This window comes from Duganella sp. BJB476, assembly GCF_003416895.1.
Classification (GTDB): Bacteria; Pseudomonadota; Gammaproteobacteria; order Burkholderiales; family Burkholderiaceae_D; genus Rugamonas.
The window spans coordinates 684,040-725,652 of sequence record NZ_QVIO01000003.1; the positions used below are offsets into that span (position 1 = coordinate 684,040).

The following is a 41,613-nucleotide window of genomic DNA, read 5'->3' on the forward strand; positions in this document are numbered from 1 at the left end:
TTTCCTTGTTGTAGTTGATGACGTGGTGCGCGCCGTTCTCGGTGGCCAGCGCCGCCTTCTCTTCCGAGCCCACCGTGCCGATCAGCGTCACGCCCATCACCCTGGCCCACTGGCAGGCGATCAGCCCGACGCCGCCGGCCGCCGCATGGAACAGGATCGTGTCGCCGGCCTTCAGCGGCACCGTGCGGTGGAACAGGTACTGCACCGTCAAGCCTTGCAGCATCATCGCCGCCGCCGTGTCAAAACCGATTTTTTCCGACAGCACCAGCAGCTGCGAGGCCGGCATATTGCGCGCCTCGGCATAGGCGCCGATCGGCCGCCCGGCGTAGGCCACGCGGTCGCCCACCTGCACCTCGGTCACGCCCTCGCCCACCGCCTCGACCACGCCGGCGCCTTCCATGCCCAGACCGCCCGGCAGCGGCTGCGGATACAGGCCGGTGCGGAAATAGACGTCGATGAAGTTCAGGCCGATGGCCGCGTGGCGCACCTGCGCTTCGCCGGGACCGGGCGGGCCCAGCTCGACGTCCACCAGCTCCATTACTTCCGGACCGCCGACGCGGTTGATGCGGATTGCCTTGGTCATGTCTGACTCCGTTGTGGGGATTGCGGAAAGTGTAGCGCCGGTCAGGCCGTGGCGGCGCGCAGCTGCAACTGCGACAGCACCAGGTGCGCCGACGAGACGTTGGTGGCGCACGGCGTGTTGTGCACGTCGCAGGCGCGCACCAGCGCGTTGATGTCCGGTTCGTGCGGCTGCGGCGTCATCGGGTCGCGCAGGAAGATCACGCAGTCGATCTCGCCCTCGACCAGCATCGAGCCGATCTGCAAGTCGCCGCCGAACGGGCCCGAATGCTTGCGGTCCACCGTCAGCCCCAGCTCGTTGATCAGGCGGCCGCCGGTGGTGCCGGTGGCGGTCAGCGTGCAGGTGGCGAGGAAGTCCTTGTACTCGCCGGCCAGCGCGATCATGTCGTCTTTTTTCTTGTCGTGGGCAATCAGGGCAATGCGGGTTTTCATGTCTTGATCCTATTTTTTGACAGCAGATAAATCCCGGCCAGCACCAGCGTGGTGCCTCCCAACTGCCAGGACGTGACAGGCTCGCCCAGCAACAGCGCGCCTAAAAACAGCGTTGAAACGGGGCCGATCATACCAGCCTGCGAAGCGGTGCCGGCGCCGATGCGCTGGACCGCGGTCATGGTCATAAACACCGGCATCACCGTGCACACGATGCCGTTGATCAGCGACAGCCCATACACCGGCAGCGGCTGGATCAGCCCGGACGCCGGACGCAGCAGGAAGAACTGGCCGATGCAGGCCGCGCTGGAGACGCACATCGCATACGACACCAGTCGCAGCGCGCCGAGGCGCCGCACCATCTCGCCCGACAGCAGCAGGTAGACCGAGTACGCGGCGGCCGAGCCGGTGACCAGCGTGGCGCCGAGGATGACGTTCTTGCTGCCACTGTTAAGGTCATGCAGGAAGACGAAGACGATGCCGCAGTAGGAGGTCAGCAGCGCCAGCCACTGCTTGCGGCTGATGTGCTGCTTGAGCAAGGTGGAGGAGATCAGCAGCACGAAGGTCGGCGTCAGGAACAGGATCAGCCGTTCGAGGCCGACCGAGATGTATTGCAGGCCGAGGAAGTCGAGGAAACTGGAGAGGTAGTAGCCGACCAGGCCGAGGCCGACAATGCGCCAGCGGTCGGCGTTGGACAGCGGCGCTTCGGTGCGCATCTTCCACAGCGCGACGGCGGCGAACACCGGCAGCGAGAAGATCATGCGGAAGGCGATCAGGGTGACGGCGTCGATCTGATAGCGGTACAGCAGCTTGGCCACCACCGCCTTGGTCGAGAAAAGAACCGCCCCGCCAATGGCGATACCCAGGCCGCCCAGATAGGCGGCACGCGCCGGCGCGCTGTCCGTGATGCTTTTTTCCATACCGGAATTGTACGGGCAAACGGACAGCGCCGCTGGCGGCGCCTTGTTTTACGCTTAGCTGATGGCGACGGCGGCCGAACCGGCCGTCACGGTGGCGGTGGTCACGCGGGCCACCACGCTGGTCGGCGCGTTGCCGCCCACCAGCTTGTTGACCTGCTTGAACTGCGCCACCAGCTTGCCCGGCGTGAGCGTGACCAGCGTGAAACCCTGCGCATCGGTGTTCAGATGCTTGATCCACGGGTTGTTGCCCAGGCCGGACAACTGCTGCGCCAGCGCCAGCAGCGATACGCTGAAGTCGCTGCTCGCCTGCAGGCCCGCCAGCACCGCGCTGGTGGTCGGGTCCAGCTGCGCTTCCGGCAAGCCCTTCGCGCCCAATGCGCCGCGCACCTGCACGCGGATCTGTTCCAGCAGGCTGGCCACGGTCGGCGTGGCCTTGCCCATGGTGTAGTCCAGCATGTTGATCGAGATGCTCAACGTGCCCAGGCCGGTGACCGGAATCGCCAGCGGGTAGGACACCAGCGCGGCGATGTCGCCCAGCGCCGACGCCGCGTCGCGCAGGTAGCTGAAGAACGAATCCGAGCTGATGCCGGCCGACACCAGGTCCACCATCACCGGCGAACCGCCGCCGGTGGCGTCGAAGTCGTCGTTGACGGTGCCGGCGAAGAAGGCGTGGATGTCGCCGGTGATCGCCACCACGTTGCCGATGCTGTTGGTCTTCAGGTGCGCCATCAGCGCCTTGCGCTCGCTGTTATAGCCGTCCCACTGGTCGCAGTTGAGCAGGAAGCGCGCGAAGAACGGCGCCAGCGCCGCCTTCTTGCCCGACGCCGCCACGAATGGCGAATCGATCTTCTTGGCCTGGATGTCCGGCTTGATGTAGCCGAAGGCGATGGTCTGGGCGGCGACGGCGGCGGTCCGCTGCGCCGCCGGGCGGCTGGAGCTGACCGCATTCATGGCGGCCACCGCGATGGTCGCCTGCTCCTTGCTCAAGCCTGCACCCACGGCATCGAACACCTGCCCATCCACCGCACTGCCGGTGGCCCATTGGATGTGATTGTACGCTGCCGAGGCGCCGGCTTGCGCCAGCGCCGGCGACGCGCCGGCTGTCGCGGCGCCAACAATCCCCGCCGCCAGCGGGAGATTGCCGCCGACCGCCGCCGTCGTGCTGCCGATCGATGCCGCGATGGTCGGCACCGCGTTCAGCGCCAGCAAGGTGGCGATGGCGTCCACGCCGTTCAGGCCCATGCGCAGCAGCGACACTTCATTGCCCCACAGTTTCCAGGTCGAGGTGGCGGCCTTCATCTTGTCCATCCACCACTGGCGCTGGGTGGCGCCCAGCATCGACACGGTGTCCAGCGGCGACGCCAGGCCGATGGTGGTGGCGCCGGCCATCTTCTGCGCTTCCACGGCGTTGAACACGTCCTGCTGCACCAGGTAGCGCGAGCCGATGCGGCCCAGCGGCAAGCCGGTGGCCGGATTGACCGACGATTCCGGAATCACGTGGTCGTTGCGGTACAGGCGCTCGTCGGTCATCACCAGCTGCATCAGCTTACCGAACTGGAAGTCGCGGTAGATCTTGATGTTCTGGAAGCTGCTGGTGGCGGTGTCCAGGTTGACATCGGCCGGCATGTATTCGAACCAGGCCTGGTTGGCGTTGCGGCGGCGGCCGGTCTGGTGCAGGTCCGAACCGTCGGTGGTGCTGAAGGTGCCGTCGTAGGTCTGCGCATCCTGCCAGGAATCGTCCGAGAACTCGTGGTCGTCCCAGATGGCGATGAAGGCGAAGCGCTCATGCAGCGCCTGCAGGCGCGTATCGGTGCGATACTTCTTGTAGAGGTAGCGGTAGTCGGCCAGCGTGGTGGCGTACTTGGCGCCCGAGGTGCCGCTCTTGAAGGCGCCGTCCGGCAGCGTCAGCGCGTCATGGCGCGATTCCACCGCGCCGACCTGGAAGCTCTCGCCCACAGTCTCGTAGATGTAGTCGCCCAGGTGGACGATGAAGTCCAGGTTCTCGCCGGCGATGCTGGTCATCGCGCCCCAGTGGTTGACGCTCCAGTCCTGGCAGGTCATGTAGGCGAATTGCAGCTGCGAGACGTCGGCGTCGGCGGCCGGCGCGGTCTTGCAGCGGCCGACGTTGGAGCGCGTGTCGCCAGCGACGAACTGGTAGTAGTACACGGTGTTGGGATTCAGGCCGGTCACCTTGTGGCGCACGGTATTGTCGTATTGCGACTGCAAAGGCAGTTTGATGTCGACCACGGTGGCACCGCTGAGCGCGGTGCTACCGCCCAGGGCCGCGCCGTTGTCGGCGGCGGTCATCACCAGGCGGATGGCGCTGTCCGAGGCGGTCGGCGCGGGCGCCACGCCGTCTGCCGAGGCCGGCACGGCGCGGGTCCACAGCATGATGCTGTCGCTGTGCGGATCGCCGGATGCTACGCTCTGCGGGAACTTCCAGGCGCCGCTGGCCAGCGGCAAATCGGTGGCACCATCGGCGGCTGCGGAGCTGCTACCGCCACAGGCAACCAGGCCGGCGCCCGAAGCGACCGAAACCGTAATAAAGCTGCCGTATTTGAGAAACTGCCTTCTATCCATGTCTGCTCCGCTTTTTTATAATGTGAAAAAGTAAATAGTAGCAGCAGGATATGACGGTTTCTCTACAAAAAGTGGAGGACCGCCTCTAGGAGTAACATTGTTCTACTGCCTTAACATAATTTGACTTTCTTACACCTGTACACCGCCGATAATTACTGGCAAGCTCCACAAATGAAACAATTGATACCCCCGACACTGCTTGCCCAGGCAAAAAAGATCCTGATCGTCACCCACATGGCGATCGGCGACTTCACTTACATGCAAATGTGCTTCCGCGCCTTGAAGCGCGCCCATCCGCACCTGGAGATCCACCTGTGGGTGGACGAGCGCCGGCGTTCGGCCAATCCCGAGGACTGGCCGCACCTGAAGAATTACTCGCTGTACGACTGGCTGGCCGCCAGCCCCTACATCGACAAGACCTACGACCAGAACTACAGCCCCGCCCTGCATGCGCAATCGATCGCCGAGGCGCGGCGCGAAGACTATCCGATCGTGGCCTCGCTGACCCACATGGCTTGCCACCGCTATGCCAGGCTGACGCGGGAGATCAGTCCGCGCGGCTTCATCATCGGCCTGAAAAAGCAGAAATACCGCTTTTTCGAGCTGTCCAAAAAGCTCAGCATCCTGAAATTCAACGCCACCATTCCGCTCTACGAGTCGCAGGAGCGTGATGTGCCGCACGTGAGCGACATCTACGCGCAATGGTTCTCCAAGGCCTTCGGCCTCGACATCCCCAAGCTGGACCGCTACCCGGTGATCCACATCCCGGACCAATGGACGGCTTATGCGCGAGATCAACTGGCCAGCTGGGGGCTGAGCTCGCAGGTGGTCTTCATCAACACCTATTCAAAAGGCCCGGAGCGCTGCTGGCCGCTGGAGCGCGCGTTCGAGCTGATCAAGGAAATGCGCAGCCATCCGCAATGGCGCGACGCTGGCTTTGTGGTCAACGTTGTGCCGGAAGACTTGCCGGCCGCGCGCGAGATTTACAAAAATGCAGCCTTGCCCGATACACATCTTTTCTCGGCGGTGGACAACTTCTTCCAGCTGCCCGCCATCCTCAGCCTGTGCAGCCTGATCGTCACCGTCGAGACCGCCGTGATGCACCTGGCGAACGCCGTGCACGTGCCGGTGATCGCCCTGATGCGTCAAAACAATCCGGAATGGGTGCCGATCGACCAGGAAAACAGCGCCGTGATCCTGGTCAAGGAGATGGACGCGTGGGTGACGAAAATCGAGTTGCCAGAGGTGATGGAAAAGGTTTTGAGTTGGCCCCTATGCTAGAATACCGCCCTCACCGCACACCAATGACATACCGCCGAAGGAAGACCGAACATGGCTGGACACAGCAAATGGGCCAATATCAAGCACAAAAAAGCAGCAACCGACGCTAAACGTGGCAAGATCTGGACCCGTCTCATCAAGGAAATCACCGTGGCTGCGCGCATGGGCGGCGGCGACCTGACCTCCAACCCGCGCCTGCGCCTGGCCATCGACAAGGCGGCCGACGCCAATATGCCCAAGGATAACGTGCAACGCGCGATCACCCGCGGCACCGGCGGCGAGGACGGCGCGGCCTACGAAGAGGTTCGCTACGAAGGCTACGGCATCGGCGGCGCGGCCGTCATCGTCGACTGCATGACCGACAACCGCGTGCGCACCGTGGCTGAAGTGCGTAACGCCTTCAACAAAAACGGCGGCAACATGGGCAACGAAGGCTCGGTGGCCTTCATGTTCAAGCACTGCGGCCAGTTCCTGTTCGCTCCGGGCACCAATGAAGACGCGCTGATGGAAGTGGCGCTGGAAGCCGGCGCCGAAGACGTGGTGGCCGACGACGAAGGCGGCTTCGAAGTGCTGTGCGGCCCGCACGACTTCGCGGCGGTCAAGGATGCGCTGGAAGCGGCGGGCTTCAAGGCCGAAGTGGCCGAGATCATCATGAAGCCGGCCACCGAAACCGTGTTCACCGGCGATAACGCCGTCAAGATGCAAAAACTGCTGGACGCGTTGGAAGCGCTGGACGATGTCCAGGAAGTCTATTCCAACACGCTGATCGAAGACTGAGGATTTATGAAAATATTGGTAGTCGGCTCCGGCGGCCGTGAACATGCGCTGGCTTGGAAATTGGCGCAATCGGAACGTATCCAGATGGTGTATGTCGCTCCTGGCAACGGCGGTACCGCGCGCGATTCGCGCCTGGTCAACGTCAACATCACGGACCTGCATGAACTGGCGACCTTCGTCGAGCAGGAGCACATCGGCCTGACCGTGGTCGGTCCCGAGACCCCGCTGGCCGGCGGCATCGTCAACCTGTTCCGCGCGCGTGGCCTGAAAGTGTTCGGCCCTACCAAGGAAGCGGCCCAGCTGGAGTCGTCGAAAGACTTCGCCAAGGCCTTCATGCAGCGCCACGGCATCCCGACCGCCAAGTACCAGACCTTCTCGGACGTCGCGCAAGCGCACGCCTACATAGCCGCCAACGGCGCACCGATCGTCATCAAGGCCGACGGCCTCGCCGCCGGCAAAGGCGTGGTGGTGGCGATGTCGCTGGAAGAAGCCCACCAGGCGGTGGACGACATGCTGGCCGATAACCGCTTCGGCGACGCCGGCGCCCGCATCGTCATCGAGGAATTCCTGGCCGGCGAGGAAGCCAGCTTCATCGTCATGTGCGACGGCAAGAACATCCTGCCGCTGGCCACCAGCCAGGACCACAAGCGCCTCAAGGACAACGACGAAGGCCCGAACACCGGCGGCATGGGTGCTTACTCCCCTGCGCCTATCGTCACGCCGGCCATGCATGCCCGCGTGATGCGCGAGATCATCAACCCTACCATCGCCGGCATGGCGAAGGACGGCATCGTCTTCACCGGCTTCCTGTACGCCGGCCTGATGATCGACGCCCAGGGCAATCCGCGCACCCTGGAATTCAACTGCCGCATGGGCGACCCTGAGACGCAACCGATCATGTCGCGCCTGAAGACCGACCTGGTGACGGTGATGGAACACGCCGTCCACGGCACCCTGGACCAGGTCGAACTGGAATGGGACCGCCGCACCGCCGTCGGCGTGGTGCTGGCAGCGGCCGGCTACCCGGACGCGCCGCTGAAAGGCGCCGTGATCGACGGCATCCCGGCCGAAACGCCGGAATCGGTGACCTTCCACGCCGGCACCGCCGACATGGCCGGCCAGCTGCAAGTGACCGGCGGCCGCGTGCTGTGCGTGGTCGGCCTGGGCGACAGCATCAAGATCGCCCAGAAGCAGGCTTACGAAGTGGTCGACCAGATTTCGTTCGACGGCATGCAGTGCCGCCGCGATATCGGCTGGCGCGGCCTCAAGCATTAGGATAAGATGTCGTCCTTTCCGAACCCTTCCGCCGTCAAGGCCTACCTGCTCGGCCTGCAAGATCGTATCGTGCAGGCGCTGGAGGCCGTCGACGGCAAGCCTTTCCTGCGCGACGCGTGGGACCGGCCCGAGGGTGGTGGCGGCATTTCGCGCCTGATCGAGGAAGGCAACGTCATCGAACGTGGCGGCGTCAACTTCTCGCACGTGATGGGCGCCAAGCTGCCGCCATCGGCGTCGGCGCACCGTCCCGACCTCGGCGGCCAGCCGTGGGAAGCGATGGGCGTGTCGCTGGTGATCCATCCCCGCAATCCGTATGCGCCGACGGTGCACATGAACGTGCGCTTCTTCACCACGACCACCGCCGACGGCGAACCGGCGTGGTGGTTCGGCGGCGGCATGGACCTGACGCCCTACTACGGCGACCAGCAAGATGTGAAGCACTTCCACCAGGCTTGCGCCGATGCGCTACAGCCGTTTGGCGCCGAGCTGTACCCGCGCTTTAAAAAATGGTGCGACGAATATTTTTACCTGAAACACCGCCAGGAAGCGCGCGGCGTCGGCGGCGTCTTCTTCGATGACTTTAACGAAGCGGGCTTCGAGCAGAGTTTCGCCATGATGCAAAGCGTCGGCGACGCTTTCCTCAAGGCCTACCAGCCCATCCTGGAACGCCGCAAGGACACGCCGTACGGCGAACGCGAACGCGACTTCCAGGCCTATCGCCGTGGACGTTACGTCGAGTTCAACCTGGTGTTCGACCGCGGCACGCTGTTCGGCCTGCAATCGGGCGGACGCACCGAGGCGATCCTGATGTCGATGCCGCCCATCGTCAAATGGCGCTATCGCTGGGAGCCCGAGGCCGGCACGCCGGAAGCGGCGCTGTACAGCGATTTCCTGCCGCATCGCGACTGGCTCGCCGCGTGACGATGGCCTGCCGCGTCGCACTGCTGGGAGGCAGCTACGATCCGGTGCATCATGGTCATGTGGCTCTGGGCGCGCACTTTGCGCAGCTGCTGCAAGTAGACCAGTTGCGCGTGATCCCCGCCGGCCTGCCATGGCAGAAGTCCACCCTGAAGGCGACGCCGCGCCAGCGCGCCGAGATGGTGGCGCTGGCCTTTGCCGGTTCCGCATACGACGTCGTGGTCGACATGCAGGAAATCGAACGCGGCGAACAGGGACTGGCCACCTACACGATAGACACGCTGCGCCAGGTGCGCGCCGAGCTGGGCCCGTCGGCCTCCATCGCTTTCCTGATGGGCGCCGACCAGCTGCAACGGCTCGATACCTGGCATGAATGGCAGGCGCTGTTCGACTACGCCCATATCTGCGTAGCCGCCCGCCCCGGCTTTAACCTGGCCACCGCCGGCCTTCCGCCGGCAGTGGCCGAGGCGTTTTCCCGCCGTCTGGGAACGCCTGAACAAATCCGCAACACGCCGCACGGTCTGACTTATCTGGCACAAGACTTCGCGGTGGATATCTCCGCCACCGAAATACGTGCGGCATTACAACGGGGGGATAGCGCAAACTCGCTTATCCCGCCGCTAGTGCTAGACTATATTGAACAACATAATCTATACAAAAGCTAAATGGACATCAAAAAACTGCAATCCCTCGTCGTTGACGCCCTCGAAGACGTCAAGGCCCAAGATATCGCCCTGTTCGATACCACCCACCTGACCAGCTTGTTCGACCGGATCGCCATTGCCTCCGGTACCTCCAACCGCCAAACCAAGGCGCTGGCCGCCTCGGTGCGCGACAAGGTCAAGGCCGCCGGCGGCGACGTCTACGGCATGGAAGGCGAGGACACCGGTGAATGGGTGCTGGTCGACCTGGGCGACATGATCGTCCACATCATGCAGGCGCCGATCCGCGCCTACTACCGCCTGGAAGAGCTGTGGGGCGACAAGCCGGTCAAGGTCGGCGCCGCCAAGCGCAAGTCCACCGCCGAAGGCGAAGCCGCCGACGCGCCGAAGAAAGTCAGCAGCCACATGGCCGCCGGCAAAGCCGCGGTCGACGTCAAGCCGGTGATCGAGAAGAAAACCCCGGCCCGCAAAGCCGCCGCAGCCAAACCGGCCGCCGCCGCGAAAAAGCCGGCCGCCAAGAAGGCAGCCGCTGTGCCAGCCGGTAAAACCATCAAGGTCGGCAAGACCAAGTCCGCCGTCGCCGCCGCCGAAGTGCTGAAGGCCCTGCCGCCTAAGCGCAAGGTCGCCAAGCCTAAGGCCGACGAAGCGCCGGTCAAGACCGTCATCAAGCGTATCAAAAAAGTCGAAGAGTAATCAGGCATGCAGCTGATCATCGCTGCGGTCGGCCATAAAATGCCGGCCTGGATAGAAACGGGCTTCGCCGAATACGCGAAGCGCATGCCGCCTGAACTGAAGATCGTGCTGAAGGAAATCAAGCCGGTCGACCGTTCGGGCAGCAAGACCGCCGCCACCGCGATGGCGCTCGAACGCGAGCGCATCGAGGCGGCGCTGCCCAAATCCGTCCGCATCATTGCGCTCGACGAACGCGGCAAGGACCTGACCTCGGTCGGCCTGTCGCAGCAGCTGGAAGCCTGGCAGCAGGATGGCCGCGACACGGCCTTCCTGATCGGCGGCGCCGATGGCCTCGATCCCGAGCTGAAGGCCCGCGCCGAAGGCTTGATACGGATTTCCAGTATGACGCTGCCGCATGGTATGGTACGGGTAATGCTGGCGGAACAGCTGTACCGTGCCTGGTCGATTACCCAGAACCACCCGTATCACCGCGTTTAAAACAAAACTATATGAAACCGGTCGACAAAAAGATTTATCTCGCTTCCAAGAGCCCGCGCCGGCGCGAACTGCTGCGCCAGGTCGGCATCGACTTTGAGTTGCTGCTGCTGCGCAGCGACGGCCCGCGCGGTCCCGACGTCACCGAAGAGGTACTGCCCGGCGAGGCGCCACTCGATTACGTGTCGCGCGTGGCGCGCGAGAAGGCCGCGTTTGCGGCCGACCTGGTGGTCAAGCGCCGCATGGCGCCGCGCGCCGTGCTGGCGGCCGACACCACCGTCACCATCGACGGCGCCATCCTCGGCAAGCCGGCCACGCCCAACGAAGCCATCGCCATGCTGCAGCAGCTGTCCGGCCGCACCCACCAGGTGCTGACCGCGATCGCCGTACACTCGGCCGATTTCGCCGGCCAGATCACCCAGGTGTCGGACGTGCGCTTCGGCGTGCTGTCGCCGGCCGCCATCGCCGCCTACTGCGCCACCTCGGAACCCTACGACAAGGCCGGCGGCTACGGCATCCAGGGCCCGGCCGCACAGTTCATCGAACACATCACCGGCAGCCATTCCGGCATCATGGGCCTGCCGCTGTACGAGACCGCACAGCTGCTGCGGCAAGCAGGTTTGCCGCTACCCTGAGCGGCGTGTATGATCGTCGTTCAGCCACAGCGATTACAGAAGCCGCAGTTTTAAAAAACCAGCGGCCCCTGAGACAAATGAACGAAGACATCCTGATCAACATCACCCCGCAGGAAACCCGGGTCGCCCTCATCTTGCAGGGCGCCGTGCAAGAGCTGCACATCGAACGCACACTCACGCGCGGCCTGGCCGGGAATGTCTACTCCGGCAAGGTCGTGCGGGTGCTGCCCGGCATGCAGTCGGCCTTCATCGACATTGGCCTGGAACGCGCGGCCTTCCTGCACGTGGCCGACATCTGGGAAGCCCGTCCGCACGACGGCGGCCAGAACGCGGCGCCGACGCCGATCGAGAAGATCCTGTTCGACGGCCAGGTGCTGACGGTGCAGGTGATCAAGGACCCGATCGGCACCAAGGGCGCGCGCCTGTCGACCCAGATCTCGATCGCCGGCCGCATGCTGGTCTACCTGCCGCAGGACGCCCACATCGGCATCTCGCAGAAAATCGAAAAGGAATCGGAGCGCGAAGCGCTGCGCGTGCGGCTGCAAAGCCTGCTGCCGGCCGAGGAAAAAGGCGGCTACATCGTGCGCACCCAGGCCGAAGACGCGTCCGACTCCGACATCGCGGCCGACGTCGAATACCTGCGCAAGACCTGGGGCGCGATCATGCTCGGCGCCAAGACCAAGCCCGCCACCACCCTGCTGCACCAGGACTTGAGCCTGGCCCAGCGCGTGCTGCGCGACTTCGTGCACGACGACACCGCCACCATCCAGGTCGACTCGCGCGAGAACTACCTGGGCCTGCAGGAATTCGGCCAGGCCTACACCCCGGGCGTGCTGCCGCGCCTGCAGCACTACACCGGCGAGCGGCCGCTGTTCGACCTGTACGGCGTGGAGGAAGAGATCCTGCGCGCGCTGGGCCGGCGCGTCGACCTGAAGTCCGGCGGCTACCTGATCGTCGACCAGACCGAGGCGATGACCACCATCGACGTCAACACCGGCGGCTTCGTCGGCGGACGCAATTTTGCCGACACCATCTTCAAGACCAACCTGGAGGCGGCGCACGCGATCGCCCGCCAGCTGCGGCTGCGCAACCTGGGCGGCATCATCATCCTCGACTTCATCGACATGGAAAACACCGAGCACCGCAACGCCGTGCTGCAGGAGTTGAAGAAGACGCTGTCGCGCGACCGCACCAAGGTGTCGGTGTCGGGCTTCTCGGCGCTGGGGCTGGTGGAGATGACGCGCAAGCGCACCCGCGAATCGCTGGCGCACATTTTGTGCGAACCGTGCCCGGCGTGCAGCGGCAAGGGCCAGGTCAAGACCTCGCGCACCATCTGCTACGAAATCCTGCGCGAACTGCTGCGCGAAGCCAAGCAGTTCAACCCGCGCGAATTCCGCATCCTCGCCTCGCAGGAAGTGGTGGACATGTTCCTGGAAGAGGAATCGCAGCACCTGGCGATGCTGGGCGACTTCATCGGCAAGAAGATCTCGCTGCAGGTGGAGACGGCCTATCACCAGGAGCAGTACGACGTCATCTTGATGTAGACCACGTTTTACCTGGTCGGCGTCACGCTGATCACGGTGCGACTCAGGTCTATGCCCTTGATCTGCACCGAGCCGAAGTTGCTGTTGTCGTTGACGCCGGTGCGAATGTTTTGCAGGTCGAGCTCGCCGATCGTCGCCGGCAGCGCCAGGTTGACGGAGCCGTCCGCGTTCATGCGCAGGGCCGCGCCGTCCGTCCCATACGCCACATCCCTGGCCGTCACATCGGCATTCAGCAATCCCAGCAGCGGGAACAACTGCGTGCCCATGCCGGCGGCCTTGCTGTCGCCGCCGCCCCCGAACAAGCCATGCAGTGGAAACAAGCCCCGGCTCAGCGACCTGGCCGGCAGGCGCGGCACCGGTGCCGGGATCGGCGTCGACACGCCGCGCAACTCGGCGTCATTCAGGGCATGCAGCGTGGCCGCAGCCTCGCCGCCCTGGGCGACAGCGGCCGCGCCCAACAGGGCGATAGTGGCGAAAATCCGGACGACGGTCATTGCTTTACCTTGGAGCTAATGTGATAGCATAATTATAATACTAATCACACTATTGGAGGCGGCATGGCTACACGGCATTTCTTGGCGGTACTGGGTTTGGCCCTCGCGGGGCCGTACGCACTGGCGGACGATCACGCCCCGGTGGCGACGCCCGCTCCCGCCGTCGGCGATTCCTGGACCTACCAGTACACCGACGTCTGGAAGGGCGTCAAGGGCAACGTCAACCGCCTCGAGGTGACCGGCGTCGACGCCGCCGGCGTGCACGTGGACATCAAACGCGCCGCCAGCGGCGCCCTGCTGACCAAACAGCTGTTCAGCGCCGAGATGAATCCCATCGACCGCGGCGCCATGCACTTCGCGCCGTCGTTCGCGCGCTACGCCTTCCCGCTGGCGCCCGGCAAGGAATGGACCACCAACGCCGTCGCCGACAATCCCAAGTCCGGCAAGCACTGGCGCTATCGCATCAAGGGCAAGGTGCTAAACTGGGAGAAGATCACCGTGCCGGCCGGCGAGTTCGACGCGCTGAAGGTCGAGGTGGAAGCGCTGTACAACGGCGAGGAACCCAACAGCCCGGGCGGCAGCGGCCAGCTGACCGAGACGCTGTGGTTCGTGCCCGAGGTGAACAACTTCGTCAAGCTGGACTACCGGGACACCGACTGGAATGGCCGCATCTTCAACCGCGACAGCTGGGAGCTGACCACTTATGTGCGCAAATAGGCACTTGTGAGACCGCATGGACGGCGCCGACAAGCAGCCCGCGCCCTACAGTGACGGGCGGCTGCACGCCCGTCCCGCGCTGCTGCGCCAGCAAGCCACCGCCCTGCCCTTGCCGCTGCCGCCCGGCAGCCACCGGCTGGGCTTCCCCAACCATCGCCACGCGCGCCTGCACGTGCCGCCGCACGACGGCGCCACGCCGCTGCCGCTGCTGGTGCTGCTGCACGGCGCCGGCGGCCAGCACGGCGGCGGCGACGCCATCGCGCTGGCGCACGCGGCCCTGCACGGCTCGCTGCTGCTGATGCCGGAAGCGCTGTCGACCAGCTGGGATGTGCTGCGCGGCGGCTACGGCCCGGACCTGGCCTTCATCGACCGCCTGCTGGTGTGGACCATGCAGCGCTACCTGGTCGATGCCGACGCCGTCACCCTGGGCGGCTTTTCCGACGGCGCCTCGTATGCGCTGTCGGTCGGGCTGATGAACGGCGAACTGTTTTCCGACATCCTGGCGTTCTCGCCCGGCTTCATGGCGCCGCTGCGGCGCAGCGGCATGCCGCGCGTGTTCATCGCCCACGGCAAGGGCGACCAGGTGCTGTCGGTGGAACGGAGCAAGGCCATCGCCGTGCGCCTGGCCGGCGAAGGCTACGACGTGCGCTATGCGGAATTCGACGGCGCCCACGTGGTCTCGCCGCCGGTGGCCATCGCCGCGCTGCGCCAGCTGGCGGCGCGCTAGGCGGCGCTGTCCGGGCTCGGCTCCGGCGCAGTCTCCACCACCACTGGCATGGCGGCCAGGCCGATCTGGTTGCGGCCGGCCGACTTGGCCGCATACAGCGCCTTGTCGGCCGCCGCCGCCAGCTGGCCGGAACTGTCGCCCCGCCGCGGCGCCATTGCCGCCACGCCGGCGCTGATGGTCACCACGCCGAACGGGCTGCCGCGGTGCGCGGTCTGCATCGCCTCGATCGCCAAGCGGATGCGCTCGGCCACCGCCTGCGCGCCGTCGAGCGCCGTGTCCGGCAGCAGGATGGCGATTTCCTCGCCGCCGTAGCGCGCCACCACGTCGCCGGCGCGCTTGGGCGTCAACGCGCGTATCAGCTTGCTCACGGCGCGCAGGCAATCGTCGCCGGCGCCGTGGCCGTACAAGTCGTTGTACTGCTTGAAGTAGTCGACGTCGATCATCACGAAGGCCAGCGTGTCGGCATGGCGCATGGCGCGGCTGAACTCATTGCCCAGCGTGACGTCGAGCTGGCGGCGGTTGGCCAGCCCGGTCAGGCCGTCCTGCATCGCCAGCCGCTCCAGCGTGCGGTTGGCGCCTTCCAGCGCGTCGCGCGCCTGCAACAGCTCGGCCTGGGCCTGCACCCGCAAATTGATCTGGGCCACCAGCCGCTTGCCGAAAAAGCCCAGCAGCGCGGCCAGCACGATCACGCCGATCGACCGCATGAAGCTGTCGTGGCGCCAGTGCTCCAGCATCTCCTCCTGCGACAGCGCGGCCGACACGAACAGCGGATAGTGCTCCAGCGCCCGGTAGCTGTTGTAGCGCACTTCGTTGTCGTAGGGCGAGGCGAACATGCCGCTGCCGTTGCGCTGGGCGCGGTAGGCCAGGAACAGCGGATGCTCGCGCAGGCTGGTGCCGACCCGGTTGTCGTCGAACGGCCGGCGCAGCATCAGCACGCCTTCGCTGTTGACCAGCGCCACCGCGCCGCGCGCGCCGATGTCGAAGCTCTGGTAGAAGCGGCGGAAGTAGTCGATGTCCAGCGTGGCCAGCGCCACGCCGGCGAAGCTGCCGTCGGCCTTGTTCAGGCGGCGCGACACCGGGATGATCCACTTGCCGCTGCTGCGGCTGATCACCGGCTCGCCGACGTGCGGTCCGCGCCCGGCGTGGGTGCGGTGGTAGACGAAGTATTCGCGGTCGGCGTTGTTCAGCGACGGCCCCAGCACGGCGGGCGAATTGACCAGCCACTGGCCCGATTCGCCGTAGATGAACAGGCCCGCCAGCTGCGGCAGGTTGGTCACGTGCTCCAGCATCTGCCGGCGCACCCGCGCCAGCTGCGGCGCTTCCACGCCGTCGGTCTCGATGCGCTCGACCAGGTCGGCCAGCGAAGTGTCGGCGGCCTTGATGGTGTCGTCGGCGTGCTGCGCCATGGCGCGCGCCACGTTCGAGGTCAGCCGCTCCATCTCCTGCAGCTGGGCGTCGCGCGCGATCAGGCTGCGCCAGACGTCGACCGCCACCAGCGACAGGCAGACCACGCCGACAAACAGCGTGGCCCAGAAGGTGATCGTATAGCGTTTAAACATGGTGCGGCATGGCTCAGCCCGCCGGCAGCATGGGGTGCAGGCTGTGCCACACCAGGTCCGGCGTCAGCTTGACCATGCAGTCCTGGTGGCCCAGCGGGCACTCGCGCTGCTTGCACGGCGCGCACGCCAGCCGCAGCGACAGCGCCGCCGCCAGGTCGGAAAACGGCGGCGCGTGGTCGGGGTCGGTGGGGCCGTACAGCGCCACCACCGGCCGGTTCAGCGCCGAGGCGATATGCAGCAGGCCGGAATCGTTGGCGACCACGGCGGCGCTGGCGGCGATCAGGGCGATGGCCTCGGCCAGGCTGGTCGAGCCGGCCAGGTTGAACATGGCGCCGCCCGCGACGCCGGCCGCCACCTCGGCGCAGGCCGGCTGGTCCTTGGGCGAGCCGAGCAAGACGATCTGGGTGGCGCCGTCGCGCGCCAGGATGGCTTGCGCCAGGCCGGCGAAGTGCGCCGCCGGCCAGCGCTTGGCGCCGCCGAATTCGGCGCCGGGCGCGAACGCCACCAGCGGCCGCGCCGGGTCGAGGCCGTGGCGCTGCAAGACGGCGGCGATCTGTGCCGCGCTGACCTGCATGCGCGGCTTCGGCAGGGCGGCGCGTTGGGCCGCATCCTGCAGCGCCTGCGGCGCCGTCGCCAGCGCGGCGTAGAACGCCACCATCGGCCGCGGCGGCGCTTCGTCGTGGTGCATCACATTGATCAGGCCGTGCCGGCTCTCGCCCTTGTAGCCGACCCGGCGCTGGATGCCGGCCAGCCAGGGAATCAGCGCGTATTTGATGGTGTTGGGCAGCACGTAGGCCTCGGCGTAGCCGCGCTGGCGCAGCAGGCGCGCATACTTCCAGCGCTCCTTCAGTTGCAGCGCGCCGTGGCGGAACGGGGTTTCCAGCACCTCGTCGACCTCGGCCATCTGCCGCCACACGGGCGACACCGCCGGCGGCGCCAGCACGTCGATCGGCCGCCCGGGATGGGCCGCGCGCAGCAGTTGCAGCAGGGGCTGAGCCATGACGGCGTCGCCGATCCAGTTGGGGGAAATGACCAGGATGCGCGGGACGCTCCCGGCGGTGACGTTTTTATCTGCTAACACGGAGTCTTTCTTCGTCAGGCCGGTGGCCCATGCCGGCTCGATTATCGCCCATCGCGGGCCCAGCGACAAGCCGTGGCCGCCCCGCCGACGCTGCTATAATCGGCCTTTTCGCTACGGCCGCAAGGCCCTCCCCGCGTGACCATGAATCCAGCCAGCTCCTCGACGCCGCAAACCGAATATGGCGGACCGCTTTCCTCCACGATGATCTTCCTGCTGCCGGCGCTGGCGCTGTCGAGCAAGGTCGGCCTCGGCCTGGTCCAGCTGCTGATCCTGCTGCTGCTGTTCCGCCGCGGCCCGCTGATGCTGGCGCTGTACCGCCGCCACTGGGGCGACATCGGCGGCGTGGTGATGGCCTTCGGCGGCTATTTCCTGATATCGCTGCTGCGCCTGCTGCTGGACCGCCAGAGCCTGCATACCCTGGACGGGCCGTCGCGCCTGCTGTTCGGCCTCAGCTGCATCGGCGTGATGTACTACCTGCGTCCGCGCGCCCGCCATTTCTGGCTGGGCCTGGGCTTTGCCGCCGTGCTGTCGGCGGTGGTGGCGCTGTACCAGGTCACGATCGGCGGCCTGGACCGGGCGATCGGCTTCACCCACCATGAAATCACCTTCGGCGACCTGGCGCTGGCCTGCGGCCTGATGTCGCTGTGCGGCCTGACCGACCTGCGCAACACCCGCTTCTCCTGGCTGCCCGTGGTCGGCCTGCTGTGCGGCCTGCTGGCCTCGATGCTGTCGGCCTCGCGCGGCGGCTGGCTGGCGCTGCCGCTGGTGCTGATCCCGGTGGTCCGCTACGGCGCGCGGCTGTACGGCCGCCGCCTGCTGCTGGCGGGCGCGGTGCTGCTGGCGCTGGTGGTGCTGGCGTTCGCCGTGCCGGCCACCGGCGTGGCGGTGCGGATCGCCCAGGCTTTCTCGGACATCCATAACTATCTGCAGGTGGGCGACGCCAACACCTCGGTCGGCATCCGGCTGGAGCTGTGGAAAGCTTCGTGGATGATGTTCACCGAACATCCATGGCTGGGCGTGGGCCGCGAGCAGTTCGACGTCGCGCTGCACGCGCTGGCGGCCCAGGGCCGCTTGCAGCAATCGGCGGCGCTGCTCTACAGCAGCAGCCACAACGACATGCTGAACTGCCTGGCCACCGGCGGCCTGCTCGACTTCAGCCTGCTGCTGACGATGTATATCGCGCCGCTGTGCTTCTTCGCCGGCCAGCTGCGCCGTCCGGACCAGGGCCAGCATCCGCTGGCGCTGGCCGGCATGGTGGTGGTGGTGGCCTTCTTCGCCTTCGGCCTGACCGACGTGATGTTCTGGCTGATGATGCCGAAAGTGTTTTACGTGATGATGGTGTGCAGCCTGGTCGGCATGTGCCTGGCCGCGCAGTACCCGGCGCCGGTGCCGCGCCGCATCCTGATCGCCCGCACCGACAACATCGGCGACGTGGTGCTGACCCTGCCGCTGGCGGGCTACCTGAAGCAGCTGTATCCGCAGGTCGAGGTGGTGTTCCTGTGCCGCCGCTACGCCGCCGCCGTGGTGGCGCAGTGCCGCCATGTCGACCAGGTGCTGACCCTGGAAGAACTGGGCGACGACTGGGCGCACGGCCTGGCGCAGAGCGGCTGCGACACCATGATCTTCACCTTCCCGCAGCGCACGCTGGCGGCGGCGGCGCGCCGCTCCGGCATCCAGCGCCGCATCGGCAGCAGCCACCGCATCCACCACTGGTACCACTGCAACCGACTGGCGACCTTCAGCCGCGCCAATTCGCCGCTGCATGAAGCGCAGCTGAACTTCAAGCTGCTGCTGCCGCTGGGCGTGGACGTGGAACCGCCGCTGGAACAGTTGAAGACCATGTACGGCCTGGACACGCCGCGCCATCCGGCCGCCGACGCCGTGCTGGCCGCTCCCGGTTTCAAGCTGATCCTGCATCCGAAGTCCAACGGCAACGGCCGCGAGTGGCCGCTGCAACACTACACGGCGCTGGCCCGCCTGCTGGGCAAGGCCGACGGCGTGCGCGTGCTGGTGACCGGCAGCGCGGCCGAGGGCGAGCTGCTGGCGCAACAGGCGCCGGAGTTGCTGGCCTTGCCGAATGTGGAGAATCTGTGCGGCCGCCTGGACCTGGACGGCTTCACCGCGCTGATCGGCGGCTGCGACGGCTTGATCGCCAGCGGCACCGGCCCGCTGCACCTGGCGTCCGCGCTGGGACGGCCGGCGCTGGGCCTGTTCCCGCCGCTCAAGCCGATCGACATCGTGCGCTGGGGCGCGCTGGGCCCGCGCGCGCGCAGCCTGTGCACGCCGGTGGCCTGCGGCCATTGCGAAGACGCGGCGCGCTGCACCTGCATGCTGGCGATCACGCCGGAGCAGGTGTTGGAGGTGGTGGAGTCGTGGCGCGCCGAGGCGCTGGTGGAAGCCTAGTCCTGCACGCAGTTAATCCTGCATTGTTATCCGCACCAGGTCGGCGACGTTGTCGACCCCCAGCTTGGCCATCAGCCGCGCCTTGTGCACTTCCACCGTGCGCACGCTGATGCCCAGCGCCGGCCCGATCTCGCGGTTGTGGCGGCCCGTGACCACCAGCTGCATCACCTCGCGCTCGCGCGGCGTCAACTCGCTCAGCAGGCTGACGCTGCGGCTGCGCCGCTGCTGCTCGCTGTGCACGCTGCGCGCACGCGCCAGCGCCTCGTCGATGGCGGCGATCAGCTTGACGTCGTCGAACGGTTTCTCCAGGAAGTCCACGGCGTCGGCCTTGAACGCCGCGCGCGCCATGCTGACGTCGCCGTGGCCGCTCATGATGATCACCGGCAAACCCCAACCCCGCCGTATCAATTCCATTTGCAGGCTCAGGCCGTCCATGCCGGACATGCGGATGTCGATCAGCATGCAGCCGCGCCAGGCCGGCTGCCACGATTGCAGGAACGCTTCGCCGCTGGCGAACATCGCGGTGCGGTAGCCGCGCACGCCCAGCAACAGGCCCAGCGCGTCGCGCACCGACGGGTCGTCGTCGACGATGAATACGGTTAAATCATGCTGCATAGCTCACCTGCTCTCCATCCTGCTCCAAAGGGCGCGCCAACGGCAACGCCAACCTGAAAATTCCATGCTCGCCCACCTCGGCCCACAGCGATCCGCCGTGCGCCTCCATGATGGCGCGGCTAAGCACCAGTCCCAGTCCCAGGCCGCTGGCCTTGGACGACACAAACGGCTCGAACAAGCGCGCCGCGAGCGCCGCCGACACGCCCTTGCCGCTATCCTCCACCGACAGCTGCAGGCAGCCGCCCTGCTGTTGCTTACCCTTGCCCTTGCGCTTGCCGTCCAGCCGCTGGCCCGACACGGTGATGCGGCGCGCGCCGGCCGGCTGCTCCTGCACCGCCTCCAGCGCGTTGGCCAGCAGGTTGCGCAGCACCAGCTCCAGCTGCAGGCGGTCGGCCAGGATAGACAGCGGCGGGATCTGGCCCACCACCAGCTCGACGCCGTGCTCGCGCAACTGGGCGAAGAACTGCTGGCTGATGCCCGACACCAGCTGCCCGGCGTCGACCACCTCCAGCTTCATCGCGCCGGTGCGGAAGAAATCGCGCAGCCGCCGCACCACGTCGGCGGCCCGGCCCGATTCGGCGATCATGCGCTGGATCGCGCCCTTGAGCACGTCGCCGCTCTCGCCCCGCTCCAGCAAATATTCACACGCCTTGCCGTAGGCGGCCAGCGCCGTCAGCGGCTGGTTCAACTCATGCGCCAGCGCGGCGGCCATCTCGCCGGCCGCCGCCAGCCGCATCGTCTGTTTGAGCTCGCTGGCGACCTTGCGCAGCTCATCGACCGCGATGCCGATCGAAAAGCCCACCAGCGCCAGCACCGCGTCCAGCATCTGCAGTTCATGCACGGCGACATTGACCGCGTGGTTCCATTTGACCAGCGCGCCTATGCCCGCCTGCAGCGCGAACACCATCAGCGCCGTGCCGAACAGCCCCTGGCGGAACGCGGCCCAGATCACCGGCAGGAACAGGAAATAAAAATGCTTGAACTCCGAGGTGGCGATGGTGCCGAACACCATGTCCAGCACGCCGATCGCCAGCGCCAGATAGGCCAGCGTCTCGGCCCGCCACACCGTCGCCCGCAGGCGCTGGCGGTCGCCCGGACTGGCCAGCATCCAGATCAGCGGCATCGACACCAGCACGCCGACCATGTCGCCGATGCCGAAGCGCAGCACCGCCTCGCCCCACTGTCCGGCCGGAATCAGCCCGGCCGCCGACAACAGCGAGATATAGCCGACATCGTTGATCATGGTGCCGACCACCACGATCAACACCCACCGGAACAAGCGATCGCGGCTGTCGAACACGCCGCCGTCGCCGAACTGGCGCCGCAGCGCCGCGCCCAGCAGGCCGTAGCCGGCGGTCAGCCACAACGAACTGAGCACGCTGACCGTCCAGCCGGCCGGCATGCCGCGCACCAGCAACTCGCCGCCCACCAGCGCCACGAACCACGGCAGCGCCGCGCGCCAGCCGTGCCGCAGCCAGAACACCAGGCCCAGCGCCGGATCGGGATTCCACGGCGTGATGTTCAAGCCATACAAGGGGTCGATATAGGTCGCCCAGTCGAATAGCAGGTACAGCGCTATGAAAACGGGAAATTCAAGGTAACGCAGACGGGAGGGAGACATACGGGACGCTTTGTATCGTTATGTAGCATTATGCATTGCCAGAATTCATCGCGCATTGCTTTTCGCAACTACGAGTTCCCCTTATGCCTGCGCTTTCCCCTCTATACAACACTTGGCTTTTCGAAGCGGTAATTATTAAGGGAAAACCGTAAGCCTTTACCCCAATTTACAATACGTTACACTGGATTTACGATGCCCACATGTCGTAATGGCACTCCCCATTGACGAGAAGACACTAAAGTAGCCGTGCCGCCCCATCCTCGCGGTCGTGAATGATGTCTCCCGTGCAGCTGCCGCCATCCATCCCTTGCAGCCCGTTTTACATGAGAGACATCCGATGTCGCAGTTAATCACCCTCCATTCCGGCGTGGCCGACTTCAACGGCCTGAAGCAGTTACGTGAATCGTTCAAGCTGTCGCTGCGCGCCCTGCTGCATCGCCAGGCCACCTATGGCTGGCTGCAACTACTCAATTCCCATCCGCTGTTCATGGACCTGGTCAAGGCCCGTCCGCGCCTGCTGTACAAGATTTACCGTCCCTACCTGAGCAACACGATGAACTGCGCCCAGCGCGTCGACCTGCTGCAACAGCACTACCGCTTCATCTTCCGCCAGGGCCTGGGGCCGCTGACGGTGCGCGCCGCGCGCGGCGCCGTGGTGCTGGGCAGCATCGAGGGCAAGACCGGCCTGCGCTACCAGCTCGAACTGCGCGCCATCGAACCGATGGAGCGTGAAGGCGAACTGGTGCTGCAACTGAAGCATGAGGGCGTGCTGGTCTACAGCTGCGCGTTTTCCTTCCTGCAGGGGGTGCGCGGCATGGTGCTGGGCATAGGCTGCATGCAGGGCTCGAAGAGCGAGCAAGGCCTGCAAGTGATCAAGGACGCCACCCGCGAACTGCACGGCCTGAGGCCGAAGAATATGATGGTCAAGCTGCTGAGCCAGATCGGCCACGACTACGGCTGCGTCGAACTGCGCCTGGTCAGCAACGCCAACCGCGTGGTCTGCGGCGCCAGCCGCCAGGGCAAGGTGCACGCCGACTACGACACGCTGTGGCAGGAGCTGGAAGCGAGCCGCCGCGCCGACGGCGACTGGCGCCTGCCGTGCGAAGCCATCGCGCCGCCGGACCTGGCGGCGATCGCCTCGAAGAAACGCTCGGAAGCGCGCAAGCGCCACGAGACGCTGACGGCCATCAGCGCCGCCATCAGCGCCGGCCTGAGCGCGCCGCGCTTCGAAGCGGTGCCGACGCCGCTGAGCCAGAACTACAGCACGCTGCAGGCCGTCGTCCACGACGACGACGAATACGCCCTGGCTTGAACGGCTACGCGGCGCTCTTGCCGCGCAGTTTGCGGAACGGCCGGAACAGATACTCGGACAGGTTCTTGGCCTCGTCGTGGGCATCGATGCCGGTGTCCGGCCACTCATCCTTGGCGGGGAAATAAGCGGTGCCGAACAGGCTGTCCCAAACCGACGTGAACGAGCCGAAATTCTTGTCGTAGTGATGCAGTTCCACCGAGTGATGGATGCGGTGGAAGCGGTTATCGGCCACCACATAGCGCAGCGGTCCAAGATTCAGCTTGGTGTGCGAATGTTCAAACTGGCCCTGCAGGCCTATGATGAGTCCCACCAGCGCCGGCACCACGCCCACATCCACCTGGATCAGCAAACTGATCGGTATCAGCACGAATGGCACCCGGAAGATCTCTTCGGTGAAGTGGTGGTTGCTGTTCCATGCGCTCATCTCGCGCAAGGCGTGGTGTTCGCTGTGGAAGGCCCACAGGAAGGCGCTCTTGTGCTGCAAGCGGTGGAACCAGTAATAGAAGAACTCGCCGATGATGGCGGCGATCACCGGCATGACGATCCAGCCGACCACCTGCAACCACTTGCCGCCGCCGCTGAACAGGCGGTTCAGGTCCAGCGACAGCAGCGGCTTGACGCCCAGGCTGCCCCAGATGCGGCCGAACAGCGCGTAAAAGCTCACCGTGATGGCGATATAGACCAGCCAGTACAGCGCCGCATTGAAGCGCGAGCGCAGGCTGTAGCGATTGCGGCCGAACGCCATTTCCGCGACAAAGAAGATCATGGAGGCGTAAAAAATGCGCCAGCCGTAATCGGCCATACCGTGAATGATCTGCATGAAATAATTGAACATAGAATGAGGCCGCGGCGCTATCGGGACCTGCCATTATAATCAAACCAGCCGGTCCGATTGCGACTACATGGTGATGCCGGCGTCAAATTCCGGTACCATGGGTTTTTCGTCCAAGGAGAAATACCATGCGTGTGGATATTTATTACCGAGATGAAGCAAAAGGCAAACACAGCTACCTGGCTGTGCCGGAGGGCAAACCCATCCCCGAGGAAGCCACCAACACCGACTGGCATCCCGAGGCCAGCCACGTCGAAGTCGACGACGGCCTCGACGATCTGTCCCGCTACCACATCGTCCACCCCCTGGAGCAGATAGGCGCCAAGGGGTATGCCATTACCAGCATCAGCGCACAGCTGTAACTAGTACTCGATCGCGACGTCCTTGGCGCCCAGCACCTGCTGGAGCGCCAGTTGCAGCTCGTCCGACGGCGCCACGCGCCACGCTTCGCCCAGCTGCACCACGCAACCGACGCCCTGCGGCGTGATGCGCGCCGACACCGGCAAGCCGTCCGCGTGGCGGTGCGGCGCCAGCACTTCGGCCATCTTGCGCACGTCCACCGAGGTCGGCAGCGCCATGGCCAGCTGCTTGCCGTAGTTGACGCGTGCCGTCACGATGTCGAACACCTTCTCGGCCGAGATGCGCAGGCCGCCGGAGAAGCGGTCTTCCGACACCTTGCCGACCACGGCCAGGAACTCGTCGTCCTTGAACATGCGCTTGTTCTCTTCGAACACTTCCGAATACACGGTCACCTCGACCACCGCGGTCTTGTCGTCCAGCGTGACGATCAGGATCTTGCCGCGCTGCGTCATCTGCGGACGGATGCCGGTGATCACGCCGCACAGCATGCGCGGCTCGCGCGACGGTTCCAGCTCGGCCAGCTTGGTGCGGGCGAAGCGGCGCGCTTCCGGCGCGAACGAATCGAACATGTGGCCCGACAGGTAGAAGCCCAGCGCGATCTTTTCCTCGGCCAGCTTCTGGCGCTCGGTGAACGGCGCGGCCTTCACGTATTCGGGCGGCGCCACCAAATCGGAATCGTCGCCGCCGAACAGGCTGACCTGGTTGGCCGCCTTGGCTTCCTGGTCCGCGCATTCCATCGCGAAGCTGACCGTGGCCAGCAGGATGGCGCGGTCGATCGCCAGGCAATCGAAGGCGCCCGCGCGTATCAGCGATTCGATGGTGCGGCGGTTGATCTGCTTCTTGTCGACCCGCTTGCAGAAATCGAACAGGCTGGTGAACGGACCGCCGGCGGTGCGGGCGGCGATGATGGCCTCGATCGCGTTCTGGCCGGCGCCCTTGCAGGCGCCCAGGCCGTAGCGGATCTGCGTGACCTTCTTGCCGGTCACCGAAGGCGGCGGACCGTCCGGCATGAAGCGGAAGTCGGACTTGTTGATGTCCGGCGGCAGGATGGTCAGGCCGCAGATGTCGATCGAATCCTCGACCAGGATCTTGACCTTCTCGGTGTCCTCCATCGCCAGCGACATATTGGCTGCCATGAACGCGGCCGGATGGTGGGCCTTCAGATAGGCGGTGTGGTAGGACAGCAGCGCGTACGCTGCGGCGTGCGACTTGTTGAAGCCGTAGCCCGCGAACTTTTCCATCAAGTCGAAGATCTCGTCGGCCTTCTGCGCGGTCAGGCCGTCTTTGGCGGCGCCGGCGCGGAAGATCTCGCGGTGCTCCGCCATCTCCTCGGCTTTTTTCTTACCCATCGCGCGGCGCAACATGTCGGCGCCGCCCAGCGAGTAGCCGCCGACGATCTGCGCCATCTGCATCACCTGCTCCTGGTACACCATGATGCCGTAGGTTTCGGACAAAATGGATTCGGTGCGCGGATCGGGATAGTCGAATTTTTCGCCGTGCTTGCGCTTGCAGAAGTCCGGGATCAGATCCATCGGGCCCGGACGGTACAGCGCCACCAGCGCGATAATGTCTTCGAAGCGGTCGGGACGGGCGTCCTTCAACATGCCCTGCATGCCGCGCGACTCCAGCTGGAACACGGCCACGGTCTTGGCCTTGGTCAGCAGCTCGTACGACGGACGGTCGTTCAGCGGCAATCGCGCCAGGTCGAACTCGGCCTCCTTGGGATCGAGCATCTTGATGTAGCGCACCGCGCGATCGAGAATGGTCAGCGTGGTCAGGCCCAAGAAGTCGAACTTGACCAGGCCGACGGCTTCGACGTCGTCCTTGTCGTACTGCGACACCACGCCGCCGTCGCCGCCCTGCGTGTACAGCGGGCAGAAGTCGGTCAGCTTGCCCGGCGCGATCAGCACGCCACCGGCGTGCATGCCGATGTTACGGGTGATGCCTTCGACCTGTTGCGCCAGGTCCAGCAGCTGCGCCACTTCTTCCTCGTTCTGCTGGCGCTCCTTGAGCATCGGCTCTTCCTCGATCGCCTCGGCGATCGACACCGGCTTGCCCGGCTTGAACGGAATCAGCTTGGAGACGCCGTCGCAGAAGTTGTAGCCGAAGTCCATCACGCGGCCGACGTCGCGGATCGCGCCCTTGGCCGCCATGGTACCGAAGGTGGCGATCTGCGACACCGCGTCGCGGCCGTACAGGTCCTTGACGTGCTGGATCACCAGGTCGCGCTTTTCCTGGCAGAAGTCGATGTCGAAGTCGGGCATCGAAACGCGTTCGGGATTGAGGAAACGTTCGAACAGCAGGTTGTACTTCAGCGGATCCAGATCGGTGATCTTCAGCGCATACGCCACCAGCGAGCCCGCGCCCGAACCCCGGCCCGGGCCGATCGGCACATCGTTGTTCTTGCCCCACTGGATAAACTCCGCCACGATCAGGAAGTAGCCCGGGAACTTCATGTTGATGATGGTGTTGTTCTCGAACTCCAGCCGCTCCTCGTAGCGCGCCCGCTGCGCCTCGCGCTTGAGCGGATCCGGATACAGCTGCTCCAGGCGCTCCTCCAGGCCCTTCTTGGTTTCCGCGCGCAGGAATTCGTCGATGGTCATGCCCGGCGTCGGGAAGTTCGGCAGTTGCGGCTTGCCCAGGGTCAGCGTCAGGTTGCAACGCTTGGCGATCTCCACCGAGTTTTGCAGCGCGGCCGGCAGGTCGTGGAACAGCTCGCGCATCTCGGCCTGCGACATGAAGCGCATCTGCTCGTTGAAGCGGCGCACGCGCTTGTTATTGGCCAGCATTTCGCCTTCGGCGATACAGGTGCGCGCCTCGTGCGCGATGAACTCGTCGGGCGAGATGAACTGCACCGGATGGGTCGCCACCACGGGCAGGCCCAGCTTGGCGGCCAGCGCCACCGCGTGGCGCACCTGGGCTTCCTGGTTGGCCTGGCCGGCGCGCTGGATCTCGATGTAGAAGTGGCCGGGGAAGATCTGCGCCCACTTCTCGGCGTTCTTCTCGGCCAGCGCCGGGTTGCCGTTTTCAATCGCCATGCCGACGTCGCCGAAGTGCGCGCCGGACAGCGCGATCAGGCCGTTGGCCGGGCTGACGTCGGGCAGCAGCGCGTAGGTCTTGGAGGTCAGCTCGGCCAGCCACTCGGTGCGGATCTCGGCGCGGCCCTTGTACTGGTTGGTCAGCCAGGCCTGCGACAACAGTTCGCACAGCTGCAGGTAGCCCATGTGGTTTTTGGCGAACAGCATCAGGCGATGCGGCTTGTCGCGGTTGTCGTCGTTGCTGATCCAGACGTCGACGCCGACCACCGGCTTGATGCCCTTGCCGCGCGCGGCCTTGTAGAACTTGACCATGCCGAACATATTGGACAGGTCGGTGACGGCCAGCGCGGCCTGCTTGTCCTTGGCGGCGGTGGCGACCAGGTCGTCGATGCGCACCAGGCCGTCGACGATGGAGTACTCCGAGTGCACCCGCAGGTGGACGAAATCCGGTCCCGCCTTGGCGACGCTTGGGACCATCGCAGGGCTTGCCGCCACTTCTTGTTCGTTTGCTACCATGTTCATACGCCGCTCAATGCTGGTTCAATAACCAGCTATTTTACCGTGCGGCGGCCGGGTTCGAAGAAACTGATTTCTCGCAGTCGCGCAGGGTCAGCGCTTGACATCGCGATAAAAGTTTTCGTGCGGTCCGACCGCCTCCAGGTAGATCAACTGTATTCCCTCGTCCAGGCTATATCCCAGCAAATACTGCTGGCTGCCGCTACGGAATTTGTACACGCGCAAGGCCGCAAGATCGCCTTTCTTGCGTTCGCCGACGTGGGGGACAGCCTGTATCGCCGATACTGCGTTGTCGACGTCCGCAGCGGTCTTGTCCTGTAATTTCTTGTACTGCCGCGCAAACCGGCGGGTTTGAACGACGGCCCACATTACTTGCCCCGGCTGCTGCGCGGAATGAAGGGCTGCGCCTGCTCACGAGGTTCCGCCAATGACGCCAGCGATTCCGCGACGAAGCTGACCGGCAGATCCGGGTTATCCAGGGCCGCACGTCCTATCCTCGCCCAAAACTCGATCTGGCCGGCGATGGTGCGATGCTCCAACGCCGCATCCTGTCTGGCGAGTTCATATAAATCCTGATTAATGCGCACCGATGTACTTTCCGCCATCATCCCCTCCCGACTACATTTGTAGTAAATAGCCTAGCATCTTATTCGAGCGGCTGCTTGTTTTTTAAGCAGAAAAAGCGCGTATAATGTCGGCTCTTCACAATTTTCGATCTTATCCACCATGCACGCTAATACTGCTTTACAAGCTGAAGCGCATGCCGCCGCCATCGCTGCCGCTGCCGCTCACGTCAACATCGCCGCCTACAAGTTCGTCACCTTCGACGACACCGAAGCGATGCGCCCGCTGTACCAGGACATCTGCCAGCGCCTGGCGCTGAAAGGCACCATCCTGTTGACGCCGGAAGGCATCAATATGTTCCTGTCCGGTCCGCGCAGCCATATCGACGAGTTCCTGGCCTGGGTCCGCAGCGACGCCCGCTTCGCCGACCTGGAAGTGAAGGAAAGCTATTCGGTCGAGCAGTCGCACAAGCGCATGCTGGTCAAGATCAAAAAAGAAATCATCACCATGCGCATGCCGCTGATCAAGCCGGAAGAAGGCCGCGCGCCCTTCGTCGAAGCCCACACGCTCAAGCGCTGGCTGGACAGCGGCGTCGACGACCACGGCCGCCCGGTGGTGATGGTCGACACCCGCAACGATTTCGAAGTCGACGTCGGCACCTTCGACCACACGGTCGACTACCGCATCAAGAAATTCACCGAGTTCCCGGAAGTGATCGCCGCCCACAAGGACGACTTCGCCGGCAAGACCGTGGTCACCTTCTGCACCGGCGGCATCCGCTGCGAAAAGGCGGCCATCCACATGCAGAACATCGGCTACGACAATGTCTACCAGCTCGAAGGCGGCATCCTCAAGTACTTCGAGGAAGTCGGCGGCGCCCACTACACCGGCGACTGCTTCGTGTTCGACTACCGCACCGCGCTCAATCCGAAACTGGAACCGACCGAGACCGTGCAATGCTTCGTCTGCCGCTCGGTGGTCACGCCGCGCCAGCAGCTGGCGCCGGAATACGTGTACGAGAAATCCTGCCCGCACTGCTACGGCAAGCACCAGGCGGACTGACCTCGCCCGCATGCAGCATGGACAATAAAAAGCCCCGCCACCTGAAGGCATCCAGGTGGCGGGGCTTTTTTACGGCGGCGCCGCGCGCCTATTGGCGGGTGCGCGGCAGCAGTTGCTGCAGCGCCGCCTGATAGGCGTTGCGGGCGGTCTGGTAGACCGCCAGCTTGGCGTTCAGGTCGGCGATCTGGGCGTCGACAAACTGCAGATTCGCCACCTGCCCCTGGGCCTCGGCGCTGAGCTCGGCAACCTTGTAGCTGACGCCGTCGACCGTCACCTCCAACTCATCGTCCATCATGCTCATTTACTGCGCTGGCTGAAAATAGGGCGCGATTTCCCGCACGTCGGCTTCCGCCAGGGTGCCGGCGGCCGAACGCATGCGCAGGGTGTTGAGCAGATAGTTGTAACGCGCCTGCGCCAGGTCGCGCTTGTTGGTGTACAGCTGCTGCGTGGCGTTGAGCACGTCGAGATTGATGCGCACGCCGCCCTTGACGCTTTGCTCCGTGGCCTTGACCAGCAGTTCCGACGAAGCCACCGCTTTTTTCAGCGCCGCGATGCGCGCCACGCCGCTCAGCATGGCGTCATAGTCCTTGCGCAGCTCGGTCAGCACCTTGTCCGCCTGCCCCTGCAGGTCGGACTTGGCCTTTTCCTGGTTGGCCACCGCCTGCCGGGTTTGCGCATTGACGGCGCCGCCCGAGTAGATCGGAATATTGATCTGTATGCCGATATTGCGCGACAGCGTGTCCTGGTTATAGGTCTGGATCGAATCGGCCGTGCTCTTGCTGTAGGAAGCGACGAAATCCACCCGCGGCGTATGGCCCGCGCGCGATTTGTTGACTTCCTGGCGGGCGATTTCCACGCCATAGGTCAGCGTCTTGATGTCGGGATTGCGTTCCAGCGCGATGTTCTTCCAGGCTTCGAAACTGAGCGTGTCGGCCGGACGGGTTTCGAAGTTGGGGCTGAGACGGTCCAGCTCGCCAAGATCGCCGCCGATGATGGCCGCCAGCGTGGTGCGCGAGGTGTTCAGCGCGTCCTGGGTTTCCAGCACCGCGGCCTCGGACGAATCCAGGCGGGCCTGGCTTTCCAGCATGTCGGTGCGGGTGCCCTCGCCTTTTTCAAACAGGCGGTCGTTGACCTTGCGCTGCTCGACGTACACATCGCGCTCCACCTTGGCCAGCGCCAGCAGCTCGCCCTTGTACAGCACGTCGAAGTAGGCGTTGACCAGCCGCGAAATTACTTCCTGCTGCTGGCTCTCGAACTGCGCCGCCGCATAATTGGATTGCGCCGCGCCCTGCTTGTAGCGCGCATAGCCATCCAGGTTCAGCAGCGGCTGGCGCAGCTGCACGACGGCCGAGCGGCTGAAGTAGTCGCGCGGACCGCTGGCGTCGCCCACGGTGATGGTGTTGCGGCTCTGGGTGCCGCTGTAGCTGCCCGATATCGCCGGCAACAGATTCGAGCGGCCGAGGATGCGGTTTTCCTTGCCGGCCTCGCTGGCAAAATATGCCGAGCGGTAGGTCGGGTCGTTTTTCAGCGCGGCCTGGTAAGCCTCCATCAGCCCCAGCGCGCTGGCGCACGGACTGGACAACATGAACGCTGCGGCCACCGCAACGGCGGCCCCGAGCGGCCGGCCTGGCTTGACGAAATAGCCCACGTTATTCCTCCGTCATCGAGGTTTTGGAGCGGTCGAATACCGGCTTCAACAGGTAGCTCATCATGGTGCGCTCGCCGGTCTTGACGAACATTTCCACCGGCATGCCAGGCTGGACTTCCAGCTTGTGCGCGGCGATCAGCTTGGCGCCTTCCGGCGTCACCCGGGTGCGGATCTTGTAGTACGGCTGGCCGGTGTGCTCGTCGACGCTGCGGTCGGCCGAGACCTGGATCACCTGGCCCGGAATATGCGGCGTCTTGTTGGTGTTAAACGCGGAGAAAATCAGTTCCGCCGGCATGCCGACCTTGACCTTGTCGATCAGATTGATCGCCAGCTGCGCCTCGACCACCAGCGCCTCGCCGCTCGGCACCACATCCATCATGCGGAAGCCGGACGGCAGCACCGTGCCCTTGCCGACCGCGGCCAGGCCCACCACCACGCCGTCGACCGGCGCCTTGACTTCGATGTTGGAGAGATCAAATTCCAGCGCCGTCATGCGGCCCGCGTTGACGCGCACATCCTTCTGCACGTCGGCCAGCTGGCTGGACACTTCTTTCTGATATTCCTGCGTGCGCTGGGCGCGGCGGAAAGCGATTTCGGCAATCTGGCGCTTGCCATGCTCGATATTGCCGGCGTCCTCGGCGATCGCGCCGACCAGCTGGGAATAGCTGCGCTCCACGTCCAGCAGGCGGCTGCGCGCCACATAGCCGTCCTTGGCCAGGTCGCGCAGATTGGTGACCTGCTCCTTGACGAAGGCCAGTTGCTCGACCTTGCTGGCGCGCGAGGCTTGCAAGCCCTCCACCTGGCCCTTCAGGCCGGCGAGGTTTTCCTCATAGGCGGACATTTCGCTGCGCAGCGACATCTGGCGCGAGAGCATCAGCTGCTCCTGCAAGGCCATGGTCTGCGCCACCGCCGGGTCGTTGCGCGCCGCCAGCAGCTCGGGCGGATAGGTGATCGTCGTCTTGCCCGCGCGTTCAGCCAGCAACCGGGCTTCGGTCGCCAGTTGCGAGCGGTATTGGGCGCCGTTCATCTCCACCTGCGCCTGCGCCTGCACCGGATTCATGCGCGCCACCACCTGGCCGGCCTTGACCACATCGCCATCCTTGACCAGCAACGCCTCCAGCGTGCCGCCGGCCTGGTGCTGCACCGGCTTGCGGTTGCCTTCCTTGACCACCACGCCGGACACCGGCACCCCCTTGTCGAGCGGCGCGAACACCGCCCACAACAGGAAGCCGCACACGCCCAGCAGCACGATCATCCAGCCGAATTTGGCATAGGCGCCGGCGTCGGTGTTGACCGTCAGCGGCGTCACGTCATGGGTGATGACTTCGGCCGCGTCTTCTTTTTTCGTCACTAAACTTTTCATGATTTATTCCTGTTCCTTGACCGCGTCGGCCGGCGCCTCGGCCGCCTGCGCCGCCTGCTGCGCAGCGGCCGCTTGCTGCTGCGCCAGTTGTGCTTGCTGCTGTGCCTGTTGCGCTTGCTGCTGTGCCTGTTGTTGCGCCTGCAGCGCCTTTTGCGTGTTTTCCTGCAGGGCCGCCAACACCTGGTTGGTCGGGCCGAACATTTCCATCACGCCATCGCGCAGCAACAGCAATTTGGTGGTCGCGCCGATGATGCTGGTGCGGTGCGTGATCAGCACGATGGTCTTGCCGCGCTGGCGCAGATCCTGGACCGCCTGGACCAGCGCGGCCTCGCCGATGTCGTCCAGGTTGGAGTTCGGTTCATCGAGCACGATCACCGACGGATCGCCGTACATGGCGCGCGCCAGGCCCAGGCGCTGGCGCTGGCCGCCGGACAGGCCGGCGCCGCCGTCGCCCAGCAGGGTGTCGTAGCCCTTGGGGAAATGCAGGATCAGGTCGTGGATGCCGGCGCGCTTGGCGGCCTGCACCACCTTGTCCGCATCGATCTCGCCGAAACGGGCGATGTTCTCGCTGACCGTGCCGCCGAACAGTTCGATGTCCTGCGGCAGGTAGCCGATATGCGGTCCCAGTTCGCCCTTGTTCCATTGGAAGATGTCGGCGCCGTCCAGGCGCACCTTGCCCATCATGGTCGGCCATACGCCGACCAGCAGGCGGGCCAGCGTGGACTTGCCCGAGCCGCTGGGGCCGATCACGCCCAGCACATCGCCCGGCAGGATCGCAAAATTCACGCCCTTCAGCACCGGCATGCTGACGCCCGGCGGCGCGGCGGAAACGCCCTCGATGTTGAGCTGGCCCAGCGGCTTCGGCAGCGGCATGCCGGCCGAACGGGCCGGGTTGTTTTCCAGCAGGGCCACCAGGCGCTCGTAGGCGCTGCGGGTACTGCTCCACGATTTCCACACGCCGATCACTTGTTGCACCGGCGCCAGCGCGCGGCCCACCAGGATCGAGGCGGCGATCATCATGCCCGAGGTGATTTTTCCTTCGATCACCAGCAGCGCGCCAAAGCCCAGCACCAGCGACTGCAGCGATACCTGCACAAACTTGGTGACGGCGCCGATCTTGCCGGCCTTTTCGCTGGCTTCGGCCTGCAGGTGCAGGAACTTGCCGTGCAACTTGAACCAGCGCCCCATCAGGTTGGGCAGCATGCCCATCGACTCGATCACTTCGGCGTTGCGCAGGTTGTTGGTGGCCAGGTTGGTCGAGGCGATCGCCATCTGGTTGGCTTCCGCCAGCGGCTTGTGCGACACCTTTTCATTCACAAACGCCAGCACCACCAGGATGGCCGTGCCGCACAGGGCGAACACGCCCAGCGAAGGCTCGAACACGAAAATGACGATCAGGTAGACCGGGAACCAGGGCGCGTCGAAGAAGGCGAACAGCGCGTTGCCGGTCAGGAATTGGCGCAGATTGGTCAGGTCCTGCAGCGCCTGGCCGGCGTTGCCGCCGCTGCGCTTGAGGTTTTGTTCGAACGACGCGGTGTACACACGCTTGTTCAGGACCATGTCGAAGCGGGCGCCCACGCGCACCAGCACAAAGCTGCGCATCAGGTCCAGCGCGGCCATGAACAGGTAAGCCCCCAGCATCAGCAGGGTCAGCATGAGCAAGGTGATCTCGTTGCGGCTGGCCAGCACCCGGTCATACACCTGCAACATATACAGGGATGGCACCAGCATCAGCAGGTTGGTGATCGCGCTAAATGCCCCGACGGTGTAGAACGTGCTGCGAAATCCGTCGAGGACGGTCTGGATTTCATTTTTAGGCGTAAGAAGTTTTTTCATATGGTGCGGTAAACAATCCAGTGGATGGCAACTTTCAATCGCGGTGCCCCGCGAGGGAAGCGCGTGCGCAATACGGCAATAGATAAGTCAGGCGAGAGATTATAGATCAACTTGCGCAAAAAATGTGACGCAAATCACATTTTCACGGCATTTGCCACGCCTTGGAAAAACAAAGCGGGAAGAATGAGAAAAAATCAATATGAATATTGATATTTTTTTGCGGATGTTGGCGGCCACGGAATCGCGGCGCGAAGGAGCAATAAAAAAGGCCGGGCTTGCGCCCGGCCTTTCAAGGTTTAACCCTTAGCTCTGTGAAGAGCGAGAGTTACGCCAGGGTGATCAGGCCAGCGGCCACTGCGGTGGTGGTGCCAGCGGTGTAACCAACCAGGATGATGGTTTCAAACGCGGTACCGGCACCAACGGTGGTGTCGTAGGTCATTGCGGTGTCCAGACCGTTAGCTGCGTAGGTGAAGGTGCCTGCAGCCGCGTCGTAGGTACCACGAGCGAAGTTGACAACATCATCGGTACCAGCCAGGTTGGTAGCGGTCAGGTTGACAGCTGGGGTGCTGGTGAACAGTTGGATCGTGTCGCCAGCAGCAGCACCTTTGACTACGTCGAAGGTCGAGGTCAGTTCAGCGGTCTGGATGGTGGTCGAGGTGTTGGTACCCGAATCCAGCAGCGCAGCGTTGATCAGCTTAGCGGTCACGCCCGACAGGGTGATGGTGTCAGCACCAGCACCGCCGGTGATGATGTCCGCACCGCCGCCGCCGACGATAACGTCTTTGCCTGCGCCACCAACGATGGTGTCGGCACCGGTACCACCGGTCAGGGTGCTAGCGATGGTCGACGAACCGGTGATGCTGTTGGTACCAGCGGTTTCGGTGATGGTCACAGCGGCCACAGCAGCAGCAGCGTTGATGACGTCGCCGCCAGTTGCGCTACCTTTGATGGTCGAAGCAGCTGCCAGCACGCCGGTGGTGTAGCTGAAACCGGTCGCTGCGGTACCAGCGGTGTTGGTCATGCCGCTTGCATCGATCGAGGTGATCGTGGTCATGGTGCCGGTGCCCAGGTTCAGGCCGGCGTTGCCCGACACTTTCAGGGTGGTCAGCGCGGTGTCAACCAGGGTCATCGAATCAACGTGCTTGGTGGTGTTGCTGTCAAAGGTGGTGATGTTGACGGTTTCCACGTTGGTCGCGGTGACAGCGCCACCGTTGATCGCAGCAGCCGACGACAGTTTCAGGTTCAGCACGTCGGTTGCGGTATCGGTTGCCAGGGTGTAGACGGTGCCGAAGCCAACGCTACCGGTGATGGTCAGGTCGGTACCAGCGGCAACGGTGTTGTAGGTTACGCCAGCGGTAACAGCACCTTCGGTCAGGTGGGTGAAGCCAGCAGCCGAGTAAGCACCGGTTGCCAGAGCGCCCAGGCCCAGGGTTTCGAAGTTCTTGACGTTGGTCAGAGCGAACGAAGCAGCGTTCACTACGAACACGTCAGCGGTGCCTGCGCCGCCGTCAACTGCCACGGTTGGCGCAGCGGTCATGGTGACGGTATCAACACCCGAACCGCCTTTGTAGGCCTGAGCGGCGCCCAGGGTCACCGAGTTTGCACCCGACGAACCCGAAGCGTCGATCGAGGTCAGCAGCGTTTGACCCGACAGGTCGCTGGACAGGCCGCCGGCGCCGGTGACCGTAACGCTGGTCAGCACGTTAGTGGTGTTGAAGCCGCTGACGGTGGTCAGGGCGCTGCCGCTGACGGTCAGGTTGGTGGCCGCACCCAGGTGGGTGGTGGTCAGGGTCAGTGCCTTGTCGCCGTTCAGGATGACTTTGGTTGCAGCAGCAACAGCCAGGTCAGCCACGGTGTTAGCCGCGCCGGTCGAGGTCAGGGTAGCGGTGGTCGCGGTTGCGTCGGTGTAGATGCCGCCGGTGACGGTGTTGACGGTGATGACGTCGGCGCGGGTAGCGGCGGCGGCGGTCACGGTCAGGTTCTGGTTGGTGTTGGCCACCGACACAGCGGTGATGGCGTTACCAGCCAGGGTTGCGGCACCGGTGTTGCCATCCAGCGCTACCGATTTCAGGGTCGAGCCGACAGCTGCCGAAGCGCCCGAACGGTCGGACACGTTGACAGCAACGCCGCCGGTGATCGAAGCGGAGGTGATGGCGTTGGCGACAGCGGTCTGGCCGACGTCGATCTGGCCACCGGCGTTGCTAACCACCAGAGCGCCACCCGTACCGACAACGGTCAAGCCGAAAGCGGTCGAGTTGGTCAGGTTCAGGGTGGTGGTCGCGGCAGCGGTCACGGTTTCACCAGCGGTAGCGCCGGAGGTGATGTTCAGGTTGGTCAGGCCGGTCCACGCGGTGGTGGTGGCGGTCACGTCAGCAGCGCTGACCAGGTTGGCAACCTGGATGTTCTTCACGGTCGCGCCAGCGGTGGTGATTGCGCCAACCGAGGTAACGTTCAGGGTGTTGGTGCCGCCACCGCCGTCGATGTTGTCCAGGCCGGTCAGGGTGCTGGTTGCGCCCGAGCCGGTGATCACGTCGTTGCCTGCGCCGCCAACCACGGTGTCGATGTTGGTCGACAGAGCGGTGTTAACCACTGGGATGGTGCTAGCGTAGATGGCTTGTGCGGTAGTGTGCACGCTGGCTTGTGCGGCGGCCAGGGTTGCGTCGGTGGTTACGCCGGCGATGTAGTTCTTGGCAGCGGTCATGACAGCAGCGGTGCCGCTGGCGTAAGCGATACGCTCGTTTTCGTTACCGGCGGTGCCGATTTCAGCGGTGAAGGAGCCAGCAGCGGCAACTTTGTTGTTGAAGATCAGGCCGTCGGAGTTAGGGGTGCCGTCGGCATTGACTGCGCCAGCGGAAATGAATTTCACCAGGTCAGCGGTCGAGATCGCGCCGGAAGCGATTTTCGGGCTCCAGAAGTTCAGGCCTTCGCTGTCTGGGGTGCGGCCGAACAGATTGTGGTAAACGATGCTGACGATTTCGTCGGAGCTCTTGCCCTTGTATGCGTCGGTGTATTCAGCTGCGTTGTTGAACGATTTGCTGATCAGATCGATCGAAGCGCCGCGGTTGTCGTACGCGTCAACGTAGAATGCCAGACCAGCTACGTCTGCAGGACGGTTGAAATACGCGACGTACAATTGTTGAATCAGATCGGTGGTGGTTGCCATTTGGTGTAACTCCTAGGGTTAAGAAAATAAGCGCTTCGGCGACGCAACCTGCGGACCGCAAGACAGCGTAGCCGAATCATGGCAGAGGATACCTGGGGGAGAATGTGATGAGCATCACACCAAACCTCAATTACCTCTACTTTTTTGCTTTTTATGCGACATTAAATTTACCGCGCGGCCATTATGTAAGAAGGCTCTGCATAAATCAAATCTTTGCGCAAGGGTGTGGAACAGTCCGTCTCCTGACTATCCCCATAACAAAACCCAAATACAGCACAACCCGGAAAGCATACCTGAAAGAAAGACGTTATTGTTTTTCTCAAAACATTACGCGCAAAGAAAAACCCGCCTTCATTGCGCATGAAGGCGGGTTGCTTTGACAATCAGCGATTTACTTCTTCCAAGTCGTTGCGCCGTTGATCACATGCTTGGCGTCCGGCGAGCCCTGGAATATGTATGCCGCGCTATTGAGGTCGTTGAGAGCCCCGGTCACGCTCATATTGTTGGTCTTCGAGTTATTGCTCAGGCTGGAGAAAATGCCATCCTTCGTAATCTTGCCGGTAGTTGCCAGCTTATAAACATCCGAAGTCTGCGTCAGCGCCTCCAATTGCGTCGAGAACGACGCCTTGTCGAAGTTCATCGACAACTGCCCGTTCTGCAAGGTCACCGCCGCCTTTTCGCTGCCATCCAGGTTGCGGATATAGCCTTCGCTCGACGCCAGCGAGAATGCCACCGACCCCTGCACCGGCGTGGCAAAGGTGCTGCCGCTGCGACTGCGGAACAGGACGAAATCCTCGGTCATGCCGAGACGTTCGGTGCCCGCCTTGCTCAAACTGCTGGTTGCAGGGCTGTCGGCAATCGCCGTGAAACGGCCCCAGCTAATCTCCTTGGGCGGCAAAGGCGGCGTGGTTGGCTCGACCGGCACCACCACCACCACCGGCGGCACCTCCACCACCGGCGGCACGACCACCGGCGGCACGACCACCACCACCGGCGGCGTCGGCTCGGTCACCTTGGGCGCATCGGGCACGGTGATCAGCAGCGGCGGCTTGGACGCGCCGGCGTCGGGTGTGGTCGGCTTGACAGTTTGTGCCTGGGTGGCAGCCTGCTGGCTGGCTTTTTCCGCCTCCAGCGTCACATTCTTGCGCGGATCCAGGCTCGGCTCATTGGGGGCGGCAGGCGCACTGACGCTGCCTATCTTGCCAGGCTCATCGCCCCGCGGCGGGGCCACCACGTCCGGCACCAGCGAACTATTACCCTGAAGCAATTGCGGCGCCGCCTGGCCGCGTTGCAATTGCAGCAACTGGCCGCGCTGGGCCGCGCTCAGCTCGCGCGCGGCCGTGCCCTCGCACGGGCCAGTACCTTCCGGACGGCAACCGCCGGCAAAGCCGCTCATGGTGATACCACCGGACAACACCGTCACGCGCGACGTATTGCTATCAGTGAACACCGTGAAGTCGGTGCCGCGCACGCCGATGGCGGCGACCGGGGTGTTGAAGCGGAAATTCTGGCGCGCCAGCTTGACGGCCTGGCCGGACTGGCTGCGCGCCACCCCGCTCAGCAGTTCGAGCTTGATGCGGGTGTTGGCCGGGTTGTCGGCGTCGATATGGTAGCTGGCGATGCGCGCCTGGGTGTTGGGACGCAGGATGAACAGGCCGTTATCGATGGTCTTGATGTAGATATAACCGTCGGCGCCCGTGCTCAGCAGCTCGCCCTCGCCCACCGGGGCGTCCAGGGTGGCGGCAACGGCGGCGATCTTGGCTGCACCAGCGACGAAGATGACTTTCCCTGCCTCGGCGGCATGGGCGGCGTGGGCCAGCAACAGCGCCCCGGTCAGGAATAAAAGTTTTCGCATGGTAGTTCTCCTTGATACACCCCGGATTATCCGTGCTCTGATGGAAGTTTCCGTGATGAACGTCACATTCTACTGGAACGCTTGTGCACGGCTGTAAACTTTACACTTTGTAGCAAAAGCATTTGCTGCCATCTTTAAAGCGTTGTAACCTAGCCGCTTGCCTTCCGAACTCCGCCGACCGCCCGCCGCCGCCGCCTCCCTGATGACCATTTTTTCGGCCTTGCGCGCCCTGACCCTGCCCTCGTCCCGGCACCTGCGTTGGCTGCTGCCGCTGACCGCGGTGCTGATCACGGCCGGCGCCGAATGGCTGCCGCCGCCCGGCTCGTCCTACCTGGCCGAAGAGTGGCTGCGCGACCGCTACATCCGCCTGCAGACCACCGACGCCGAAGAACCGCGCGTGCTGGTGGTCGACATCGACGAGGCCAGCCTGGCCGGGGTCGGCCCGTGGCCGTGGGGCAGCGCCCGCATCGCCGACCTGGTCGAGATCCTGCTCACCGATTACCAGTCGCGCGGGGTGGCGCTCGACATCCTGCTGCCCAAGGCCAGCGACCCGCTGGGCGACACCCGGCTGGCGCTGCTGGCGGCGCACGCGCCGCTGGTGCTGGCGCAGGCGCTCGACTACAGCCGCACCCGCCCCGAGCTGCTGCGCGAAGGCGTGCTGGGCGGCGCGGTCAGCGCCACCGCGCCGGCCGCCGCCGCCACCGGCTACCTGGCCAACCACGCCCAGCTGGCCAGGGCCGGCCGCCATATCGGCAATATCGGCTTCATCCCGGACGCCGACGGCGCGCTGCGCCGGGTGCCGCTGCTGACCCGCTACCAGGGCCAGACCTACCCGGCGCTGAGCCTGGCGCTGGTCAATTGCTGCGGCGGCGGCCTGGCGCTGGCGGCCGGTGGCGACGCCGCCGGCGCCCGCGTGGCCTACCGGCGCGACTGGACCGCCTACACCGTGGTGTCGGCGGCCGACATCCTGCAGCGCCGCATCGACCCGGCCAGCGCGCGCGGGCGCCTGGTGCTGGTCGGCTCCTCGTCGCTGACGCTGTCGGACCGCGTGACCACGCCGCTGGCGGCCAACCGCCCGGGCCTGGGGGTGCAGGCGGCCATGCTGTCGACCCTGCTCGACCGGCGCGACGGCGGCACGCCGGCGCCGTGGCCGGGCCGGCTGATCGCCTGCGGCTGGGCGCTGCTGATGGCGGCGCTGGCCAGCTACACCTTCCCGCGCCTGTCGGCCGCGCGCAATGTCGCGCTGCTGGCGGCCGGCGGCGCGCTGTGGCTGCTGCTGGCCTACGACGTCAGCCGGCACGACCCCGACTTCTCGCCGACCGCGCCGCTGGCCTCGCTGCTATTCCTGCTCAGCTTTGCCGTGCCCTACCAATGGCAGGTGACCCAGCAGCGCTCGCGCCACCTGCTCGACACGCTGCGCCAGTACGTGGCGCCGGCGGTGGTGGCCGAACTGCTGCGCAGCGACCTGAAGGATCCGCTGGCGCCGCGCCAGCTCGACGTCACCACCCTGATCGCCGACATGGAGGGCTACACCACCCAGGTCGAATCGCTGCCGGTGGATGAGGCGGCCAAGCTGACGCGCGACTTCCTCGAGTGCCTGACCGGCCCGGTCATCGCCACCCAGGGCACGCTCGACAAGTACACCGGCGACGGCCTGGTGGCGTTCTGGGGCGCGCCGTTACCAAATTTACAACATGCCGATTTGGCATTGGACGCCGCCCGTGCTATTGTGCGGCGCGTGCAATTACTTAGCCAGGAGCAACAAGCGCGCGGAAGGCCGCCGCTGCGGGTGCGCATCGGCATCGACAGCGGGCTGGCGATGGCCGGCGATTTCGGCACCGCCTTCCGCAGCATCTATACCGCGGTGGGCGACAGCGTCAACACCGCTTCCCGGCTGGAGCAGGCGGCGCGCGACTATCCGCACGACGTGATCATCGGCGCCGGCACCGTGGCGCGGGCGCGCCGCCACGGCTTCTTGCGGCTGGGCGAACGTTTATTACGGGGCAAGGAAAAGCCCACGACTCTTTACACATTTGAAGCAACTATGAGCACCACCACCGACCACCCCGCCCAGCCCCTG

36 protein-coding genes (1 of these 36 only partly in view) are annotated in these 41,613 nt (G+C 64.8%); 17 read left to right on the forward strand and 19 right to left on the reverse strand.

The features are described from left to right. The 4 genes in view from D0T21_RS16350 to D0T21_RS16365 are tightly spaced (at most 54 nt apart) and all read right to left on the reverse strand, a layout consistent with a single transcriptional unit that may run on beyond the window. Positions 1–583 carry the 5' portion of a quinone oxidoreductase gene (locus tag D0T21_RS16350; protein ID WP_116991454.1) on the reverse strand. The gene continues 392 nt to the left of window position 1, outside the view, so the window shows 583 of its 975 coding nt (coding positions 1–583); the start codon lies at positions 581–583; the stop codon falls past the left edge of the window. A 41-nt stretch (positions 584–624) separates the two neighbouring features. Continuing rightward, positions 625–1,011, reverse strand: coding sequence for a methylglyoxal synthase (locus D0T21_RS16355; protein WP_116991455.1), 387 nt, complete (start codon positions 1,009–1,011; stop codon positions 625–627). Beyond that, positions 1,008–1,928, reverse strand: a complete 921-nt coding sequence (locus D0T21_RS16360; protein WP_116991456.1) for a DMT family transporter — start codon at positions 1,926–1,928, stop codon at positions 1,008–1,010. The genes D0T21_RS16355 and D0T21_RS16360 overlap by 4 nt, the downstream gene beginning before the upstream one ends. A 54-nt stretch (positions 1,929–1,982) precedes the next feature. Next, positions 1,983–4,508, reverse strand: coding sequence for an alkaline phosphatase (locus D0T21_RS16365; RefSeq protein ID WP_116991457.1), 2,526 nt, complete (start codon positions 4,506–4,508; stop codon positions 1,983–1,985). A 171-nt stretch (positions 4,509–4,679) separates the two neighbouring features. Here D0T21_RS16365 and D0T21_RS16370 point away from each other — a divergent pair, with 171 nt between their 5' ends. The 9 genes from D0T21_RS16370 to rng all read left to right on the forward strand — a co-directional run bounded on the left by D0T21_RS16370 (position 4,680) and on the right by rng (position 12,767). Then, entirely contained in the window at positions 4,680–5,789 is a 1,110-nt protein-coding gene (locus tag D0T21_RS16370; protein WP_229211501.1) for a glycosyltransferase family 9 protein, read from the forward strand. 51 nt (positions 5,790–5,840) lie between these two features. Beyond that, positions 5,841–6,566, forward strand: a complete 726-nt coding sequence (locus D0T21_RS16375; protein ID WP_116991459.1) for a YebC/PmpR family DNA-binding transcriptional regulator — start codon at positions 5,841–5,843, stop codon at positions 6,564–6,566. Positions 6,567–6,572: 6 nt separating this feature from the next. Continuing rightward, on the forward strand, positions 6,573–7,841 hold the full coding sequence (purD, locus tag D0T21_RS16380) for a phosphoribosylamine--glycine ligase (protein WP_116991460.1): 1,269 nt from the start codon (positions 6,573–6,575) through the stop codon (positions 7,839–7,841). A 6-nt stretch (positions 7,842–7,847) separates the two neighbouring features. Next, positions 7,848–8,762 (forward strand): oxygen-dependent coproporphyrinogen oxidase, encoded by a 915-nt coding sequence (hemF, locus tag D0T21_RS16385; RefSeq protein WP_116991461.1) that lies wholly within the window; start codon positions 7,848–7,850, stop codon positions 8,760–8,762. A 2-nt stretch (positions 8,763–8,764) separates the two neighbouring features. After that, complete coding sequence (locus D0T21_RS16390; RefSeq protein WP_116991462.1) at positions 8,765–9,424, forward strand: nicotinate-nucleotide adenylyltransferase; 660 nt, start codon at positions 8,765–8,767, stop codon at positions 9,422–9,424. Next, positions 9,425–10,114 carry a ribosome silencing factor gene (gene rsfS, locus D0T21_RS16395; protein WP_116991463.1) on the forward strand — a complete coding sequence of 230 codons (690 nt, stop codon included), beginning with the start codon at positions 9,425–9,427 and terminating at the stop codon, positions 10,112–10,114. 6 nt (positions 10,115–10,120) lie between these two features. Next, positions 10,121–10,591 carry a 23S rRNA (pseudouridine(1915)-N(3))-methyltransferase RlmH gene (rlmH, locus tag D0T21_RS16400; protein ID WP_008451768.1) on the forward strand — a complete coding sequence of 157 codons (471 nt, stop codon included), beginning with the start codon at positions 10,121–10,123 and terminating at the stop codon, positions 10,589–10,591. An 11-nt stretch (positions 10,592–10,602) separates the two neighbouring features. Beyond that, positions 10,603–11,223: a nucleoside triphosphate pyrophosphatase gene (locus tag D0T21_RS16405; RefSeq protein ID WP_116991464.1), complete on the forward strand. Its 621-nt coding sequence runs from the start codon at positions 10,603–10,605 to the stop codon at positions 11,221–11,223. A 77-nt stretch (positions 11,224–11,300) separates the two neighbouring features. After that, positions 11,301–12,767, forward strand: coding sequence for a ribonuclease G (gene rng / locus D0T21_RS16410; RefSeq protein ID WP_116991465.1), 1,467 nt, complete (start codon positions 11,301–11,303; stop codon positions 12,765–12,767). An 8-nt stretch (positions 12,768–12,775) separates the two neighbouring features. Here the strand turns inward: rng and D0T21_RS16415 are convergent, their stop codons facing one another. Then, complete coding sequence (locus D0T21_RS16415; RefSeq protein WP_116991466.1) at positions 12,776–13,261, reverse strand: hypothetical protein; 486 nt, start codon at positions 13,259–13,261, stop codon at positions 12,776–12,778. Positions 13,262–13,324: 63 nt separating this feature from the next. Here D0T21_RS16415 and D0T21_RS16420 point away from each other — a divergent pair, with 63 nt between their 5' ends. Next, positions 13,325–13,978: a hypothetical protein gene (locus tag D0T21_RS16420; RefSeq protein WP_116991467.1), complete on the forward strand. Its 654-nt coding sequence runs from the start codon at positions 13,325–13,327 to the stop codon at positions 13,976–13,978. A 16-nt stretch (positions 13,979–13,994) separates the two neighbouring features. After that, positions 13,995–14,705, forward strand: coding sequence for a thioesterase (locus D0T21_RS16425; RefSeq protein WP_116991468.1), 711 nt, complete (start codon positions 13,995–13,997; stop codon positions 14,703–14,705). On the opposite strand, the gene D0T21_RS16430 is transcribed toward D0T21_RS16425, so the two are convergent. Together D0T21_RS16430 and waaF are read right to left on the reverse strand one after the other, a co-directional pair. Further along, complete coding sequence (locus tag D0T21_RS16430) at positions 14,702–16,264, reverse strand: sensor domain-containing diguanylate cyclase (RefSeq protein ID WP_116991469.1); 1,563 nt, start codon at positions 16,262–16,264, stop codon at positions 14,702–14,704. The genes D0T21_RS16425 and D0T21_RS16430 overlap by 4 nt on opposite strands. A 13-nt stretch (positions 16,265–16,277) precedes the next feature. Continuing rightward, the gene (gene waaF / locus D0T21_RS16435; protein ID WP_229211520.1) at positions 16,278–17,264 is read right to left on the reverse strand and encodes a lipopolysaccharide heptosyltransferase II; all 987 of its coding nucleotides are present in this window, start codon (positions 17,262–17,264) and stop codon (positions 16,278–16,280) included. 222 nt (positions 17,265–17,486) lie between these two features. On the opposite strand from waaF, the gene D0T21_RS16440 reads away from it, so the two are divergent. Continuing rightward, positions 17,487–19,748, forward strand: a complete 2,262-nt coding sequence (locus D0T21_RS16440) for a glycosyltransferase family 9 protein (RefSeq protein WP_229211502.1) — start codon at positions 17,487–17,489, stop codon at positions 19,746–19,748. 12 nt (positions 19,749–19,760) lie between these two features. On the opposite strand, the gene D0T21_RS16445 is transcribed toward D0T21_RS16440, so the two are convergent. Then, complete coding sequence (locus D0T21_RS16445) at positions 19,761–20,363, reverse strand: response regulator transcription factor (protein ID WP_116991471.1); 603 nt, start codon at positions 20,361–20,363, stop codon at positions 19,761–19,763. Next, a complete protein-coding gene (locus D0T21_RS16450) occupies positions 20,353–21,984 on the reverse strand; it encodes a sensor histidine kinase (RefSeq protein WP_116994436.1) in 1,632 nt (543 codons plus the stop codon). Before D0T21_RS16450 ends, D0T21_RS16445 begins: the two co-directional genes overlap by 11 nt. A 337-nt stretch (positions 21,985–22,321) precedes the next feature. Between D0T21_RS16450 and D0T21_RS16455 the strand changes: the two genes are divergently transcribed. Then, on the forward strand, positions 22,322–23,296 hold the full coding sequence (locus tag D0T21_RS16455) for a VirK/YbjX family protein (protein ID WP_116994437.1): 975 nt from the start codon (positions 22,322–22,324) through the stop codon (positions 23,294–23,296). A 4-nt stretch (positions 23,297–23,300) separates the two neighbouring features. Here D0T21_RS16455 and D0T21_RS16460 read toward each other — a convergent pair whose 3' ends face one another. Further along, positions 23,301–24,116: a sterol desaturase family protein gene (locus tag D0T21_RS16460; RefSeq protein WP_116991860.1), complete on the reverse strand. Its 816-nt coding sequence runs from the start codon at positions 24,114–24,116 to the stop codon at positions 23,301–23,303. Positions 24,117–24,256: 140 nt separating this feature from the next. Here D0T21_RS16460 and D0T21_RS16465 point away from each other — a divergent pair, with 140 nt between their 5' ends. Beyond that, positions 24,257–24,490, forward strand: a complete 234-nt coding sequence (locus D0T21_RS16465; RefSeq protein ID WP_116991474.1) for a DUF6139 family protein — start codon at positions 24,257–24,259, stop codon at positions 24,488–24,490. On the opposite strand, the gene dnaE is transcribed toward D0T21_RS16465, so the two are convergent. The 3 genes from dnaE to D0T21_RS16480 all read right to left on the reverse strand — a co-directional run bounded on the left by dnaE (position 24,491) and on the right by D0T21_RS16480 (position 28,650). Then, the gene (dnaE, locus tag D0T21_RS16470) at positions 24,491–28,048 is read right to left on the reverse strand and encodes a DNA polymerase III subunit alpha (RefSeq protein WP_116991475.1); all 3,558 of its coding nucleotides are present in this window, start codon (positions 28,046–28,048) and stop codon (positions 24,491–24,493) included. It abuts the gene before it with no gap. Between the two features lie 87 nt (positions 28,049–28,135). Next, positions 28,136–28,411, reverse strand: a complete 276-nt coding sequence (locus tag D0T21_RS16475) for a type II toxin-antitoxin system RelE/ParE family toxin (RefSeq protein ID WP_116991476.1) — start codon at positions 28,409–28,411, stop codon at positions 28,136–28,138. Beyond that, positions 28,411–28,650 carry a ParD-like family protein gene (locus D0T21_RS16480; RefSeq protein WP_229211503.1) on the reverse strand — a complete coding sequence of 80 codons (240 nt, stop codon included), beginning with the start codon at positions 28,648–28,650 and terminating at the stop codon, positions 28,411–28,413. The genes D0T21_RS16475 and D0T21_RS16480 overlap by 1 nt, the downstream gene beginning before the upstream one ends. Positions 28,651–28,768: 118 nt before the next feature. On the opposite strand from D0T21_RS16480, the gene D0T21_RS16485 reads away from it, so the two are divergent. Next, positions 28,769–29,668, forward strand: coding sequence for a sulfurtransferase (locus tag D0T21_RS16485; protein ID WP_116991477.1), 900 nt, complete (start codon positions 28,769–28,771; stop codon positions 29,666–29,668). Positions 29,669–29,756: 88 nt separating this feature from the next. Here D0T21_RS16485 and D0T21_RS16490 read toward each other — a convergent pair whose 3' ends face one another. The 5 genes from D0T21_RS16490 to D0T21_RS16510 all read right to left on the reverse strand — a co-directional run bounded on the left by D0T21_RS16490 (position 29,757) and on the right by D0T21_RS16510 (position 37,678). After that, a complete protein-coding gene (locus D0T21_RS16490; RefSeq protein ID WP_229211504.1) occupies positions 29,757–29,969 on the reverse strand; it encodes a DUF6447 family protein in 213 nt (70 codons plus the stop codon). After that, the gene (locus D0T21_RS16495; RefSeq protein ID WP_116991478.1) at positions 29,970–31,316 is read right to left on the reverse strand and encodes a TolC family outer membrane protein; all 1,347 of its coding nucleotides are present in this window, start codon (positions 31,314–31,316) and stop codon (positions 29,970–29,972) included. Position 31,317: 1 nt separating this feature from the next. Beyond that, positions 31,318–32,679, reverse strand: coding sequence for an HlyD family type I secretion periplasmic adaptor subunit (locus D0T21_RS16500; RefSeq protein WP_116991479.1), 1,362 nt, complete (start codon positions 32,677–32,679; stop codon positions 31,318–31,320). Between the two features lie 3 nt (positions 32,680–32,682). Next, positions 32,683–34,515, reverse strand: a complete 1,833-nt coding sequence (locus D0T21_RS16505) for a type I secretion system permease/ATPase (protein WP_116991480.1) — start codon at positions 34,513–34,515, stop codon at positions 32,683–32,685. Positions 34,516–34,840: 325 nt separating this feature from the next. After that, positions 34,841–37,678: a DUF4214 domain-containing protein gene (locus D0T21_RS16510; protein WP_116991481.1), complete on the reverse strand. Its 2,838-nt coding sequence runs from the start codon at positions 37,676–37,678 to the stop codon at positions 34,841–34,843. A 107-nt stretch (positions 37,679–37,785) separates the two neighbouring features. On the opposite strand from D0T21_RS16510, the gene D0T21_RS31735 reads away from it, so the two are divergent. Continuing rightward, the gene (locus tag D0T21_RS31735; protein WP_147328122.1) at positions 37,786–38,058 is read left to right on the forward strand and encodes a hypothetical protein; all 273 of its coding nucleotides are present in this window, start codon (positions 37,786–37,788) and stop codon (positions 38,056–38,058) included. An 11-nt stretch (positions 38,059–38,069) separates the two neighbouring features. Here D0T21_RS31735 and D0T21_RS16515 read toward each other — a convergent pair whose 3' ends face one another. Beyond that, positions 38,070–39,533, reverse strand: a complete 1,464-nt coding sequence (locus D0T21_RS16515; RefSeq protein ID WP_116991482.1) for a FecR domain-containing protein — start codon at positions 39,531–39,533, stop codon at positions 38,070–38,072. 202 nt (positions 39,534–39,735) lie between these two features. On the opposite strand from D0T21_RS16515, the gene D0T21_RS16520 reads away from it, so the two are divergent. Then, positions 39,736–41,613: CHASE2 domain-containing protein (locus D0T21_RS16520; protein ID WP_147328123.1), on the forward strand; the 1,878-nt coding region annotated here is incomplete at its 3' end.

Bases quoted from the DNA above. Each gene is read 5' to 3' on its own strand.
- D0T21_RS16485 (WP_116991477.1), top strand. From the start codon at position 28,769: ATGCACGCTAATACTGCTTTACAAGCTGAAGCGCATGCCGCCGCCATC.
- waaF (WP_229211520.1), bottom strand. From the start codon at position 17,264: ATGGCTCAGCCCCTGCTGCAACTGCTGCGCGCGGCCCATCCCGGGCGG.
- D0T21_RS16425 (WP_116991468.1), top strand. From the start codon at position 13,995: ATGGACGGCGCCGACAAGCAGCCCGCGCCCTACAGTGACGGGCGGCTG.
- D0T21_RS16450 (WP_116994436.1), bottom strand. From the start codon at position 21,984: ATGTCTCCCTCCCGTCTGCGTTACCTTGAATTTCCCGTTTTCATAGCG.
- D0T21_RS16430 (WP_116991469.1), bottom strand. From the start codon at position 16,264: ATGTTTAAACGCTATACGATCACCTTCTGGGCCACGCTGTTTGTCGGC.
- D0T21_RS16465 (WP_116991474.1), top strand. From the start codon at position 24,257: ATGCGTGTGGATATTTATTACCGAGATGAAGCAAAAGGCAAACACAGC.
- D0T21_RS16455 (WP_116994437.1), top strand. From the start codon at position 22,322: ATGTCGCAGTTAATCACCCTCCATTCCGGCGTGGCCGACTTCAACGGC.
- D0T21_RS16415 (WP_116991466.1), bottom strand. From the start codon at position 13,261: ATGACCGTCGTCCGGATTTTCGCCACTATCGCCCTGTTGGGCGCGGCC.
- D0T21_RS16365 (WP_116991457.1), bottom strand. From the start codon at position 4,508: ATGGATAGAAGGCAGTTTCTCAAATACGGCAGCTTTATTACGGTTTCG.
- D0T21_RS16490 (WP_229211504.1), bottom strand. From the start codon at position 29,969: ATGAGCATGATGGACGATGAGTTGGAGGTGACGGTCGACGGCGTCAGC.
- D0T21_RS16515 (WP_116991482.1), bottom strand. From the start codon at position 39,533: ATGCGAAAACTTTTATTCCTGACCGGGGCGCTGTTGCTGGCCCACGCC.
- D0T21_RS16360 (WP_116991456.1), bottom strand. From the start codon at position 1,928: ATGGAAAAAAGCATCACGGACAGCGCGCCGGCGCGTGCCGCCTATCTG.
- D0T21_RS16460 (WP_116991860.1), bottom strand. From the start codon at position 24,116: ATGCAGATCATTCACGGTATGGCCGATTACGGCTGGCGCATTTTTTAC.
- purD (WP_116991460.1), top strand. From the start codon at position 6,573: ATGAAAATATTGGTAGTCGGCTCCGGCGGCCGTGAACATGCGCTGGCT.
- D0T21_RS16370 (WP_229211501.1), top strand. From the start codon at position 4,680: ATGAAACAATTGATACCCCCGACACTGCTTGCCCAGGCAAAAAAGATC.
- D0T21_RS16445 (WP_116991471.1), bottom strand. From the start codon at position 20,363: ATGCAGCATGATTTAACCGTATTCATCGTCGACGACGACCCGTCGGTG.
- D0T21_RS16480 (WP_229211503.1), bottom strand. From the start codon at position 28,650: ATGATGGCGGAAAGTACATCGGTGCGCATTAATCAGGATTTATATGAA.
- D0T21_RS16405 (WP_116991464.1), top strand. From the start codon at position 10,603: ATGAAACCGGTCGACAAAAAGATTTATCTCGCTTCCAAGAGCCCGCGC.
- D0T21_RS16500 (WP_116991479.1), bottom strand. From the start codon at position 32,679: ATGAAAAGTTTAGTGACGAAAAAAGAAGACGCGGCCGAAGTCATCACC.
- D0T21_RS16510 (WP_116991481.1), bottom strand. From the start codon at position 37,678: ATGGCAACCACCACCGATCTGATTCAACAATTGTACGTCGCGTATTTC.
- D0T21_RS16475 (WP_116991476.1), bottom strand. From the start codon at position 28,411: ATGTGGGCCGTCGTTCAAACCCGCCGGTTTGCGCGGCAGTACAAGAAA.
- rlmH (WP_008451768.1), top strand. From the start codon at position 10,121: ATGCAGCTGATCATCGCTGCGGTCGGCCATAAAATGCCGGCCTGGATA.
- D0T21_RS16355 (WP_116991455.1), bottom strand. From the start codon at position 1,011: ATGAAAACCCGCATTGCCCTGATTGCCCACGACAAGAAAAAAGACGAC.
- D0T21_RS16440 (WP_229211502.1), top strand. From the start codon at position 17,487: ATGAATCCAGCCAGCTCCTCGACGCCGCAAACCGAATATGGCGGACCG.
- D0T21_RS16505 (WP_116991480.1), bottom strand. From the start codon at position 34,515: ATGAAAAAACTTCTTACGCCTAAAAATGAAATCCAGACCGTCCTCGAC.
- D0T21_RS16420 (WP_116991467.1), top strand. From the start codon at position 13,325: ATGGCTACACGGCATTTCTTGGCGGTACTGGGTTTGGCCCTCGCGGGG.
- D0T21_RS31735 (WP_147328122.1), top strand. From the start codon at position 37,786: ATGAGCATCACACCAAACCTCAATTACCTCTACTTTTTTGCTTTTTAT.
- D0T21_RS16375 (WP_116991459.1), top strand. From the start codon at position 5,841: ATGGCTGGACACAGCAAATGGGCCAATATCAAGCACAAAAAAGCAGCA.
- D0T21_RS16390 (WP_116991462.1), top strand. From the start codon at position 8,765: ATGGCCTGCCGCGTCGCACTGCTGGGAGGCAGCTACGATCCGGTGCAT.
- hemF (WP_116991461.1), top strand. From the start codon at position 7,848: ATGTCGTCCTTTCCGAACCCTTCCGCCGTCAAGGCCTACCTGCTCGGC.
- rsfS (WP_116991463.1), top strand. From the start codon at position 9,425: ATGGACATCAAAAAACTGCAATCCCTCGTCGTTGACGCCCTCGAAGAC.
- dnaE (WP_116991475.1), bottom strand. From the start codon at position 28,048: ATGAACATGGTAGCAAACGAACAAGAAGTGGCGGCAAGCCCTGCGATG.
- rng (WP_116991465.1), top strand. From the start codon at position 11,301: ATGAACGAAGACATCCTGATCAACATCACCCCGCAGGAAACCCGGGTC.